This is a genomic window from Dyadobacter sp., from assembly GCF_017744695.1.
Lineage (GTDB): Bacteria > Bacteroidota > Bacteroidia > Cytophagales > Spirosomataceae > Dyadobacter.
Genome location: NZ_JAGIAS010000009.1, coordinates 288358 through 346028 on the forward strand (window position 1 = coordinate 288358; position 57671 = coordinate 346028).

A 57671-nucleotide genomic window follows, 5' to 3' on the forward strand; every position below is an offset into this window, starting at 1 on the left:
ATTCAATTCGTAAGCCGGCCGATCTGAAAGAGATTGTACCGGATAGCAAGGGTAATTATTGGTTTATCATTCAGAATGACGGACTCACTTGCTATAATGAAAAAAGCAAGAAGGCCTTCTCGATCAGGCATACCGACCGTGATACGACTTCCATTGCCAGCAACGACGTCACCTCGATAGTACAACACCCCGATGGCACCTACTGGGTGGCACATTCGAACGGGCTGGTTGAAAACATAGTCGTCGGCAAGCAGGGCGTCAGGGTAGTAAAAAGGCTCAACTTTTTTCAGGACCGGAAGGCCCGTAAGGAAGATCTGCTGCATTGCAAGCTCGTACTGGACGGTGACGGGGATATTTGGGTGTATCCCACCAATTTTGATATGGGTGTGGCTTATTGGAACAAGCAGTTGGGGAAAGTACAATATTTGGGAAAAACCTTCGGAAGCCCACGGCTGAGTTCGAGCATGATCACAGGCGTAGTGACGGATCCCGATGGTGATGTCTGGATATCCAATGGGCAGACTGGCATAGATGTGCTCAATAAAAAAACACGGTCGGTTACCAACATGCGGCATGCATCCGACAATGAGAATGGATTGAGCCACAATTCTATCACCACATTGCTCAAAGACACCGAAGGGGTTATTTGGGTAGGTACCTATAAAAGCGGGCTGCATTATTTTCATAAGAACAGCAAACGATTCCCGCTCGTCAACCGGCATACAATGCCTTATGGCCTGCCTTTTGAGGACATCAACGCATTTGTGGAGGATGCCAAAGGCAATCTCTGGCTTGGAAGCAACGGGGGAGGGCTGATGTACTACGACAGGAGTACAGGGAAATTCACGACTTACCGTTACGATCCGGGCAATCCGCGGTCGCTGAGCAGCGATGTTGTGGTCAGTTTGTGCCTGGACCATAAAAACAGGTTATGGATCGGGACTTTTTTGGGGGGACTGAACTGCTTTGACGGGCAACGGTTTACCCGCTACCAGTACGATCCCGCCAAACCGCAGAGCCTTCCGGGCAGGAGTGTATGGGAGATCTTCGAAGACTCGCAGCGGCGGCTCTGGGTCGGTACCCTCGACGGCGGCCTTTGTCTGTATAACCGGCCATCGGACAACTTCACCAAATACCGGCATCCTGACCAGCGGGCGCTTTATTCTACCTATGTTCCGACTATTTTTGAGGACTCGGAAGGAAATATGTGGTTTGGGACTTCAACAGGGATCGATGTGTTGAAGAAGACGTCCGGCGCGTTGGTCCATTTTGAAACAGAAAAAGGGAACCCGTCCTCCATAGCGAGCAACGACATCTTTGGCATATTACAAGATACCAGGGGGCGGATATGGATCGGCTCCCGGGGAGGGCTCAGTTTATGGTTGCCGGAGTCGGGCACGTTCGTCAATTACAGTGAAAAGAACGGATTGCCTCATAACGCGATTTTGTCGATGGCCGAGGATGGGGACGGCAGGTTATGGCTGGGTACACCGAACGGGTTGTCATGCGCGACCATTTCCCAGGGAAAGGGCCGCTTACAGCTGACTTTTCGTAACTATTCGGAAATGGACGGGCTGCAAGGCAGGCAATTCAACGAGGATGCTGCGTTCAGGACACGGGGAGGGGAATTGCTTTTTGGCGGGGCCAATGGGTTCAACATATTCCGGCCGAGGGAATTGGGTGGAAATAAGGTAGTGCCCCGACTGGCATTTACAGACTTTCAGCTGTTTAACCGTAGCGTCCGCCCCGGAGCTGCTGTTGGCGGAAGGCAGATACTATCTTCGTCGATCACGACCAATCCTTCCATTGTATTGCAGGCTGGAGAGAATGTATTTTCCATCGAATTCGCTGCGCTTAACTTCATCCAGGCTGGCAAGAGCCAATACAAGTATAAATTAGAAGGCTTTAATGATGATTGGCTACCAGCCGACGCGAACAACCGGAAAGTTACCTTTACTAATCTCGATGCAGGCGACTATGTTTTTCGGGTGATTGCATCAAACAACGACGGGCTCTGGAACCGGGAGGGAATATCACTCCATATCAAAGTACTTCCTCCTTTCTGGCGGTCGCCCATTGCTTATGCTTTGTATGCGATAGCGATAGCCCTGCTGCTGCTGGCGGCGCTCAAACTCACACAGGAAAGGGAAAGGATGAAATTTGCCATTATGCAGACGCGCGAGGAGGCCAGGCGTTCACAAGAGCTGGATATGCTAAAGACCAAGTTCTTCACCAACGTCAGCCACGAGCTGCGTACGCCGCTTTCCTTGATCCTGGCCCCGGTCGAAAAGCTCAGTGAAAAGGCCGTCGATGCCCAGGAACGCAAACAGTTTGACCTCATCCAGAGAAATGCCCGGCGGCTGTTGAATATGGTCAATCAGCTGCTGGATTTCAGAAAGCTGGAAGTGAATGAAATCCGGTTTCAGCCCTCGGGCGGGGATATTGTTCAGTTTGTCAAAAGCACGGTCTTTTCATTTTCCGATCTCTCCGAAAAAAGAGCAATCCAGCTCGCATTTCATTCCAATGTCGCTGCGCTGGAAACCCTGTTCGATCACGACAAGCTGGAAAAGATCCTGTTTAACCTGCTTTCCAATGCCATTAAGTTTACGCTCGGCCCGGGTGAGGTAACCGTGACGGTGGATATCCGGGAGTCGGGTGAAAACTGTGTGGCGGAAATCAGTGTCGAAGATACCGGTATCGGGATAGCCCCTGAAAAGCACGAGCTGATTTTTGAGCGGTTTTTTCAGAGCGATTTGCCCAACACGATCATCAACCAGGGAAGCGGTATCGGACTGGCCATCACCAGGGAATTTGTCCGGATCCACGGCGGGACTATCCGTGTGGAGAGCGAACCGGGGAAGGGGAGTTGCTTTGTGGTGGAACTGCCGTTAAAAAAACTGACCGGCGCCGTTGTGCACGGCATAATTAATGAGCCGGTTAAATCGGATGTTTTGGCGGAGGGCGTTCAGGCAGAACAAAAGCAGACGGATAAGCCGCTCATTTTGATCGTGGAGGATAACGAAGATTTCAGGTTCTATCTCAAAGACAACCTGAAAGTGCATTACACGGTGATGGAAGCTTCGACGGGCGAAGAAGGTTGGAATAAAACCATTGCCCAACGTCCGGTACTGATTGTGACAGACATTATGATGCCCGGTTTGAACGGGCTCGACTTTTGCAAAATGGTGAAGGCTGACCCGCGCGTCTGTCAGACACCGGTAATTCTGCTTACAGCGCGATCGGAAGACGAACAGTTCCTGGAAGGGTTTCAGGCCGGAGCAGACGATTACATTCCCAAACCATTCAATTTTCAGGTGCTGGAATCCAGGATCCAGAACCTGATTTCGTCAAGGCAGCAACTCAAAACGTTGTTTTCTTCCGGTAGCGGGATCAAGGCGAGCGAAATCGAAGTAGCGCCTGCTGACCAGCTATTCATTCACGAAATGATCCAGGCGATCGAGCGGCATATTTCCGAGCCAGATTTTTCGGTGGTCGACCTTGCCCGTGAAATGGGAGTGGGGCGCTCGCAGTTTTTCAAGAGGGTTCAGGCTGTTACCGGCAAATCCCCCCTTGAAGTTATACGGGAAATCAGATTGCAGCACGCGGCTCAGCTTTTGGAGAAAAGCCAGCTGTCCGTATCTGAAATTGCCTATCAGGTTGGTTTTAACAATCCCAAATATTTCGCCCGTTACTTCCGGGAGCTGTATCAGGTGCTACCCTCCGAATACTCAGGAAGCAAACGGCAGGCTGGCAAGAGCTAGAATGTGATAGCGTCGATAGGTTACAAAATTGATTTTTTGCTGTTTTTTGGCTATTTAATGCTATTCTGGACTTTTTATCCCCCACATTCGGACTAATCCGTACCCATCCATACCTTGCCGGTTATCTACCTTTGGTGCAAACAATCCCTGTAATTGTGCTAGTCTGGTAGGTAGGTGGCGCGCCTGCCTCCGGGCTGTACGATGAAGGCGATCGGTTTCTCAATCGCATTGTGTAACGTACTTAAGGCAAATCAATGATGAAAAAAATTTACAGATGCTTCTGTATTACTGCGCTTGTTTTGTTTTCGTGTGTAATGGCCCGCGCGCAGCGACAACAGGTGTCGGGGATAGTGAAAAATGAATCGCGTAGCCCCATGCCCGGCGTGACGATACTACTCAAAGGAACCACCATCGGGGTCTCTACGGACCCGGACGGGAAGTTTGCTATCCAGGCAATGCCGGAGGATGTCCTTAAAATTTCTTTCATCGGGTATTTGTCCCAGCAAATTCCCGTCGGAAACAAGACTTACTTCGATATTGCTATCCAGCCCGACATTGCCACGCTTTCGGAGGTGGTGGTGATCGGCTACGGTGAATCCAAAAGAAAGGATGTTACCGGCTCGATTTCTTCCGTCACAGGCGCTGAAATCCGTAAAACGAACCCCGTTACTTTCGATCAGGCACTGCAGGGCAAAGTGGCGGGAATGGTCGTACAGCAAACATCCGGCCAGCCCGGGGGAGGTGTTTCGGTGCAGATCAGGGGTATATCCTCGTTCGGATCCGGAGGCCCGTTGTATGTTATAGATGGCGTAATTATAGGCTCTACCGCTTCTATGGGTGCTGGTACCAACCCGCTGGCCGCGATCAACCCTTCGGAAATAGAGTCGGTGGATGTGCTGAAAGACGCGTCAGCTACGGCAATCTATGGCTCACAAGCGACCAATGGCGTGGTGATCATCACAACAAAAAGAGGCGCAGTGGCGCCTCCGCGTATCTCCTACGATGTATACACAGGCTTTCAACAATTGCCCCGACGCATTCCTACGATGAATTTACGGGAGTACGCCACCTTCATCAACGAACGAAATTCCGGTTTGGGCTGGGGGTTCGATACCCGGCCCGAATTTGCCAATCCTCAATACCTGGGTAAAGGTACCGACTGGCAAAAGGAGCTGTTCCGGAACGCGCCGATGACTAACCATACCATTACCGTCAATGGAGGGGATGTCAAAACCCAATACTTGCTCTCGGGCTCGTATTTCAAGCAGGACGGTATCGCCCTGGGGTCGGATTTCAGAAGGATATCTGTCAGGTTGAACCTGGACAATAAGACGACGAATTGGTTGAAGATCGGTACCAGTCTGCAATTGGCCAATATTAAGGAGAACGTCAATACGACCAGTTCGAACGTCATCAATTCGGCACTCAGCCAAACGCCCGACATTCCCGTCACCAATGCCGACGGCAGTTGGGGCGGTGCGTATAACCCTAACGGTTGGGTGAATAGCACCATTAACCCATACGCCATCGCCAGCATCAACAAGGACCAGGTAAACCGGAACCAGCTGTTTGGCAATGCCTATGCGGAGATCGCTTTCAGCAAATCGCTTACGCTTCGAAACGAGGTTACAGGAAGTTTCTCAATGGCGACAGAAGACAAATTCAACCCAAGCTACACCATGGGGCTTGTGAAGAACAACAGCAACAGCGCTTCCTACAATTACAGCCAGAGCGTTTATACCACCATCAGAAACTACCTTACCTATTCGCACACGTTCAATGACCAGCATAATGCGAATGTAATGGTCGGCCATGAGGCGCAGTTGAGCAAAGGCGAAAACGTAGGCGCGGGCCGCAATAATTTCCCGTCCAACAATGTGCAGGTGATCAACAGCGGTGATCCTACTTCGGCTACCAATTCCGGCTCGAAAACCCAGAATGCGCAGGAATCCTATTTTGGTCGGGTGAATTTCGGGTTGTTCGATAAATACCTGATTACCGGCAACGTCCGTGCCGACGGCTCTTCCAGATTTGCAGCCGGCAACCGGTGGGTTACCACCTATTCAGGAGCGTTGGCCTGGAAAATACATAACGAGGGCTTTTTGAAAAATTTGAAGGATATCAATGAATTGAAGCTCCGGGTAGGCTACGGTTTGACCAACAATCAGAACGTAAGGGATTTCGCATATACATCTACGTTAGCGACTGTTGCCACCGGGTTGTCGGGCATTTCGCAGCTCACTGAGAACATCGGTAACCCTTATGTGGAATGGGAGAAAACAAAATATGCGAATATCGGTCTGGACGCGGCATTACTATCCTGGCGACTTAATTTCTCTGTCGATTTATACAACCGGAAAACCGACGGTCTTTTAATGCAAATTCCATTGCCCTTTTATTCGGGAACCGCTGTGGGCTGGTCGCCAGGGGCACTGGACGCTCCGTATGTAAACGTCGGGACGATCAGCAACAAGGGATTTGATTTTAAAATCAGCTCTACCAATATCCAGGGCAAGTCGCTTACCTGGAAAACCGATCTGACCGTATCCCGGAATATCAATAAGGTGTTGAAATTGAATACGGATGGCGCCTCGCTCGTCGGGTGGCCGTACAGCCAGACCATTGTCGGGAACTCGATCGGCGAGTTTTACGGGTACAAAAAGGACGGCGTTTTTGCTAAAAAAGAGGATTTCGAGACCCACGCATTACCCACCAAGAACGGAGCTCCCCTGCCCGTCGGCTCGGCCGGAGGTAGTATCTGGTATGGCGACCTTAAGTTCAAGGATATCAATGGCGACGGCGTGATCGATGAGCGGGACCAGACTTACCTGGGATCGCCGATCCCCAAGTTTCAATTCGGGCTTAACAATTCGATATCCTACCAAAAATTTGACCTGAATATCTTCCTGACCGGTAACTACGGTAACAAAGTGTTCAATCAAATGCGCATGACCGGTGAATATCCGGGAACCAGCTTCGGCTACCTCAAAGCGCTGAACAACTATGCGAAGCTCGCATTGATCGATCCCACCAAACCCGCGACGGATATCAACAATGTTTACGTGACTAACCCGGATACGGACATTCCCGGCATCCGAAATGACAACACGAACGGCAACAACCGGGCTTCCGATAAATATGTGGAGGACGGGTCGTTCATCCGGTTCAAGACCATTTCACTTGGCTACACACTTCCTGAAAACCTGTTGGAAAAGGCGCACATTCACGCGCTGCGGGTGTATGTAAACGTTTCCAACGCGTTCCTGATCACCAAGTACAAGGGAATGGACCCGGAAATAGGTTCCTGGAACCCATTGAATGCAGGATATGACAGCGGTTTTTATCCGCAGCCGCGCGTGTTCACCGTAGGCGCAAGTTTGCAGCTGACCAAATAGCATCTCTGCGCCGATTCTTCTTAATGATGTGAATCTTAAAATATTAAGCAATGAAAATAAAGAATAAACTGGCGGCAGCGATGCTTTTCGCCGGCGCGTGCATGGCCGGATGTAGCGATAGCTTTCTGGACCGCCCGCCATTGTCGCAAATCAGTGCAGATAACTTTTATCAGACTACCAATGACCTCCGGCTGGCTACGGCTGCCCTATATGGCGGCAAGCCGTGGGCGGAATGGAATTATACCTGCTACTTGCCGATCGGCGAAGTTTTGAGCGGTAACATGGCCGTCAATTACTGGGGGGATGCGGTGCAGTTGCACACTTTTTCTGTCAGCGGAAGCAACGAAATCATGATTGCGAGCTGGAAATCGATGTACAAGATCATCGCACATTGCAATGTTACCATCAAAGCCATCCAGGAAAAAGCGCCTGCCTCCATTCCCGAAAAAGACCGGAATGCGGCGATTGCCGAGGCAAAATTTTTACGTGCATACGCTTATTATAATTTGGCCCTGCAATGGAGGGATGTCCCCATTATAGAAGACAATACCAAGCTGATCAATGCTCCACTGGTGTACCGCAATACGGTTGAGGATGTTTACCGGTTTGCGGCGAACGACCTGCTTTTTGCCGCGGAACATCTTCCTGCGAAAGATGCCGGAAGGGTATCGACCTGGTCGGCACAAGGCATGCTGGCCAAAGTATACCTGACCTGGGCAGGACTGGATGCAAAGGGCAACGGCCCGCGAAACCAGGCGCTGCTGGACAGTGCCAAATTGCATGCGGGAAATGTCTGCAAGCAAAGCGGTTTGTCGCTGTTGCCCAACTATGCGGACCTTTTCAAAACGCAGTTCAACGATAACCAGGAATCCTTATTTGCCTTGCAATGGGCTGCGGGTGCCGGGTGGCTGGAAGGAAACATGCTGCAAATTTACTCACCGGGAGGGGCTGAGATTTCAGCCGCGGGGCAGGCTGGCTGGTTTGCGATATCCCCCACTTACGATTTGTACAAGCAATACCAGGTAGGCGATTCACTGAGACGGAAGGCCACTTTCATGCTCAAAGGCGATTACTATCCTGAGCTGAATGCGGCAGGAGGAGGTTACAAATTTAACGGCAACACCGGTTTGAAAAAGCACATCATCGGCACAAGGGTAGATAACAGTGCCCCGACGATGTCGTTGACCTCGTCTACCGAGCATAATGCATTGCTGAGGCTCGCGGAGGTGTACCTGATTTACGCGGAAGCCGTGATGGGCAACAATCCCTCGACGACCAATGCCGACGCGCTGCTTTATTTCAATAAAGTGCGCACAAGAGCAGGCCTTGCCCCGGTAACATCCCTTGACGCAGAAACCTTGTTCAGAGAGCGAAGAGTCGAATTGGCGGCCGAAGGGCATTTTTGGGAAGACCTGGTCAGGCTTTCCTATTACAACGAACCCAAGGCCATCAAAAAGCTCAACGAACAGGAGCGGATCCTGTTTACCTACGATGACAAGGGTGTAGTTACAAAAGGTGATGCGCTAGCCGCCATCACGCCAGCCAACACGACCACATTCAAATTTCCGATCCCTTCGCCGGAAGTAACGGCTAATCCCAAACTGCTGGAAGCTCCGGTGCCTTACTCGTTTTAAAAACCAGAGAAAATGAAAAAGACTATATATAAGAAAATATGTTTGACGCTGTTTTACTGCATGGCGGCTGTTTCGCTGCTGCTGTCTGCCTGTGAAAAGGACGAGCTGTCCCCACCTGTAATCACTGAAATACGCAATTATGCAGCATCTCCGGCTGATACCGCGGTTCAAACATTGCAGGCCGCGCAATGGGTGGTCGTGCTTGGACAGAACCTGGGAGATGTTTCGCAGGTCTATTTCGGGAGTATTCCGGCGACGATCAACCATACCCTGTTGACTGACGGCAGCATTGTGGTGCAAGTGCCCTCGATCCCGTTCGATTCTGTGGCCAGGGATAAGGTCAACATCGTCACTGTGGTAAACAGCAGCGGCTCGGCTTCTTTTACCATCAACATCACCGGTGCGCCGATGATCTCGCACGTGAGAAACTACGCCGCTACGCCGAAGGATACGGTCGTCAACACCATTGTTCCGGGTCAAACGATCAATATCGTTGGATATAACCTTAAAAAAGCAACTAAAATAGCATTTCAGGGTGTGGACGCCAGTTTGACAGGAGTTATCTACACCGATTCGAGCGTGATCGTAAAAGTCCCCGGCAGTTTTACGGGAGCCGATCCTTTGCTGGCGAACAAAATCACTTATGGAACAGCAATTGACACAACTGAATATTCCATCCGAATTTTCGACCCCGCCATTCTGGAATACTATAAAGATCCCATATTCACCCTGCTCACCGGCGGAACCGGTAAGGAAAAAAACTGGGTGCTTGATCTGGACGCGAAGGGCGTTTCAGCCAAATTCAAAGGTCCGTTGTACTTCTCGGGTGTGGATTATGGCTGGGATAATCAATGCAGCAAAGCAGGGGGGGATTGCTGGCTGTACGATCCGAATTATGAAAGCTGGATGGGCGCGGCGCAGGATTACGGAACCATGACGCTGGGCTTAAAGGGCGGATCGGCCGAGCCCGTGGTGAAGGTGAACCAGAAAGGGATCACCCAAAGCGGGACGTTCTCGGGCAGCTACTTTTTTGATGTCAAGACAAAGACTATCTCGTTCATAAACGTAGTGCCGCTGAATATGGGCAGGGATCAGGTGTATTCCAAGGCATATTTGATCAGCCTCAAAGAGGACAGGATGCAGCTTGGTTTCCGGGACCCGGTCAAATCAGAAATGGCTATCTATAACTACGTCCGAAAGTAATTTTAAAATGGGAAACCCACTACTTTGCCTGGCAAAAAACTGCCTGGCCGGGGCTTTGCTGTGCAGTATTTCGGCGACGGCTTTTGCCCAGAATGTAACTATTTCAGTGAATGCAGCCCAGGACAAACGCCTGATCTCCCCAAACATATACGGGAAAAATGATTTCCTGGATAAACCGGATCAATTCTACAAAGATGCGGGGCTGCGCTTCGCGCGCATGAATGGAGGCAACAATGCATCTGCCTATAACTGGCGTGCAAAGCTGGCAGTCCATCCCGACTGGTACAATAATGTGTACGCTTCCGACTGGGATGCATTGGCCCAAAAGGTCAATAACAACTTTTCCAACTTGCAGGGTATGTTTGCCTTTCAGTTGCTGGGCAGGGTGGCATCCAATAACAGCAACAACTTCAATGAATGGGAATATAATCAGGCGCAATACTGGTCGGGCGTCGGCCAGAACCTGGCTGGCGGCGGCCAAGTGAACCCGGCCGGCGGAAGTCAGGCGCTGGTCGACGGGAACATCGATCTGTTCAGCAAGCCCTGGCCGGCAGACTCTTCGGTGGCGATCCTGGATCACTGGTTTGGGACCAATGGCCTGGGGCTCGACAAAGGCCGGTTCCGCTATTGGAGTATGGACAACGAGGTAGATGTTTGGAACGGAACGCACGACTGGGCCATGCCGACGTTGCTATCTGCGTCCGCATTTATAGATCGCTTCATTGATCTGGCGAAGAAAGCGAAAGCGATAGACCCGGACGTGAAAATATGCGGCCCGGTAACCACCTCCGAATGGCAATGGTACAGATGGTCCAATGAAAGTATCGTGGTCGACGGCAGGTACTATCCCTGGCTGGAATATTTCATTAAACGCCTTGGTGATGAGTATAAGGCAACCGGCGTGAAACTGGTAGATGTGCTGGATATTCACAACTACCCCTGGTACAATGGCGATGATGCCGCCGCATTGCAGGGGCACCGGATCTATTACGATGAAACCTACGATTACCCGGGTTCGAACGGTATCAGGACCATGAATGGCGGATGGGATACCTCTATCACAAAGCAGTATATTTTCAAGCGTATCGATGGCTGGCTGACGGAGCATTTTGGTGCAAACCACGGTGTTACCACCGGCGTAAGCGAATGGGGAACCATGTCGGGCAGCAACCCGAGCCTGGAATCCGTTATTTACGCTTCGCATTTGGGCACCTTTGCCAATCACGGCGTTGAGTTGTTTGCACCATGGAACTGGTCTGTAGGCATGTGGGAAACGCTGCACCTGTTTAGCCGCAATGCGAAAAAGTATAGCGTAGCCAGTACTTCTTCTCTCGAAAATACGGTTTCCGCTTATTCCTCGGTCACAGAAAGCGCCGACTCGCTGACAGTAATGCTTGCGAACCGTGATATGAATGCACCCCGCACGGTTACCATCAATCTGAGCAACTTCACCGTTGGCGACGGAAATTACAGAACCTTGCAACTGGCTTCTTTGCCGGCGACCGAAACGTTTGTGTCGCACACCCAAAATGCCTTGCAGGAAGGCACTGCATCGGTGAATGCAAATTCGCTGACCATCACCGTCCCCGCATTGTCCACGACGGCCATCCTGCTGGCAAACCAGACTCCACTGCCTGTAAACCTGATCAGTTTTTCGGGAAAGGCATCATCGGAGGGGAATGTACTGCTTTGGAGCACGGCGGAGGAAGTTAACAATGAAGGGTTTGATGTTGAAAGAAGCGTAAATGGGGTGAAGTTTGAAAAAATCGGTTTCGTTGCAGGCAAAGGTACTGCTTCGGCCAGGACAGACTATCAATTTGTTGATAAACAGCCTCTTCTGAATGCATACTATCGGTTGAAACAGCTGAATTCCGACCAGAGCTATACGCTTTCGAAAAGCATCAATCTGAAAAATGAATCTGGAATTAGGCTTATCGCCTATCCGAATCCGGTAAATGGCATATTGAATTTTGACATCCCTCCGGCAAAAAGACGTTTGATTGTCCGCACTGTGGCCGGAGTCGTGGTAGACGACAAAAAAGACTTTTCGGCAACCAGTTACGGAACTGCACATCTGCCGAAAGGACTGTACCTGATCTCGCTGGGGACATACACATTTAAAGTCATCGTTGAATGAATCAATACGATGCATGATCTTGTAAATCAGTTAATTAATCTAATTCGTACAACATGGCTAAAACTTACATAATGAAACCGGCACGGAGGTATATGCTGGTTTTTTGCTGGATGATTTGCTTGTTCGCATCAAAATTGATGGCTCAGACGTACAAATGGAAAAATGTACAAATGCTGGGTGGGGGATTTGTGACGGGTATTATTTACAGTCCGACCCAGCAGAACCTGATTTATGCGCGTACCGACATAGGAGGGGCCTATCGCTGGGATGCTGCCAACAAAATCTGGATACCGCTCTCGGATAGTTTCGTTTCCGGGGACGACTACGGCGTGGTCAGCATGGCGACCGATCCTTCAAATCCGAATCGCGTGTATATGGCCACGGGCCTCTACACGCAGTCGTGGGGCGCAGCCGGAGCGGTCTACTCGTCCGTAGACAAAGGGGCGACCTGGACACGTAATAACTTGTCGATTAAACTGGGCGGGAACGAAAACGGGCGCTCTGCCGGTGAACGTTTGCAGGTAGACCCGAACCTGGGGAGCACTCTTTTCCTGGGTTCCAGCACAGACGGGCTCTGGAAAAGTACAAACTACGGATCTACATGGAGCAAGGTCAGCAGCTTTCCGGTCAGTTCAAGTCCGGTTGGTTCGGGAGGTATCTCCTTTGTGCTTTTTGATAAAAGCAGCAGTTCGTCCGGTACAGCCACAAAAACGATTTACGTGGGCGTCATGCAGACGGGTACCAATCTATACAAAAGTACCGACGCGGGAGCAACCTGGACGGCGGTATCCGGCCAGCCGACCAATCTGATGCCTCACCAGGCGGCCCGGGCTTCCAACGGCATTATTTATCTGTCCTATTCCGACGCCAGCGGCCCGAACAACGTCGGTGCCGGGGCTGTATGGAAGCTCAACCCGGCCGGTAATAGCTGGACAAATATCTCTCCGCCGTCCGGGCAAGGGGGATATGGAGGTATTTCGGTAGATGCTCAGAATGCCAATCATGTGATCGTCAGTACAATGGACCGCTGGTGGCCCCGCGACGAAGTACTCCGCACGACAGATGGCGGTGCGAGCTGGACCGGCCTGCTGACTAATGCTACCTGGGATCATTCTTTGGCTCCATATGCGGCTGGCATGAATCCGCACTGGTTGGGTGATGTCGAGATCGATCCGTTTAACGCCAACAATGCCTGGTTTGTAACTGGTTACGGGGTCTATAATTCGAATAACCTCACCGCGAGCACGACCAACTGGATATTTCAAAACAAGGGACTGGAGGAAACGGCTGCCTTAGAGTTGATCAGTCCTCCCGCCGGTGCTCCGCTTTTGAGCGCCCTGGGTGACATTGATGGTTTCAAACACGACAACCTGGATGTTTCGCCGGCGGCTGGTCGCTTATCGCCTCAGTATGGAACGAGCCTCAGTATTGATTTTGCGCAGAGCGTTCCCGGTTTTATGGCTCGTACCTACAACAATGCCGGAGGGAAATACGGCTCCTATTCTACCGACGGCGGTAGCAGTTGGACATCGTTTGCCAGCGTACCTGCGGGAACAACCGGTGGTGGCAACATCGCCGTTTCCGCCGACGGCAACAGACTTGTATGGGCTCCCGAGGGCGCTTCCGCTTTGTATTTTTCTACCAATCGCGGAACATCCTGGACGGCTTGCGGCGGAGTGCCGGCCAACTTAAAGCCCGTATCCGATCGGGTGAATTCCCAGAAATTTTATGCGTACGAACCGGTAAACGGCAGGATTTGGGTAAGTACCAATGGAGGAGCTTCCTTTTCAATACAGGCCACCGGGCTACCGACCGTTCCCGATTACCAGTCGTGGCTCACACGCATCCGCACGGTCTTCGGGGTGGAAGGCGACATTTGGCTTGCCAATCCTAACGGGGTATACCGTTCCACCAACTCGGGTACCAGTTTTACGCAGGTGGGCAGCGCGCAGAATGCCACGGCGGTCTCGTTCGGGAAAGCAGCTCCCGGGAAAACCTATCCGGCGGTCTTTATCGTTGGCACCGTGAGCGGCACCTCCGGCTTCTACCGTTCGGACGACGGCGGTGCCAGCTGGACGCGCATAAACGATGCCCAGCACCAGTATGGTACGGTTACCACCATCACCGGCGATCCGCGTGTGTACGGCAGGTTGTACCTGGGAGGGACTGGCCGGGGAATTATTTACGGGGATATACAAAATTCGCTTTCGGTCATTTCCGGAGCAACTTACCGGATTATTGCAAGGCATAGCAATCAACTGCTGGACGTCGTGGGCGCGTCGACCGTTGATGGCGCGCAGGTGGACCAATGGCCTGGCAATGGCGGTGCTAACCAGCATTGGGTAATCACAGGCGACGGAAGCGGATACTACACTTTGAAGGCAGCTCATAGCGGAAAGAATCTGGACATCAATGGATTTTCTCTGGACGATGGAGCGAAAGTTCAGCAATGGACGGCCGGTGCCGGTACCAACCAGCAGTTTCAGCTGATTGATGCGGGAGACGGTTATTACCAGATTAAGGCCCGGCACAGCGGCAAATGTCTGGACGTGGCAAGCGCTTCCACGGCTAATGGCGCCCTTGTTCAACAGTGGGGCTGTAACAGTGTAAGCAACCAGCAGTTCCGGTTCGAAGAAGTGAGTAGTGGAACTGCTTCGCGGTTGGCAAGTCGTGAAGCGGTGGAATTTGATGCGGGTGGAAGTGTAAGCGCCTATCCAAATCCATCTTCCCAACTTTTCCGGATCAGGGCTTCTTCTGATTTCAGATACGAAATTTATGACCTGGCGGGCAGGAGAGTGGAAAGTGGCGAAGGAAAAGACGGTAGCCTGGTCGGTCGGACGCTGCGACCTGGCATGCACCTGCTCAGGTTGCACATGGGAGAGGTAAGCAAAGTCATCAAGCTGGTCAAACAATAGACAGCGTTTTGAACCGTGCCGGTTGCGGCTGGGTAAGAAAATAATCGGTGACGCGACTGCGCATTAACCCGGGGGGCCTCGATCGTATTCGAGGTCCATTAAGATGTCGTAATTAACTTTGACCGGAGGATTTACTTCGGTCAATTTTGGTGTTTTCGGTCCGGCGTTTGGATAAGATAGCTAATTTCCAGCCACGGATCTGGCTGGAACATATATATCATCAATTCAAATGCCCTGTCAGGTGCTATTGGCTCGCCCTTGTCAAATTCCTTTTTGTCGGGCCTGTTGACATGCTTGCTGTTTCGTTTTTGGCCCATTTTGGCTTGTAGAAGAATTGACAATGCCTTTGATTATCCTGTACTCAAATACCACTATGCCGATATACAGCGGGGGCTACCTGTTCCGGCTTAGTAATTTCCCTGTTACAAAACCATCAAAAAACTGGGTCCGGTAGGCATCGCCGATCGGGATTTCGTGCTTGTCGATGAAAGCGGTGTTGTTATCAAATGAGGTCACCTGGCTCATATTGATAATGTAAGATTTGCTTACACGCGCAAATGTGTTTTGGGGCAGCTGGTCATAAATGGTTTTGATGTTCATCGCGGTGATCACCTTTTGAGAGACGGTTTGCAGCACTACATAATCTTTTAACCCTTCGATGAAAAGTATATCGCTAAACCGTATTTTGAAAATGCGCCTTTCGGCTTTTACAAAAAAATAATCGTCTGTTACCTGCTGAATGCTGTTGGTCGAGGTCGCACTCGATTTCAACAGCTCCAGGTAGTTGGATGCTTTATCAACTGCCTTTTGAAAACGCTCTATCCTGATCGGCTTGATCAGATAATCCACTGCATCCACCTCATAGCTATCCAATGCATATTCCGCGTAAGCTGTGGTGAAAATCACGAGCGTCATGGCAGGCACGGATCTTGCGAAATCGATGCCATTCATTCCCGGCATTTGAATATCGAGAAACAGCAGGTCCACCGGCTCCTCGGAGAGGAACCTGGCAGCCGCATTGGCACTGTTATAGCTTCCGACCAATTGTATTCCCGGTGTTTGATTGACCAGCGATGCAATGCCCTCTCTTGCCAATGGCTCGTCATCGACGATGATACATCTCATAATTTGATTGTTAAGCTTAGCGAATAAGTTTGTGCCGAATCTTCTGCCTTCAAAATGTGCCTGTCCGGGTAAAGCAAGGAAAGCCTGCGCTTGACGTTTGCAAGCCCAAGTCCGCCGGCAGCCTGAGCGGTGATCGTGCGTTGAGGTTTTGAATTGATGCATGTGAAGTACAATTCATCTTCCCGGATGTTAAAGCAGATACGAATAAAGGATGCATTATCAGCATCCAGGCTGTGTTTGACGGCATTCTCTATAAAGGTGATAAACAGCAAGGGAGCGATCTGGATACCAGTGAGCAGTCCTTCCGTTGAAAGGGTAAACTCAAAGTTATCCCGCCGTATTTTTTCCATATTGAGAAGATCTTGGATAAAACGTATCTCCGAGGTCAACAATACTTTGGGCCTGGCGCTGTCATACAACTGGTATCTCAAAAAGTCGCTGAGTTTTTCGAGAACCTGGGATGCTTTTTTAGGGTCTTTCTGGGTAAGCACATTGACATTATTGAGCATATTGAACAGGAAGTGAGGATTAATCTGATTTTTGAGCTGCTCCAACTCCGCAGATTTCGTCAGATGTTCCAGCTCGCTGATCCGTTGGGAATCTATCACCCAGCGTTGAAAGAGTTTGATCGCAGTACAGGCCATAACCCATACCAGGGATATGAAAACATATTTTGCCACTCCCCAATAGGGTGTGGTTGAAAAGCCATCCGCTTTAAGGTTGAAAAATATTAAAGGATATGCCAGGGCTATAAACAATGCGATGGCCGCTACAAACCGGACGTGTTTATTTTTGAAAAGAAAATGCGGGACCAGCAGATACAGATTCGTGTAAAGAAGGGACAGGAAAAAAATGAAGAAGCGGAACTTGACCTGGCCCGGTGGAGTAGCGTTGTCGCTTGGCTCCATGCTCAGCACGAAGGTACCCAGCATAAATACCAGTATGAGATGCCTGTGTATGCGGTACCTTGGCGCAATCAGAAGCTCCATGTATTTACCCCGCCCCGAAAGTTCATTGGCTGATTCCATCGTTTCGTCGTCACTTTTGTAATTCCAAGATAACGCTCCCAAAACCGGGCAAATGCCGAATTATACGAACGCCTCGCTTTATTATACAAACACAGCCCTCCGGCTTCTATTGTCCGGCCACGGTGGGGTTCTATAATGCCCGGCATCTTTGGTATAATAGTTAGCCTCGTTCCTATAATTCGCGCAAGCCCCTCAGGTGTAGAAAAGTAGTTTTGTTCGACTTCAATTCACTTTTATGAACAAACTGCTCATAGTTGGGATGCTCTTTATCAGCCTAAATAGCGTCGCTCAGAAAAAGTACACCATTAGCGGCACAGTGTCCGACAAAGCGACTGGCGAGTCGCTGATTGGCGCTACTGTCAGCGTCGAAGGTACTCAGCGGGGCACGGTGACTAACGAGTATGGCTTCTTCTCGATCTCTCTTCCCGCAGCCTCCTATATCATCAACGCCAGCTACATGGGATACGCACGCTATTCTGAAAAAGTACTGCTCGATAAGGACTATAAACTAAAGGTAATGCTCGCCCCTGAAGGTAACACATTACAGGAAGTACTTGTAAGTGATAAGGCCAAAAATGAAGCGGTGACCTCGGCGCAGATGGGAAAGGAAAATTTAAATGTTAAGCAACTGGCTTCGCTACCGGTATTATTTGGAGAAAAGGATGTTATGAAAATCGTCCAGCTGTTGCCGGGTGTCAAAGCCGCTGGTGAAGGCAGTACCGGTTTTTACGTAAGAGGGGGTGGGGCCGACCAGAACCTTGTGCTGCTGGATGAGGCCATCGTGTACAATCCGTCACACCTGTTGAGCTTTTTTTCTGTCTTTAATTCTGATGCGATCAAAAGCCTCACTTTGTACAAAGGCAATGAGCCTGCGCAGTATGGAGGGCGTCTTTCGTCGGTTATGGATGTAAAAATGAACGACGGCAACGATCAGTCGTATCATGTAAGCGGAGGGGTGGGGCTGATCGCCGCCCGGTTGAATGTTGAAGGCCCGATCGTGAAGGGCAAAGGATCATTTTTGGTAAGCGGCAGGCGCACCTATGCCGATGCGTTTCTTGGGCTGTCCGGTGATTCCACTGTCCGCAATAACCGCCTTTATTTCTACGACCTGAACGCCAAGTTGAATTACAAATTTACCGACAGGGACAGGATCTATCTCTCCGGTTATTATGGCAAAGACGTCCTGTCGTTTGGGGATGTTCTGGGTATCGACTGGGGCAACGCCACGGCAACGCTTCGGTGGAATCATATTTTTAATTCCAAACTATTTTCCAACACTTCCCTTATTTACAGTGATTACCGCTACAAAGTCTACGTAAATACCGCGGGCGTTACAGGCAACATGCTGTCGTCCATCAAAGACTGGAATTTCAAGGAAGGGCTGGATTACTATATGAATGCCAACAATTCCCTGCACTTTGGATTCAATTCTATTCACCATACGATCGCTCCGGGGATTATCAGCGCCAGCCCTGCCGTCTCCGACACGGCAAATTCAAAAACCTGGGAAAATGCGGTTTACGTCACTGACAGCTGGAAAGCGACCAGTAGATTGAACGTGGATATCGGGGCGCGGTTAAGTGTATTTGCGGTGCTTGGTGGTAATTCCAAATTCTATACGCTGGATGACAACCGGCAAATCGTTGATACACTCCAGGTACCGTCCGGGCAGGTATTTAAGACCTATGTAAATCTGGAACCCCGGATATCTGCCAGTTACCAGTTAGGTAATTCCTCGTCTGTCAAGGCTGCCTATGCGAGAAACGCGCAGTACCTGCACCTGTATTCGAATTTCATCACGAGCAATCCGATCGATAAATGGGTAGCTACAAATAACATTATCAAACCGACCGTTGCCGACCAGGTTTCGCTGGGTTTTTTCCGGAATCTAAGGGAAAATACCTATGAAACCAGCATAGAGACTTACTACAAGGCAATGCACAATGTGGCCGATTACAAAGACAACGCTCAAATTCTGAACAGCAACGAACCGATAGAACCGCAGCTCCTATTTGGCCGGGGGCGAGCGTATGGTATCGAATTCAGTGTGAAAAAGAATGAGGGCCGCTTAACCGGCTGGCTGTCTTATACACTAGCACGAACGGAAATGTTGATCGATGGTGTAAATGATAACAAATGGTATCGCGCCACCCAGGACCGTACCCATGACCTGTCCATTGTGGGAATGTACAAGTTATCGAAGAAATGGACGGCATCGGCCAACTTTGTTTACTACACCGGTAATGCAGCAACCTTTCCAAGCGGTAAATATGAAATCGATGACCAGGCAATACCTTATTACACCGGGCGAAACCAATACAGACGCCCCGCTTATCACAGGCTGGATGTAGGCGCTACCGTCAAATTGAAGGAACATAAGCGCTACTCTTCGGAGCTTTCTTTCAGCATTTATAATGCCTATGGGAGGCAAAATCCTTACATTATTACCTTCCAGACCGACCCTGACAATCCCACCAAGACCCAGGCGCTTCAGACCTCGCTGTTCAGATGGGTGCCGTCTATTTCCTATAATTTCAAATTTTAGCCTGATGAAAATATTCGTTTGGACACTCGCATTTTGCGTAGTTGCACTTTACTCATGCCAAAAAGTGATTGAGGTCGAGCTTAATCCGTCGTCTCCCAAATACGTGATCACCGGGAATATCACAGACCAGCCGGGGCCGTATGAAGTGAAAATAACGAGCTCCATTAATTTTGACGAGGACAATAATTTTCCGACCGTCAGTGGCGCCAGAGTCTACGTCACAGACCAGAACAACTCGTCGACAGATACGCTGACGGAGGTAGCCCCGGGCAGGTACCGGACGCACGTTTGGACGGGTGTCCCCGGGCACACGTACAAACTGGTGGTGATGCTGGGAAGTGAAGTGTTTACCTCTGTGTCTACCATGCCGGCGCCCCAGGGGTTGGACAGCCTGTACACAAAACCAGCTACGTTTGGTGATGGTACCGACGTCGTAGCCGTATATGATGATCCTGTCGGGCTGGGGAATTATTATCACCTGGTGCTAACCATTCAGGACAGCCTGTCGAAAGAGATATACCTGCATAACGACAAAATTAACAACGGATCGAGGGTGACCCATGTTTTAAGCAATGATATAGATATCAAGACCGGCGATACGATCATTGTGAAGCTGCAATGCATTGATGCTGATGTGTATGATTTCTACTATTCACTGGACCAGGCCCTGAAACAAAACTCAGCGGTGATCTCCAACCCCAAAACCAATATACGGGGGGGCGCGATGGGCTATTTCTGCGCACATACCGTTAGAACAAGAAGCTTTGTTTTGAAGTAAGTACTCCCGGGTTAAAGAGTGTGGTTGCTGACAATACCGGTAGCCAGCATCAGGATCTGCCTTGTCCATGAGAATTTTCAAAAAGAGCTTGCTCGTTTCATATCCGTGTCAGGGCTTTTTTGAGCATGGCAGCCAGTTGCTGGAAGGAAAGGAACCCGGTCGCTTTGATACCGCCTCCATTCACGGTAAATGTAATGGTGGGGCAGCTGTCGATTTTGTTCGTGCGGATTTTTAGGGCGTCGTTTTGTAGCGCGCGCCGGGTAGCGGAACTGTCGAAGTCTGTTCCAAATTTTTGTAAATCAAGAATGCCGCGGTTTTCCCTGCTGATTTCCCGTGCCAGATCTACCAAAACGTGAGGAAGCGAAATATCCTGCCCCTCGTGGAGGGCGGCTTTGCGGAGCGCATTCAAATAAAGGTCCGCCGCCCGTTGCGATTGCAACGATACAGCCTTGACTGCCTGACACGCTTTGATGTTGGACGGTTCGTGTCCTGGTCGTGGATTTCGGCTCGTCGCGTCAAAAGTGGCCAGGCAAAACCTGACGTTGATCAGTTCGCTGAATTTGGTAGTGAATTCGTGCCAATGCTGCTGCATTCGCCAACTAACGGGACATAACGGCTGTGTGTAGTATACGATATTGACGATAGTGCGGTTTAGGTCGATTGGTTTCATTTTTTCCATTAAGTTGAGCATTGTCAGGCCATGACCGGGCCTTCGGTTTTCCATTAAAAGTGGTGCAACGATTCCCCAAAAGGCGTGCCGTACTTAGGCAGAAACGCTTCGACAAGGCAAAGAATAGCCTCTGTGTACAAACCCGGGCTTCCGGAACCCTGAATTAGTCCGATACATATCTGCGTTTGATGGTGCTGCGCTGCTGTCAGGTGAGTGAGTGGTTGCTGGAACGGGAATTGCCTTCCCTCAAAAATTTTACTCATCACTTTTATGAAAGAAGAAACAGGCTCACAACCAAAATCCAAAACCGGCGGCACCGGTTTAGCCAGGCACGGCTCGAAGAATCCGGCGGACGGTCAACCGGCAAATGCCAAGACCGAAAGGCTTGAACCATTCATCGAAGATTCGTCGGGCCAGCTGATGAACACGAATACCGGCGTAAAGATCAATGACGATCAGAACTCGCTGAAAGCGGGCGAGCGAGGTGCTACGCTGCTGGAAGACTTTATTCTGCGCGAAAAAATCACCCATTTCGATCACGAGCGCATCCCTGAACGTGTGGTGCATGCCCGCGGATCGGGTGCGCACGGGATTTTCAAACTTTACGAACCGCTCGGCGAGTACACGAAAGCGCAGTTTCTTAACGACACGTCCGTCGAAACGCCCGTTTTTGTCCGGTTTTCAACCGTAGCAGGGTCGCGTGGCTCTACCGATCTGGCACGGGATGTGCGCGGGTTCGCCGTGAAGTTTTATACACAGGAGGGCAATTTCGACCTGGTAGGCAACAATATGCCGGTATTCTTCATCCAGGACGCCACCAAGTTCCCCGACCTGATCCACGCTGTGAAACCCGAACCCGATAATGAGATGCCCCAGGCGGCATCGGCCCACGATACATTCTGGGACTTTATCTCCGTTATGCCCGAATCCACGCACATGATCATGTGGCTTATGAGCGACCGCGCTATTCCGCGCAGCTATCGAATGATGGAAGGTTTCGGTGTACATTCATTCCGGCTGGTCAATGCCGAAGGGAAGAGTTGCTTCGTGAAATTCCACTGGAAGCCTTTGCTGGGCGTGCACTCGGTGGCCTGGGATGAGGCGCAGAACATTTCGGGTAAGGATCCGGACTTCCACCGCCGCGACCTTTGGGATGCGATAGAAAACGGTAATTTCCCCGAATGGGAATTAGGATTGCAAATAGTGCCGGAGGAAGACGAGTTCAAATTTGATTTCGATTTGCTGGACCCAACCAAACTGATCCCCGAAGAGCTTGTGCCGGTGCGCAGGGTGGGTAAGATGACGCTGAATCGTAACCCGGACAATTTTTTTGCGGAAACCGAGCAATCCGCTTTCCATGTCGGACATGTTGTTCCGGGTATCGATTTTACCAACGACCCACTCTTGCAGGGACGGCTCTTCTCTTACACCGACACGCAACTGATCAGGTTGGGCGGTCCCAATTTCCAGGAGATCCCGATCAACCGGCCTGTTGTACCTGTGCACAACAACCAGCGCGATGGCCATATGCGCCAGACAATTAACCGCGGCAAGGTAAGCTATGGTCCCAACTCACTGGGCAATAATTTTCCCGTGCAAGCCAAAGCTTCCGAGGGCGGATACGCCTCCTATCCCGAGCGCATTGATGCGCACAAGGTACGGGCGCGCAGCAAGAGTTTTCTGGACCATTTCAGTCAGGCGAAATTGTTTTTCAACAGCCAGTCGGATGCAGAGAAAAAGCATATGATAGATGCATTCAGCTTTGAGCTGGGCAAGGTCCGATCCAATGAGGTGAGGGAACGTATGCTTGGAATCGTGTCGATGGTGGATAAAAGACTGGCAAGTGAAGTGGCTTCTGCGCTAGGCCTGACCGTGCCGAAAAATCCCAAACGGCCCATGAACCGGAGCATTCCCGCTGATGCCGACCCGGCTGATTATGAGCCCGTGGTCAAAGAGCCGTCCGTTCCCGTGTCGCCGGCATTAAGCATGGCAACCAGCCCGAAAGATAGTATCAGTACACGCAAAATAGCATTCCTGGCCGCCGATGGGGTCGACGGAAAGTCTTTGAGCACCGTCAAGACTGCGCTGGAAAAGGCCGGCGCCGTAGTGGAAGTGATTGCGCCGAGGCAGAATTTTGTTCTTTCCGAAACAAAGGAGCAGCTGCCTGTGAATCACAGCCTGCTCACTGCGGCTTCGGTATTCTATGACGGTGTGTACGTGCCGGGAGGAGCCAACAGCGTTGCTGCCATCGCGGCAAATGGGGATGCGGTACATTTCCTGAATGAAGCATTCAAGCATTGCAAAGCTATTGCGTTCGATTCCGCGGCGATTCCCGTGATCGAATCCACCTATTTCGCAAATAAGGTTCCCGCCGAAAGTACCGATGAATCGGTTCTGCGGGAGGGGATCGTGATCGGGAATAAGGCTTCCACGCTCGCCGATCGTTTCATCTTGGCGCTGGCCCAGCATCGTTTCTGGGATCGCGAGAAATCAGGGAAAGTTCCTGCTTGAAAAGGATAGGATTGGGGTATTTAAAGAGCGGCCGCCTGTTACGCGGCCGCTCTTTAAATGGTTATGGCTGTTCCACCGGCTTTTGTTGCTCGTTCATCTGATGCGCAACCACGCTGTCCGGCGTGACGTTGCTCATGGCGATTTGCATCTTGTTTTTAAAGCCGGATACGACTTTGTCTTTGCCCTCCATCAGCGCTTCGTACCCATCGCGTGCCACTTCGGCCGGATCGGCTAAATCGTCTTCGTCCTGAACAGCCTTGCTATCCTGCATATCGGCCTTGTTGAAGAAATCGGTATCGGTAACGCCGGGCATCAGGGCCGTTAGGGTGACGCCGGTGTCTTTTACTTCTTCCCTGACAGCCTCGGTGAACGAGAGGACAAATGCCTTGGTGCCATGGTACACCGCCTGCCACGGGCCCGGCAGTTTACTGGCAATGGACGCCAGATTGAGAATTTTACCCGACTTGCGGGCGGTCATGTCCGTTAAAAAGCATTTGGTAAGCACCACCAGCGAGGCGATGTTCAGGTCGATGATCCTCAACTCCCGGTCGATGTCCGTTTGATCAAACTGACCATACACACCCTGTCCGGCGTTGTTGACCAGCACATCGATTTCAATGCCGCGCTGCTTGACATCTGCATAAAGTCCGAAGGCCTGTTCCCGGTCAAAAAGATCTTTGGGGATGGGTAGTACCTGGACACCGAATGTGCGCAGCAGCGAGCTGGTTTCGTCGAGTTCGGCAATATCCCGGGCGGTAATGACGAGGTTATAGCCGTCGCGGGCGAAGAGTTTGGCAAGTTCCAGCCCTATTCCACTTGTAGCCCCGGTGATCAGGGCATATTTTCCATTGTTTTCCATGATATCGTGTATTTGAATGAAAGGCTGTTCCAGGTTAAAAACCATGCCCGAAGGGGTAGATGGGGTTGGTACGTCGGGATTTCAACCGGCGTAAGCATGGCGCTCTTCCAGTAATGCAAGCATCGAATTGAGCACGACATCGAAATCCTGGCAGGTATTCCAGTTGATGGTTTTATGCAAGGCCTTGTTCAGGGGAGCCCAGCGCTCGGGTTCTCCATCCATACTGATTACCACGCTGGGCGTACCGGTGGCCGCGGCAATGTGTGAAACGCCGGTGCAGTTACTGACCAGCAGTGCGGATTCCCGGATCAGTTGTGCGATTTCGCCGGGCCCCGTCCGACCTGTGAGGTCGATGGCCGGATAATCCATGGCTTCAATGACCTGCCGCGTAACATCCGCTTCGCCAGCCGTGCCGGTGACTACCACCTGATAATTCATGCCCGCGCATTCGTCGGCCAGGCAGGCGAAATGCGAGGGTGGCCACTGGCGCCATGCGCCGCGCGAGCCCGGATGCACACATACATAATGTCCTTCTTCAAGCAGCGGGTTTTGGGCATGAAAACGGGCTGCTTCTGCCTCGGTAACCGGATATTCGAGATGCGTGCCGACCGCCGGGATACCAAGGTGCTTCATTAGCCGCAGATGCCGCTCGATTTCGGAAATGCCCGTCGGATATTCGAGAAAGCGGGCGGGGGCGCGGTAATTTCCTTTGCTATGAAACCCCGCCACCGGCCCCGCCCGAAGGTTTTCGAGCATTTCGTTCGCAATGCTGCCATTGCCCTGCATTTGCAGGATCAGGTCGAAAGGCGTCTCGCGGATGTTTTGTTCGAATCGCTGCCAATTGCCTGTGTCAACCGGTTGCTCGGGAAGGCCTTCGTAGCCCGGGAAATGAATGAAGTCATCCAGATAGGCCGAAAAGCGTTCGCGGAAAGATGCTGCCCAGGGGAGACCGAGCAAGGTGATTTCGGCTTCGGGATATGCATGGCGCAATGCCCGCAGTGCCGGGACGGAACAAAGCATGTCGCCGAGTTGCAATGCCCTGAAAACGGCGATGCGGTGTGTTGTTTGTGGTGGAAATGTCATAGAAAAAAGACTTTGTATCGCAGTGCCCCGCGAATGGTCCAGTAAACAGACAGGTAAGGAATCACAATGGAAGTAACCATCATTTCCGCGCGGTGCGAAAACGAAGCATCGGTGCCGCTGAGGCGTTTGGTAACAAAAAGCAGGATCAGGCAGGACCAGATCAGCAGCGCTGCTCCGCCCACTGCCGGTGCGCCGAGCGCCAAGCCGAGAGCGGCAGCGATGCTCGCCAGGATAATGATGTAGTAGTTCCACACCGGGCCACGGGCAATCCTGGTCCGGTACAACGCCGGATGTTTTTTGAAAAGCAATGCATTAAACATGCTTTTACGCTGCTCGGCGATGCTCACACCCCATAAGGGCTTGCGGACGGGATGACAAACGATGGCCTCGGAAACATGATAGATCGGGACCTGGCTGGTCAGCAGCTTGAACTGCAAATCCGAATCCTCCCGCCAGGCCGTTGGGAATGCCTCGTCGAATCCCCCGGTCAATTCCAGGGCATTTCGGCTGCAAGCGCAGTTGGCTGTAATAAATTCGGCGGAGGAGAGGTATGCGACGTTTTTCTCATAATCGGTAGGACAGTCGCGAACGGGCACTGTCACACGGCCGGTGAAGGCAATGTATTTTTGATCGTGGAAGCGATAGGCACGCCAGTAAGCGGCAAGCCAGCCGGCATCGGGAACACAATCGTCGTCGGTGAAAACGACCAGGTCGCCCGCCGTTCTGCGCCAACCGTAGTTCCGTGCGGCCGCAGGCCCGCTTTGGACCGGCAAACTTTGGAATGTAATGCAGAAATCAGTGTATTCTTCGGCAAAAAATTGCACGATGGCCTCTGTCTGCGGATCAGGACCATCGGACACCACTGCGACTTCAAAAAAACATCCCGGATAATCCTGCCGGCACAGCGCTTCCAGGCATTTATACAAAAGTTTCGGGCGTTTAAATGTCGGTATGACCACACTCATACTGGCTGTTATCATTGCTTTTCGAGGATAAATGAATTAATGATCAATGCGTCGAAGGGCGATGTCCAGAAACATTCGATCGCGTCCCTGGGCGAGCACACGATCGGTTCGCCGCGCGTGTTGAACGAGGTATTCACCAATACCGGAACACCGGTAAGCGCCTTGAACTCGCTGATCAGATCATAGTAAAGGACATGTTGATCGCGGTTGACGGTCTGCACACGTGCGGTGCCGTCGGTGTGGCGAACTGCGGGAATGCGGTCCGCTTTATCCTCTTTGACCGGGTAAACAAACAGCATGAACGGCGACACCCCGGCATTTTCAAACCACTCGTTGGCGTCGTCTTCCATTACGACGGGGGCTACCGGCCTGAAATCCTCCCGATCTTTGATATCGTTGAGTCGCGCCTGCATGTCCGGATGGATCGGTGAGGCAAGGATTGAACGGGCGCCAAGCGACCGCGGCCCGAATTCCATCCGTCCCTGATACCAGGCAATGATCTTATCCTCAGCCAGGATCGCCGCTGTTTCTTTTGCGATATTGGTCAGTCGTTTGTAGGGCATTTTAGCCCAGAGCATAAATTGTTCGATTTCCTCGTCGGAATAGCCTGGGCCCCAGTATACATGCTTCATGGGCATCGTGTATCGTGGACCTTCTTCATGGGTGTTCAGGCGAACGTCTAACCATTGAGCGGCTCCCAGGGCAGTACCCGCGTCGCCGGCGGCCGGCTGCACCCATACATGCTGAAACGGCCCCTGGTCGCGGATCACCGCATTCATGACACAATTCAATGCGACGCCACCGGCCATGCAAAGGTTTTCGGAACCGGTCTGTTCATAGAGCCATTGGGCCAGCTTTAAAACTGTTTCTTCCAAGGCTTTTTGTAGTGAATGCGCAATATCGTAATGCAGCTGCCCGAAAGGGTCGTCCTTCCGGCGACCTGCTCCCCACCATTGCTCGGGATCGAAATCGTCGATGGTGTATTGCCCATCGTCCCCAACGTGGATGATCGACCGGAAATCTTCCAGGTACACCGGCCGGCCATAGGAAGCCAGGGCCATTACCTTGTATTCATCGGATGAATGCAGGAATCCCAGGTATGTGGTTATTTTTTCATACAACATTCCCAGTGAATGGGGCATATCTACCGAATCGATCTGAACCAGTGAATTGTCCTTACCGATAAAGTAGCCTGTTGTCGCCTGCTCGCCCCGACCGTCGATCGTGAGCACGGCGGCTTCATGGAATGGTGAAGGAAAAAATGCGCTGGCTGCATGTGCGACGTGGTGGTTGACATACTTCCATTTACCTGCGATGTCGCCACCGTTGGCCAGCCGTTTTTGCAAATGGTGCGGATAACCATCCCGAAGCTGGGCCGGGGCTTTGCGGATGTATTCAAGGAAAAGTGTATCCCAATCCCGGTACACATCCGGCGCGGTCAGTAAGTCGGTCGTATCGTTGAATTCGCTTTTATAGATGGGTGATTCTGCAATGCCTTCGGGATCAAACGAGTAGGCGATGTGGTCTACGTCTCCCAGGGTAATGCCCGCGGCTTTGAGGCAGTAGTCGATGGCGTGGAAAGGTAGCTCCCAGGTAGTGAATGGTACGGGGCGTTTGCCGTGTTTGATATGGGTAAAACGCTCTTCTTCTGCGGCGGCGATAATTTTTCCGTCTTTTACCAGCGCGGCGGCGGTGTCATGAAACGCTGCATTGATTCCAAGTATGTACATAGGCCATTTTCGGTTTGTGAATGTGGGCCGCTGGGCACAACTACTGTGCCAGTTCAAATTGTGGACATTCTTCCATGCCGGGGATCGGTGGGGACTCCTTATATACGTTGCGTTTGGAAGCGTTTCGACTGGTTTATGTGCTTTCAGGCTGCCAAGTGCCTGATAGACAAAACAGCGTTTACAAGGCGTGGCATCGTTTTTGACAAGGCGCCGCCTGTTTCACTTAAACGATTGCATATGAGCGGGAGCAGCGGCGGCCGGTTGAGGATCTTTACCTGGCACATTCATGGAAGTTATCTTTACTATCTTTCAAAAGGCGATTACGACATTTTTATTCCCGTCAACGGCACCCGGAGTGAAGGGTATTACGGGCGAGGCGAAACATTCCCTTTTGGTCCCAATGTGATTGAAGTTGATGTCGCGCAGGTGCGTCACCAGCAGTTCGACTGTATCCTGTTCCAATCGGAGCGGAATTACCTGATTGATCAGCATGACATCCTCGCCGACTGGCAGAAGCGGCTCCCGCGCGTGTACGTGGAGCACAACACGCCCGAGCCACACCCCACCAACAGTATTCATGTGATGACCGACCCGGCCGTCACGATGGTTCACGTGACGCATTTTAACAAGCTCATGTGGGACAATGGTAGTACCCGAAATGTGCGCGTGATAGCGCACGGCGTCAGCATTCCGGCGGTTTCTTACCGGGGTGATATCCCGCGCGGCATTGTGGTGATCAACCATATCGAGCAACGGGGGCGGATCACGGGCTGGGATGTTTTCGATCAAGTCCGGAAGCATGTGCCCCTGGACCTGGTTGGCATGGGCACCAGCGGCTCGGGCGGGCTGGGGGAGGTGCTCAACCCGGAATTACCCGAATTTATCAGCCATTACCGCTTTTTTTTCAATCCGATCCGCTATACGAGTTTTGGCCTTGCCGTGTGCGAAGCCATGATGACCGGAATGCCCGTGGTGGCGTTGGCGACCACCGAATATGTGACAGTGATCAAAGATCGGGAATGCGGGTTGATAGACACCGATATCGATCGTCTCATCGAAGGCATGAACAGTCTCATCGCCAACCCCGCCTGGGCACGGCAGCTAGGCGAACAGGCCAGGCAAGTAGCCGCCCATAAATTCAACATTACCCGGTTTGTGACCGACTGGGAAAACACTTTCAGACAAACTATCCAACACAATTATGAAAAGGAAAATAGCATTCATCAGTGAACATGCTTCTCCGCTGGCAGTACTGGGCGGCGTGGATAGCGGAGGACAGAACGTATACGTGGCCGAACTTTGCAAATCGCTCGCCAAACTGGGTTACCTGATCGACATTTTTACAAGAAAGGACTGTACCGAACTTCCTGAGATCGTTTCATGGGTGCCGGGCGTCCGCGTGATACATATCGAGGCCGGCCCCGCTGCCGACGTGCCCAAGGAGCATTTGCTGGGCTTTATGGATGAATTCGGAAGGAACATGATCCGTTTCATCGCGCGATTTCAGATGGATTATGAATTGATACATGCCAATTTCTTTATGTCCGGCCTGGTGGCGTCGTACGTCAAGCGGCGGCTGGGGATCCCGTACGTGATCACATTTCATGCGCTGGGCAAAATTCGCAAACTGCATCAGAAAGAACTGGACGCATTTCCCGAAGAGCGCCTGGATATCGAACAGATGATCGTAGGCGATGCCGATTATATCATCGCCGAATGCCCGCAGGACAAACAGGACCTGGTGCAGCATTACCACGCCGATCCGTCCCACATTACCATTATACCCTGCGGTTTCAGTGCGGACGAGTTTCATCCGTCGGCCCGGTTGATAGCACGGAGGTACCTGGGATTGGATGAAGATGAGCTGGTATTGCTGCAATTGGGCAGAGTGGTGCCCCGCAAGGGGATCGATAACGTGATCCGCTCGCTGCGCTATCTGCACGACATCCCCAAGTTACGATTGCTCGTTGTCGGGGGCGCGACAGACGTGCCCGATTTTGAAAAAGACCAGGAGTTTATCCGTCTTCGCGACATAGCCCGGGCAGAAGGCGTATTGGAGCGCGTCGAATTTACAGGGCGCCGGAACCGGCAACAGCTCAAACAATACTACCAGGCCGCGGATTTTTTCATTTCCACGCCCTGGTATGAGCCCTTTGGCATTACCCCGCTGGAAGCGATGGCTTGCGGCACCCCGGTTATCGGCTCGGCGGTCGGAGGTATCAAATACACTGTCAAAGACCGCGAAACGGGCTTTTTAGTGCCGCCGAACGACCCGGAAGGACTAGCGCTGGCCGTACGGGAGGGAATTGCGTGCCCCGACAAATACCAGGCATTGTGCCGCAACGCGCTCAAACGGGTGAATGCGTACTTCACGTGGGAACACGTGGCGCAGAAAGCTGATGATCTCTACTGTCGCATCCATCACCACATGCTGTCGCGGCCAGCTGCCTACATGCTTCCAATGCGGAATGCCGGCGGTATGCAACACGCTGATTATCGTAACAGCACCAGGGCCTATGCAATTCCACGTTAACAAGGCGGTCTTTCTGGATAAAGACGGCACCCTGATCAGGGACGAGCCTTATAATGTTGACCCGGCCAAAGTTGTTTTTGAAGCCGAAGTATTCGACGGCCTGCGGACTTTGCAGGCCGACGGATACCGCCTGGTGGTGGTGTCGAACCAGCCGGGCCTGGCAATGGGGCTGTTTTCCCAAACCGAACTGGACGCTTTGATCCGCTATTTCGAGGATGTTTTCGTGGAAAACGGATTGGTACTCTCCGGATTTTATTACTGTCCGCATTTGCCTGCTACTGCCGGGAATGCGTGTGAATGCCGTAAACCGGGGCCGGGTTTGCTGGTGCAGGCGGCGGCCGATCTGCATATCGATCTTACCCATTCCTGGATGATCGGCGATATTCTTGATGATGTGGAAGCGGGGAACCGCGCGGGTTGCCAGACAGTGCTGATCGACAACGGAAACGAGACGGAATGGCTCGAAGGGCCACATCGCGTTCCACATTATACCACAAGGCATTTCAAGGATGCCGCCGATTACATCACTAGCCAAACCATTGCAGAACATGATTGAACACCAGCCGTTGCGGCATATACTCTGCATCCGGGCCGACAATATGGGCGACGTCATCATGTCTTCGCCGGCGATTCGCGCACTGAAACAAACTTTTGGAAGCCGGATCACACTGCTTACCTCACAGGCAGGCGCATTGGTTGCTCCTTATCTGGATTGCGTGGATGGCTTGATTACGGCCGATTTACCCTGGACCGGACATGCTGGCGCCACAGATTGTGTTCTTCCTGCATTGGCGGGTGAAATCGCTGCGATGCGTTTCGATGCGGCTATCATTTTTACCGTGTACAGTCAAAGCGCGCTTCCGGCCGCCTTGCTCGCATACATGACGGGTATTCCCGTGCGCGTCGCCCACGCGAGGGAAAATCCTTATGCATTGCTCACTACATGGCTTCCCGACCAGGAGCCTTACGAGCAGATCAGTCACCAGGTGGAGCGCGACCTGAACCTGGTTCAGGCCCTGGGTGCCGGCGTCGCCGATGACCGGCTTTCTTTGTCCCTGGATCCGAATATACCAGCCGGATTGCAGCGCAAACTGTCTTCTGTATTCATTGCTTCTGATACATCCTATATCGTGCTGCATCCCGGAGTTTCGGAGGAAAAGCGAAAATACCCGGTGGAGTTGTGGGTGAAGGCGGGCAGGCTTTTGGCCGCAAAATTCGGTTTGCCATTGCTGATATCCGGGGCGTCATCGGAAAAAGTGCTCGCCGAGTCGGTCGCTGCCGGTATTGGTGCCGGGGCCTGGTCGGTCGCAGGCATGCTGTCACTGGGAGAATTTATTGCATTGACAGACAAGGCAGCTTGTGTAGTCTCGGTCAATACTTCTACCATCCATATAGCCGCCGCCGTTCAAACGCCGGTGGTTGTTTTATATGCACAAACCAATCCCCAGCACACCCCCTGGAAAAGCCCTCATGAAGTCTTACCGTTTTCGGTACCCGATCATTTGCAAAGCCGGAATGTGATTGTCCGGCACGTGGCCCGAAACCTTTATCGTGATGAAATTCCCTATCCCGACCCTGTTGAAATAGTGAAGGCAGTGGAAAGATTATTACTTACTTCAAAGGCGGCCCCTCGGCCCCTTGCTGAACAGGTGCGTTACCGACGCGCTTGCCTTTGAGCAGGGCATTCAAAGATGATTGCCAGTTGAGGAGTGCATCGATGACGAAGAAATCGCGCAGGTTGCTGCGAATGCTCGTACGCAGGATTCGTTTGACAATACTCTTGTGTACCTCGCCTTCTTCCCGCACGCGCGGCAGTAGCTGGATAGCCAGGACGGTGAGCACCGCTCCGATCAGAAAAAGGAAATTCCATTCATGCAACAGCAGTAGCCGGAAGCTTTTTTGCAGGGTCGGTCCTGTCCATTCGGCCATAATGCGCAGTTGCCGTAGCGTGAAATAGTCGGCCAGGAAGCCTCCGATCATGGGTGCCAGCGAGGAAAACACGGAAGTAATGATGTTTTTGACAGAAAGGTAAATAATAGCTTCGCGTGACGGCGCCAGTTTGAGCCCGATGTTGGTCAATGCGAGATTGATGCCCGCATTACTGGCACCGCTCAGTATGTGAATGAGCGCCAGCAGGATCATGTTTGAAACCAGGTTGTAATAAATTCCTACAAAACACCAGGCGATTACGCATAGCAGGTACATTGGGGCGCAAATGGCGATGATCGTCTTGTTGCTGTAACGGTCGGCGAACACGCCCCAGAGTCCGAGCGTGAGAATGCTGCTCAACTGGCTCAGGATGGTTAGCGGAACAATGTAAAGCAGTGTCAGCCCCAGGGTTTTCAGCATAAAAACCGTGAAAAACGGCGTCGCGATATTGACTGCAAAGAGCCATGCCGAATTGAATACAAGCAACTTCCGGAAGTTAAGGTCTCGCAGCGGCCGTACGAACATTCTGAGAATGTTGTCCTTATCCAGAAGCGACAATGGTTCGGGAACGGTGGATAGCAGCCACGCGCCGGAGAGGCCGATGAAACCAGCCAGTATGAACATGATCGAGTAGGTCGTTAGCTCAAACTGAGGGTAGTTTTTGCGGATGTTATCGACTGCAATGGCCAGTATAATGCTCAGGGCCACATTTAGTATCTGTGCGTAGCGGCTGCGTTTGGAAAAATATACGCCCAGCATTTCACCGGGGACGAGATCTTTCATCCAGGCGTTCCAACTGGGTCCGGCGATAGATCCGAACAAATAGAAGAAAAAAAGGAAAAATAGCAGCAGATTCACCGGGGCTTCTTTTCCAAATACGAAAGGCAGTAAGCCGATTGCCAGAAGCGGTACACGCGCCAGTACCGAGCAGATGACCGAAACCGCGCGCCGGTTGTTGTACCTGCGGATCAGCCAGATAGAAGTGAGCTGAAATACGTTGGTGAGTGTGGGTAACGAAGCCAGCAGGCCGATCTGAAAGTTGTTGGCGCCCAACAACAATGCAAACGCGACCAGAAACGTGCCACCCGTGAGAGTGGTCATGGCCTCGGTAGTCAGGCCTTCTTTCAGAATGGTGTTCAATCCACTGTTGACTTCCTGTTCGGAGAGTCGTTCCTTCGGTCTGAAAATCATAGGCATGAATGGATATTAACTGCTTTTACTCACGATGTGCCAGGTTTTCTCTTGCAGGGCCGGTAAGTACGGTACCGTCGGTGCCGAAACGCGATCCATGACAAGGGCAGTCCCAGCTTTTCTCTGAATTATTCCAGTGGACAATGCATTTCGCATGCGTACAAACCGGATCGAGGGCCTGTATGTTGCCCCGGGGATCTTTGTAAATAGCCAGTTTCTGGCCGTCATAATCTACCACTGCGCCGGAGCCGGCAGGTATTTCGGATAGTTCGTCGATTTTCCCGAAATCCAGACGGTCGCCGATAAATCGGGCGACGACATCGGCGCCTTCTTTGACGACCTCGGTGAATCCGGCAATGGGTTTGATGCGTGACGGATCATAAAGCGCTTCATATTCACTCCGGCCATTCAGGATCAGGTCACTGATCACGCTCGCCGCAGCAGTCCCGAGCATCATACCGTTTCCGTTAAAACCGGTTGCCGTGTAAATGCCGTCGGAAGCGCCGGGAAGTTGTCCGATATACGGCAGGCCGTCGGCCGGGATGTAATACTGGGCCGACCACTGGGTGTATACCTCTTTGACCGGGTAACATTTTTTGGTGAAACTGATCAGGTCCTCAAATGCCTGCTCGGGAGAGCCGTGACCCGTTTTATGATCGTGGCCGCCCGCTACGAGGTACTTTTGCCCGTCGATCATATGCGTCCGGAAATAATGGTAAGGCTCCTGCATATCGTAAACCAGGCCGTCGGGATAGGCGTTATCGTTTGTCAGCGTGACCGCGATGACATAGCTTCGGTAAGGCGCGTTGCGGAAATGCAGCACATTTACCCCGCCGGGAGGGATATGCGTGGCGTAAACGACCTTGCTGGCCTGGATTTGCTTTCCGGCCGATATGGCGGTATGAATTCCATTATCTGTTTGTATCTCGTGAATCGGTGTGTTTTCCAGTACGACCCCTCCCAGGCCGGCGAACGCGGCTTGCAAGCCTGAAATGTATTTCAAGGGGTGAAACTGTGCCTGCCGGTCGAAGATGAGCGCTTTTTGGTATTCAACAGTGATCGGGACCTGATCGGTTACCCGAACTTCGACGCCCGCCCGCAGGGAACTGGCAAATATATCGTCCAGTTGCCGGGTTTCCTGATCGGTTTGTGCGTAGAGATATCCATTTTTCCACTCAAAATCGCAATCGATCCCGTGAGTCCCGATAAGTTCCTGGATCAGTTGCACGGATTCGGCAATGGACTTCGCAAATTGTTTTGCGGCGTCTTCATCAAAGGCTTTTTCCACCTCGGCAAAGGTCGTGTCAGCAAACGTGTTGATATGGGCGCTCGTACCCCCGGTGGTTCCGTAGCCCGGGTTATGGGCGTCGGCTACGATGCATTTCAATCCTTTTTTTCGCAGTAACAGGGCAGTAGTGAGGCCAGTAATACCTGCCCCGACAATCAGTACATCATAAGTTATTGCGGGATCGAAAGCATTGCCTGCGTCAGTTTTCGACATATTCTTTTGCCAGAGACTTTGGTTTCGTCCATCGCGTGTGTTTTGATTGGTTTCCATTTGCTGATTATTTTTTGCGTGTGCGATAAGCTAAAATCGTACCAAAATGAAATGGGTACAACCGGCGCAGACGTTTTAAATGCGTCCGCCGCCTTCCATGATATCACGTAGATGCATTCGCTTGCGGAGGAGACGACAGGCATCTCAGGACCATCACTGAGTGGTCTGTGACATGCAGCTTTTCGTTCGAAGCGATTGCATGATCGGTTTCGCCGATGAAATTTTCCGCAGTATTGATTACGACGTGCCAGTCCGAGCCGCATTCTGCACCGGGCAGGATAAAGTCCATGGGCTGATCTCCCGCGTGGAAGATGATGTAAAAATGGTCGTCGGTGATTTTGTTTCCATCCGGATCGACGCACCTGATCCCTTGCCCGTTGAGAAACACACCAAAAGTCCGTGCTATGTGGCCCTCCCATTCATGATCGGGAATTTGCTGCCCGTTAGGCCAAAACCACATAATGTCCTTTACCTCGGAGCCCATGACCGGTAAATCCTGGAACCATCGCCTGCGACGGAAAGTGGGGTGGGCGTTGCAAAAGCCAATGAGCGCCCGGGTATATTCCAGCAGCGACTGGTCGGCGGCTGCCCAGTTGAGCCATGAGATTTCATTATCCTGACAGTACGCATTGTTGTTGCCGTGCTGGGTTTTGCCCAGCTCGTCTCCGGCACTCAGCATGGCCACCCCCTGCGATAGGAACAGGGTTGTAAGGAAGTTTCTCTTTTGTCTGTTTCTGAGTGCATTGATGTCTGCATTATCGGTGGGACCTTCCACTCCGCAATTCCAGGAATGATTGCTCTCGTCGCCGTCCCGGTTGTCCTCACCGTTGGCCTCATTGTGCTTTTGTTCGAAGCTCACCAAATCGTTGAGCGTGAAGCCGTCATGCGCGGTGATGAAGTTGATGCTGGCCGTAGGCCTGCGGTAGTCGCTTTGGTACAGGTCCGGACTGCCGGTGAAGCGACGCGCAAAGGCCGTCATTTCCACGTCCTGTCCACGCCAGAAGTCCCGGATCTGGTCACGGTAAATCCCGTTCCATTCTGCCCAGCCCACGGGAAACTTGCCTACCATATAGCCGTCTTCGTTGATGTCCCAGGGCTCGGCGATCAGTTTCACTTGCGATATGACCGGATCCTGGTGGATAATGTTAAAGAATGAGCTTAGGGTGTCGGTTTCATGCAGCGTGCGGGCTAATGTGGCTGCCAGGTCAAACCGGAAGCCATCCACATGCATTTCGGTTATCCAGTAACGGAGGCTATCCATGATCAGGGCCAGTACATTGGGAAGTGAAACGTTCAGCGTGTTGCCCGTGCCGGTATAATCCATGTAATGGCGCGGATCGTCCTGTACGAGCCTGTAATAGGAGGCGTTGTCCAGGCCTTTAAATGAAAACGTGGGTCCCTGGTGATTGCCTTCGGCGGTATGATTGTATACCACATCCAGAATAACCTCAATACCGGCTTTGTGCAGTTCGCGCACCATTTCCTTGAATTCGTTTACCTGACCGCCCTGCTCACGACGACTACTGTACCGGATGTCCGGCGCGAAGAACCCCAGCGTATTGTACCCCCAATAGTTGGCAAGGCCTTTGTCAAGCAGGTGCTGATCCTCTACAAAATGGTGGACGGGCATCAGTTCCACGGCCGTAACACCAAGTGTTTTCAGGTGTTTAATGCTTGCCGGGTGCGCAATCGCCGCGTAAGTGCCACGAAGGTTTTCGGGGATTTCCTCCCAAAGTTTGGTGAAACCCTTTACATGAAGTTCGTAAATAACCGTATCATGGTAGGCGATGTCCGGACGAACGTCGTCTTGCCAATCGAAATCGGGATTGATGACCACCGCCTTTGGCATAAAGCCCGCGCTATCTTCGGCATTGAAGCTCAGGTCTTCTTCGGTACTCCCGATCTGGAAGCCGAAAACCGCAGGATCCCATTTGACCTCTCCACTGATCGCTTTTGCGTAGGGATCCAGCAGTAATTTATTGGGGTTAAACCGGTGGCCTTTTTCAGGATCGTAAGGCCCGTGTACGCGGTATCCGTAGAGCTGGCCCGGGCCCAGACCAGGAACATACACGTGCCAGACGTGATGGGTTACTTCCTCAATTTTGATTTTAAGGTATTCCTCAGCTTCATTCTCCGGTTTAAAAAGACAAAGTTCGACACCATCGGCATTCTCGGAGAAGATAGCGAAGTTGATCCCCTTGCCATCCCAGACCGCACCCAACGGATAAGGTTTACCTGGCAGTACTTTTAATTGTCGCTCGCTGGCCGGTTCCAGCAGCTCATTCCCAATGCGATGTTCCATAGTAGGTGTGGCAGTATATATGTGTGTTCCATTCATTCCCTGATCAGAATTTCGGGCGTCGGTAAAAACCTGTGCCAGCAGGTTATATCAATTCCACCACAATGCCTTCGTCTCCTGCCAGTGTGATCACTTGCGCGACCCGCTGGCCGATACGTTCTTCTTCGGTACTGAGCCTGATCACGCCCTGGTAATGGGTTTTTTGCGGGCGGAAGTAGGCTGGGCGGTGGCTCAGGTTCAGGATGATGAGGAAGGTCTCATCGTGTTCCTGTCGGAGGTAGGAGATAAGCTGGCTGTCCGAATAAACCGGGCTGTAACTGCCCACGCTCAGTGCCGCGCTGTTGCGACGGATATCGATCAGCCTGCGGTAAAACGACAACATCGAATGGGTATCGTTTTTTTGTTTCTCCACATTTACTCTCGCAGCATTATAAGGTAATCGCAGCCAGGGTTTGCGGGTCGAAAAGCCGGCATTGATCTCCGGCCCCCACTGCATCGGTGTGCGGGACGGATCGCGGCTGATATTCAGGTCGGGCATATTCAGCCCCTGCGGATCTACGATTTCGTCGACGGGGATGGGGACGTCGGTCATCCCTATTTCGTCGCCGTAATAAATAGTGGGTGTGCCGCGGAGCGTGAGCAGCAACATGGCCGCGATTCTGGCCTGGGATAATCCCACGCGGCTGGTGATCCGGGGTTTGTCGTGGTTGCTCAATACCCAGTTTGGCCAACTCCCCAGAGGTAAAGCTCCTTCGTAGGCGTCGATCGCCGCGGCGATCTCCTGAGCATTCCACGGCAGGGTCAGTAGCTGAAAATTGAATGGCAGGTGCGCCCCGGTGTTGTTCTGGCCGTAGTAGGCGACGAGTCTGGATACCGGTAAATAGATTTCACCAATAAGTACCCTGTCCCCGAAAGCGTCCGTGAGCTCGCGCATCATGCGTACAATGCCGTGCACTTCGGGCTGGTCGGTGGAATAGACCGGCATGTATTCGTCATACAAGGGGCTGGCGGTATTGGCCGGGGTATTCGGCACGGGCGGGTTGTCGCGCAGCTGGCTGTCCTTGATCATGTGCCACATCACGTCCACTCTGAATCCGTCAACGCCTTTTTCGAGCCAGAACCGCATAACATCGAGCATGGCTTGCTGTACTTCCGGATTGCGCCAATTGAGATCCGGCTGCTCTTTCAGAAAGGCATGGTAGTAATATTGTCTGGTGACAGGGTCCCATTCCCATGCCGGGCCACCGAATACGCTAAGCCAGTTGTTGGGTACGGAGCCGTCTTCCTTGCCGTCGTGCCAGATATACCAGTCCCTCTTCGGATTGTTTTTGGACGATCGGCTTTCCAGAAACCACGGGTGCTGGTCGGAGGTATGATTCGGAACCAGGTCGAGTAGCAGCTTCATATCCCGACGGTGAACTTCCCGCAGTAACTCGTCGAAATCCTCCATGTTTCCGAAAAGTGCGTGAATGCCGCGGTAATCGGAGATATCGTACCCGAAATCGGCCATGGGTGAAGCAAAAATCGGGGAGAGCCATACGCAGTCGATGCCCAGCCATTGCAGGTAGTCGAGGCGGGTGATGATTCCTTTCAGGTCACCCACGCCGTCGCCGTTGGAATCCTGAAAGGACCTGGGATATATCTGATAAATAATACCATGTTGCCACCATTTGTGCTGGGTGGCGGTGGGATCTGCGGTAAATGTGACCGTTGCGTGTTCCATAAGTGTATCTGTTTTGAATAATCGGCAGCCTATTCTAAAATCACGCCGGCACGGGCAACAGAGATGGCATAAGTTTTTCCAAACCGGAAATCCAAAATAGGCCAGGGGCTTAACCATTTTATCGTATGATCCATATCCAAGCAGGTGCGCACCGGGAGGACGAACAAATCCGGTTCACGGTGTGGGCGCCGCAAACAAAGCAGATGAACCTGATTTGCCAGGGCAGCGAACCCGCATCTTTCCAAATGCAGCAGGAGGAGGACGGTTATTTCAACCTGCTGTTGCCCTGGCCGGACGAGCCGTTCCTTTATAGCTATGAACCGGATGGCAAGGGGCCTTTCCCTGATCCGGCATCGCACTATCAGCCGGAAGGTGTGCATGGATATTCACAGGTTGTAGATCACGACCGGTTCCGATGGACAGACGGCGAATGGCGGGGGAAAGCATTCGAAGACCTCATTTTGTATGAAATACATGTCGGCACATTTACGCCGGAGGGAACATTCGAAGCAATCATCCCGCGGCTGGCGGCATTGGCAGAACTGGGTATCAACGCCATCGAGCTGATGCCCGTTCAGGAATTTCCCGGCAACCGGAACTGGGGGTACGACGGCGTATTTCCCTATTCGGTTCACAGCGCTTACGGGGGGCCTGACCAACTGAAAGCCCTGGTGAATGCTGCACATGGCCTGGGTATTTCCGTGTTTCTGGACATCGTCATTAATCACCTGGGGCCGGAAGGCAACTACCTTGGTCATTTCGGGCCTTATTTTACCAGCAAATACGCAACGCCCTGGGGTGAGGCGATCAACTTTGACGGTGAGTGGTCGGACGGTGTAAGAGATTATTTTTCCGATTTGATCATATTCTGGTCGGAATATTATCATCTGGACGGGCTGAGAATGGATGCCATTCACGAGATTTTTGATAAGGGTGCATTCAGCTTCTGGGAGCTTGTCCACCAAAAACTTGATACGCATCAGCAGCGCAGCCGGCGCTTGTTTCACCTCATCGCTGAATCCGACCTGAACAGCCCCCGTGTGACCCGGCCTGTCGAAACCGGTGGTATGGGATTCGATGCGCAATGGCTGGACGATTTCCACCATGCGCTTTACGTATTGCTGGACGACAAGGGACGCGAGCGCTATGCGGACTTCGGAACTGTGGAGCAGCTTGCCAAAGCCTATAAAGATGGTTTTGTACATAGTGGCGGCTATGTGAAATTCCGCAAGAGAAAGCATGGTGTCTCTTCGGCGGGGATCCGGGGTTCTTCGTTCGTAGCTTTCAATCTGAATCACGACCAGGCGGGAAACCGCGCGAGTGGCGAGCGGCCCAGCCAGCTTATAAGTGTGGCAAGGCAAAAAGTGGCGATGGCCGCATTGATGCTTTCGCCCTACGTGCCTATGCTTTTTATGGGAGAAGAATACGGAGAGGATACACCCTTTTTTTTCTTTGTAAGCCACAGCAAGCCGGAGCTGATTCAGGCCGTGATCGAAGGGCGAAATAATGAATTCAAAGATTTTGGGGATGGGCAGCAGCCTCGCAATCCGCAGGAAGAGGACACTTTCCAGCAATCCAAAATACATTGGGAAAGGCGTAATGAGGGCCAATACGCCGATCTGCTTGCGTGGACGAAGGCCCTTATCGCCCTCCGGCAAACACATGCCGCACTGCGCAATTTCGAAAAAGATGGTATCGCCGCGGATGTGCTGACCGACAAGGCGCTGCTTCTGAAACGGACCAGCATCGACGAGCGATCGGTACTGTATTGTTATATTAATTTCTCCGATGAAGAGCTCGCCTTTTCATTGCCGGAAAATACGCACTGGTACCTGGTACTCGATTCACAGGCGAACGGAGCAGCAACAACCGGGAGCATCGATGGCCCTGGCGTCAAGGCATTTTCAAATGTGCCCGATGCGTAATGCTCGCAGGTTAACAGTTCCATATCGCAGCGATCATAAGTAAGATATTTTGGCCGGCCCGACCGTGACGGGGATCTGTATATTATAAAAATATATTCCAGTTAAGTTCACTGCTGTCGGTAAAACAGGCACGGGACAGCGGCTGGTATGCTATTTTGTCTGATTTTGAGGATACACTACCGCAGGCTTTAAATAGGAACAGTCATGGCTGAGAAAAACTATACAGGCACAGTACCGGATAATTATCGGGGTGAGAAGATCACTGCGCAGGCAACGCGAGACTTTGAAAGCCTTAGCGATGCCACGGCTTTTTTCAGGAAGGCGAGCCAGCGATTGATGGATGTGGAGCATTGGCAGCAGTGGGCAGGTAAAGCTCTGGCCGATTTTGTGGTTTCAGATCGCTCGGGAAAGCCCTTAAATGTGCCTGCGGAGCAAGGCCTTTTGATCCGAATAGACATTCCTGGCCCCGGCAGCGCCTCAGGCGAGGGGTACGACTGGGTGCGTATCGAAGAAATAGCCAGTTCGGACAATCCCAATGTGGAGAGCATCGCCATTCGCGTCCGTCCTGTCGCTGCGCCCGGATCCGGCGATGCCGAGCCCGCTCACTTTTACGATAGCCTATCCACCAGCACTTTTACCATCACCCGTGAAAATGGCAGAATCACCGCCGCCGTGTACGACCGTAATATAGCCGAAAACACATCCGCTAAACCGGTCATCGACAAGGTACGGAATGCGGTCACCGGGTTTGTTGGGAAAAAGGTGTTTTCCAAAGTCCAGTGGCAATTACTGGTAGACGGTCTTTTGCGCTGAATCTATGACAGAGGCTACCTCAATGATCCTGGCCATCAATTGCGGCTCTTCCAGTGTCAAATTTGCCGCCTATCGCGGAGCGGAAGAAGTGCTTGTGAGAGGAAAAATACAGCACGTATCAGGCGCCGAAGTTGCCCAGCAGATTGTAGGCCGTCTGGATAAGATCGGCTTGTTAGATTCCATTAAAGCGGTCGGTCACAGGATCGTCCATGGTGGTAATCGAAGAACTCCGGTGTTGATTTACGACACGGTAATGGCAGAGCTGGAAGAAAGCCGCGGGATGGCCCCGATCCATATGACAGCGGCTTTGGACATGGTACAAAGCCTGCGCCGGGCATTACCCGAAGCCCATCACGTGGCATGTTTTGACACGATGTTTCACGCAGACCTTCCCGATCTTGCCAGAACCATGCCGTTGCCGCGGTATCTGACCGACAAAGGCATCGCGCGTTACGGTTTTCACGGGTTATCCTGCACTTATCTGCTCCGGACATTCGCCCGCCGGGCAGGCGAGCGGGCGGCTTCCGGAAAACTGATCATCGCGCATTTGGGTAGTGGGGCAAGTATGACGGCGGTGAAAGGAATGAAAAGCATCGACACGACGATGGGCTTTACCCCCGAGGCCGGGCTCATGATGGGCACACGCCCGGGCGATATCGATCCGGGCGTATTTAACTACCTGATGCGAACGCAGGGCTTTGACTTGACACAGTTAGAGCGGATGATGCAGTCGGAGTGCGGGTTGGTGGGGGTGTCCGGGGTTAGCTCGGATATGGGTGAGTTGCTGGAAATGGCCGGGAAAGATGCTCGTGCCCGCCAGGCTGTGGATTTGTTTTGCTATCAGGCTCAAAAGTTCCTCTGCGGGCTCTGCGGGCCGCTGGGTGGGGTAGATGCCGTGATTTTTTCAGGAGGCATAGGCGAGAACTTCCCTGAAATCCGGGCGCAGATATGCAAAGGACTGGGTTTCCTGGGCATTTCTCTGGATGAGACGAGCAATACCGAAAATGCATTTGAAATCAGCCGCCCTTCCAGCTCCACACGAGTTTACGTGATAAAAACGGATGAAGAAGCCATCATTGCCGAGCAAACGCTGGCGGTGGTAGAAAACCTTAATTAACACCGGATATGCGAGATATGAATTCAAATGATCTGGAAATGCTCGACGCCTGGTGGCGGGCCGCCAACTATTTGTCAGTCGGGCAGCTCTACCTGCTCGACAATCCGCTTTTGCGATCTGCATTGCGGCCGGAACATGTCAAAAGGAATATACTCGGGCACTGGGGCACCACGCCCGGGCAGAATTTTATATATGCCCACCTGAACCGGGCTATCAGGGCTTACGATTTGAATATGTTTTACATTTCGGGTCCCGGTCACGGCGGCCCGGCGCTGGTAGCGAATACTTACCTGGAAGGCACCTATTCGGAAATTTACCCCGATGTAAGCCAGAATGCAGGCGGGATGAAAAAGCTTTTCAAACAGTTTTCATTTCCCGGCGGCATTCCCAGCCACGTTTCACCGGAATGCCCGGGCTCGATCCATGAAGGTGGCGAACTGGGTTACTCGCTAAGCCATGCGTTCGGGGCGGTACTGGACAACCCTGACCTTATCGCCGCTTGTGTCGTAGGCGACGGCGAGGCGGAAAGCGGCCCATTGGCGGCTGCCTGGCATTCCAACAAATTCCTGAACCCCGCGACGGACGGGGCCGTACTTCCGATCCTGCATTTGAATGGCTACAAAATTGCAAATCCGACGATACTGGCGCGCATCAGCCACCAGGAGCTACGTGATTTTTTAAGTGGCTGTGGTTGGCTTCCGCTGCTGGTCGAAGGCGACGAACCAATGAATATGCACAGGCAAATGGCGAACGCGGTGGACGAAGCTATCGATAAAATCCGTGAGATTCAGTCCGCAGCCCGGCAGGAGGGCGCTGAGCAGAGACCTGTCTGGCCGATGATCGTGCTCAGGTCGCCCAAAGGATGGACGGGGCCTGAGATGGTAGACGGAAAAGCCATAGAAGGCACATTCCGGTCGCATCAGGTGCCCTTACCCTCACCGGCGCTCGATGAGAAATACTTGTGCCAATTGGAACAATGGCTGAAAAGTTACCGGCCGGAAGAGTTATTTGACCAGAGCGGCCGCCTGCATACCTATATCGCCGCGCTGGCACCCGATGGTAACCACCGAATGGGCGCTAACCCGCATACCAACGGCGGTTTGTTACTGCGGGACCTGCTGATACCGGATTTTAAAGAATATGCAGTGCAGGTTACGGCGCCCGGCCAGGTAGACGCATCCGATACGACGGTGCTCGGGCGCTTTTTGAGGGATATTATAAATGCCAATAAAGACGCGCGTAACTTCCGGATTTTCGGTGCGGATGAAACCGTATCTAACAAGCTGGACGCCGTATTTGAAGCATCTTTCCGCCAATGGAGTGCGCCTATCAAAGATCAGGATGAGTTTCTTGCGCCGGAAGGGCGAATCATGGAAGTACTCAGCGAGCATTTATGTCAGGGCTGGCTGGAAGGCTATCTGCTAACGGGCCGCCATGGGCTTTTTAACAGCTATGAGGCATTTATTCATATTGTCGACTCGATGTTCAACCAGCATGCCAAGTGGTTGAAAGTAACACTTGACATTCCATGGCGCCGCAGGATCGCTTCGTTGAATTACCTGTTGTCGTCGCACGTATGGCGTCAGGATCACAATGGGTTCTCCCACCAGGATCCGGGGTTTATCGATCATGTGGTCAACAAGAAAGCGAGTATTGTACGGGTGTATCTGCCGCCGGATGCCAATTGCCTGCTCTCGGTGGCAGATCATTGCCTGCGGTCGAAACATTACGTCAATGTCATGATTGCAGGTAAGCATCCTGCGCCCCAATGGCTGGATATGGATTCGGCCGTGGCGCATTGCAGCATGGGGGTCGGCATCTGGCGTTGGGCCAGTTCTGATCATGATCGCGACCCGGATGTGGTCATGGCCTGCGCAGGCGATGTGCCTACGCTCGAAACGCTGGCAGCCGTTTCCATTTTGCGCACACATATGCCGTCGCTTCGCATCCGGGTAGTCAATGTGATCGATCTGATGAAATTACAATCCAACCGGGAGCATCCGCATGGTTTGGATGACCGCGATTTCGACCTGCTCTTCACCCGCGACAAGCCCGTTGTTTTCGCTTACCATGGCTACCCCTGGCTTATTCACAGGCTTACCTACAATCGCACCAACCATGGAAATTTCCACGTAAAGGGTTACCGCGAGGAAGGTACTATTTCGACTCCGTTTGACATGACTGTACTCAATGGCCTCGACCGGTTTCACCTGGTACGTGAGGTGGTTGAACGGCTCCCCGGCGTCAGCACCGAAGGCGCCTACCTGGTGCAACTGATGGAGGAGAGGCTGGTTGCACACCGGAGCTACATCAACGAACACGGTATGGACATGCCCGAGGTTCGGGAGTGGAAATGGGAGCAGGCGCTCTGATATCAATGTTGGCAAGTATTTTCCACCTGCTTCAAAGTCTGTTCCAAGGCGTTAGTCGGGAACGGTTTCCCCTGCCGATGTGGTAGGTGCAGGTAATTTTCTACACTTAGGATCCCTGTATACGGTTTGGCAAAGGGTACATTTATTGACTGCCTACTGTCCTTGCCGGCAGATCGTACGGCACTATTTCTAACTAAAACCTGATAGTTATGTCTGTAATAAAAGTTATCGAGGTAATGGCCAATTCTACCGAGAGCTGGGAGGATGCGGCCCAAACGGCGGTTACGCACGCCGCCCAGACGTTGAAGAACATCCGGTCGATCTACGTCAAGGAATTGACGGCGGTCGTCGAGCAGGACAGGATTACGGAGTATCGTATAACAGGTAAAATAAGTTTCCAACTTTTGGGAAGTGGCGGCCCTGAAGCCTGAGAAGCGGCCACGGGGTTTTTGCTCTGCGTGTATGTGATGGAAAGCCGATAGGAGTATTCAAACGGATCGTCGAAATGGATTTCTTAAAAATAGCACAGGTAGCCCCTTTGTATGAAAGTATTCCTCCCAGGCTTTATGGTGGTACCGAGCGGGTGGTCGCCTATCTCACCGAAGAACTTGTGGGGATGGGACATCAGGTGACGCTTTTCGCCAGCGGCGACTCGCAAACCCATGCCAGGTTGATTTCCCCGACACCCAAATCGTTGCGGCTCAATAAAGACTGTGTGGACTCGATGGCTGCTCATATTGCTTTGCTTCAACTGGTGCAAGACCGGATTGAGCATTTTGACATTATTCATTACCATATCGACTATCTGCACTATCCATTGTCGAGGCTGAACCATGCGCCGCATATCACCACATTGCACGGGAGGCTCAATATTCCTGACCTGCATGATCTGTATAAAATTTACTCGGATATGCCGGTTGTTTCTATTTCACAGGCCCAGCGGAAGCCACTTGACTGGCTGAACTGGGTAGGCAACGTTTATCACGGTCTTCCCGCCACGCTTTTTAAACCCAATTTTAAACCGGGGAGCTACCTGGCTTTCCTGGGAAGGATATCCGTCGAAAAGAGGGTGGACCGTGCTATTGATATCGCGAAAGTTTGTGGAATACCCATCAAAATAGCGGCCAAAATTGACAAAGACGATGCGGTATACTTTGAACAGAACATCAAAAAATTGTTGAAGCATCCACTGGTCGAATATATCGGTGAAATCACCGACGCCGAGAAAGAGAAGTTTTTGGGTGAGGCAATGGCGCTGCTTTTTCCGATAGACTGGCCCGAACCTTTTGGGCTGGTCATGATCGAGGCCATGGCATGCGGCACGCCGGTGATCGCATACAACCATGGCAGCGTGCCTGAAATTGTCGAACATGGCGTTAGCGGTTATATCGTAAATAACCGGCAACAAGCGGTGGAGGCGGTCCGGCGGATCGAGCTGATCAGCAGGGAAAGTTGCAGGGACGCTTTCGACCGACGTTTCTCTTCCTCGGTGATGAGCAAGGCTTATGTCAGTGTGTATGAGCGGATGATAGACGAGCGTGCGGAAAAGTTCCACTTCAAACCTGCTGATTTATGAACCTGATTGAAATCGAAGACCAACACTATATCCTGGCAACATCTTCCCTGATTGATCAGCGCACGATGGTGCTAAAGGACGACGATTCTTTTGCCGTTTTTGACTGGCATGGGGATATCCACCAGGTAGGCGCCTTGGGTAAACAAGGCATTTACCATCGCGATACAAGATATCTGTCTGCGATGGAGCTGCATCTGGACGGGGTTCGCCCGGTACTGCTGAGCGGTAGCCCCAGGGAAGACAATCAGATGTTGATGATCGACCTAACAAACCCGGACCTTATTGACAAGGAAAAGGTCATTTTACATGGTACCATCCACCTTTTACGGTCGAAGTTTCTTTGGAGGTCGGCTTATCATGAAAAAATCAGTATTCGCAACTACGATCTTGAGCCTGTCAGTTTCTCGCTTGATATCCGGTTCGATGCAGATTTTGTCGATATATTCGAGGTGAGGGGCGCCGTCAGGGAACGGAGGGGCATAAAAGAGCCAATTATCCGGGACAATGGCGGTTTGCAGTTTTCCTATAAAGGCCTGGATGACATTGTCAGGACGACTAACATCAGTTTGACCCCTATACCAGAGGCCTTCAATCACAACTCGGCGGTATACCTGATCCGCCTGGACCCAAAGCAGCAAATTGAGCTGGAAATAACCATATCATTCTCTGATAATCAGGAGCCGCCGGTGGTAACCTTGCCATTCGGAAAAGCAAAATCAGCACTGAATGCTTACATGGAGCGGGTTGGGGCCTATTGTGCTGATATCATCACCTCCAACGATCAGTTCAACGACTGGCTTAAACGCTCCAAGTCGGACCTGATTACGATGACCACGCAAACGTCCCGTGGGCTGTACCCTTATGCAGGAATACCCTGGTATAGCACACCGTTTGGCCGGGACGGGATCATTACTGCGATGGAATGCCTTTGGGCGGAGCCGGAAATAGCAAAGGGGGTATTGATGTATCTCGCCCGTACACAAGCCCGGGACTTCAACGACTTTCAGGATGCCGAACCCGGCAAAATATTCCATGAGACAAGAGGTGGCGAAATGGCAGCCTTAGGCGAGGTCCCTTTTGAGCTTTATTATGGCACGGTTGATGCAACTCCGCTGTTTGTCTGCCTGGCCGGCCGGTACCTTCGGCGAACAAATGATCTGGTTACCATATCGGAAATCTGGCCAAATATCCAGCAAGCGCTTTTTTGGATCGATCATTACGGTGATTTGGATGGAGATGGATTTGTGGAGTATGCCACCAAATCTCACAAGGGACTTACCAATCAGGGATGGAAAGACTCCCAGGACGCCATATTTTACGAAAGTGGCGGGTTGGCTGAGTATCCGATCGCACTTTGTGAAGTTCAGGGATATGTATACGAAGCGAAAGTCAGGGCTTGTGAAATAGCCAGGGCACTGGATGATGACCTTGCGGCCGACAGGTTAAAAAGGGAGGCTGCGTTGCTGAAAGAAAACTTCAACAAGGCGTTTTGGTCAGAAACCAAACAGACATACTTTCTGGCGCTGGATGGCCAAAAGAAGCCGTGTAATGTCGCTTCTTCCAATGCAGGTCACTGTCTTTTTTCCGGAATTGCCAGCCCGGAACATGCAATCAGCGTCGCAAAGAGTCTCCTGGGTGAACCCATGTTTTCAGGTTGGGGGATCAGGACGATTGCCGACGACGAGGTTCGTTATAACCCGATGTCCTACCACAATGGCTCGATCTGGCCGCATGACAATGCGATAATTGCCGGCGGCTTTTCCAGATACGGTTTGATGCAGGAAACGATCCAGGTCTTAACGGCGACGTTTGATACTGCAAGTCATATGCAGTCTTACCGGCTCGCCGAACTATTTTGTGGCCTTCCCCGTGAAAAAGGGCAGGGGCCCACCTCGTATCCGGTGGCTTGTTCTCCGCAGGCCTGGTCGGTAGGGGCGGTTTTTTTAATGCTTCAGGCCTGTTTGGGCATGGAGATCGACGCAGCGACCGACACGATTATTTTTTGCCACCCGGTGCTACCTTCGTTTATCAATGAGGTCACGATCACCAATCTGCGTTTAAACAATAAATCCATTATCCTGCAAGTACGGCAAGGAAAGGAGGGTTTGGATGCGGCCATACTTGGCCCTGACAACGGAGTCAAAATAAAGGTGGTCAACAGTGTAGTTGAGGAGGAGCCAGTTGCTTAGAGCTTAAATTCTTCACCTAAAGCGTGTTGCTCTCAAGTGCCGGTGATCCGCGAGCAACATAGGAAACGAATTGAAGAGCTGGTCGATACCAGCCATTGAAAAGTATAAGTCTTGCATAGAAATCTATAAGCCGGACGGCCGGGCACCTGCCAACTTTGCATCATTCAATTAAACAAACCAAAATGATGACAAAGACAGTTTTGATTACAGGTGCTTCTTCGGGATTTGGGAAGGATGCTGTACGGTTATTTCAGAAAAACGGATGGAATGTAATCGCTTCGATGCGCTCGCCGGAAAAGGAAACCGAGCTGGGGGAGCTTGATCGCGTGGCGCTCGTGCGCCTGGACGTGACCGACAGCGTGAGTATACAAAAAGCAGTGGAAGAGGGCATTGCACGCTTCGGCAGTATCGACGTGCTGGTGAATAATGCAGGATTTGGTTCGCTGGGCGTACTGGAAGCGGCCCCGACCGAGGTGGTGCGCCAGCAATTCGAGGTGAATGTGTTCGGGGTGATCGACGTGATTAAGGCGGTGTTGCCGCATATGCGTAAAAATAAGAGCGGGGTGATCATCAATGTGGCGTCGATGGGCGGCCGGATCGCCTTTCCTTTCTCTACATTATATCATGCTACCAAATATGCGGTAGAGGGCTTGTCCGAATCGCTTCAGTATGAACTTGAACCACTGGGCATCGGGGTGAAAATCGTGGAGCCCGGCGGCTATAAGACGGATTTCGCAGGCCGGTCGCTGGCAACTTTTGGCGCGGGCGATTTGTTGGATTACATGCCTGCCTATGATGCCTTTGCGGGACAGGTGGACAACTGGCCGATGTCCGAGCATGTGTGGGAGGTGGCCGAGGCTATTTTTGAAGCGGCCAGCGATGGTTCACAGCAGTTGCGTTACCCGGTTGGGGCGGATGCCGTGCAGCTGCTTCAAGCCCGGAAAGAAATGGACGATCTCGCTATCAAAAACCTGATTGCCAGTCATATTTAGTATTAATCATTCAGCTGTTTCCCTGTTATGACCAGCCAGTATCTCGATATCGAATCCATCCGCGGTCTGCACGACTACGTAGGCGCGCCCGGGCCCAGGCACCCGCTGATCAGCCTGATCGATAATACCCAGTTCTATGCGCAATGCCCTCGCGAGCTGACGGCCTTCCGGTTTGGTTTTTACACAATCTCGTGCAAGCGCATTCACGGCGTTTTAAAATATGGGAAGGGGCATTATGATTTCAGCGAAGGCTCGCTGATGTTTACCGCGCCCTGGCAGGTCATAACAGGCAGCATTGAAGAAGGCGGCGTCGAGGAGGGATGGGCGCTCTTTATCCACCCCGACTTGCTCAATGCAACTGAACTGGGAAAAAAGATGCATCAATATTCGTTTTTCAACTATGATGTAAATGAAGCATTACACATTTCCGATGACGAAAAGCAGGTGATCCGCGACTGCGTGGCCAAAATCGAGCGGGAATACTCCCAGAATATCGATAAGCACACGCTCCGGCTTATTACCGGCAATATCGAGCTGCTACTCAATTATTGCGACCGGTTTTATGACCGGCAGTTTTATACCCGCGCCAAGGTGAGCAACGACCTCGTGCAGCATTTCGAAAGGTTGCTGAACGACTATTTTGGCAAAGACACACTAATCGAGTCAGGATTGCCTAATGTTAAGTATTTCGCCTCGGAATTGAATCTGTCGCCCAATTACCTGTCCGACTTGCTCAACCGCTTCACCGGCAAGACCACGCAGGAACATATTCATTTGCGGATGATCGATAAAGCGAAATCGCTGCTCTGGGGAACCGAGCAGTCCATCAGTGAAATTGCCTACGACCTCGGTTTTGAGCATCCTTCCCATTTCACCAAAATATTTAAAACCAAAACCGGTAAATCGCCCAGCGCATTCAGGAACCTGAACTGACGAACGGCGCCCCGAGGGCTGCCCGGCGGCATTGCGCTGGTTTCCGATCCAGGGCGAGTTCAAGATAAAAAATACTTTCAACAGTGGCTGGAAAACGGCCGGCATGGCTAACTTTAAAGGGTTGTGATACCTTTAATCGACAGCCTATGACTATCAAAACAAAACGCATTTACGAACCCGCAGCGGCCACTGACGGCTACCGTGTACTGGTAGACCGCCTGTGGCCGCGCGGGCTTACGAAGGAAGCAGCCGGCATTGACCGCTGGATGAAAGAGGTGGCGCCGTCCAATGAGCTGCGGACATGGTTTCACGCCCATATGGACGAATGGGACGAGTTCAGTGCCCGTTATCAGGCAGAACTGAAAAATTCCGACGCATTAATTGCATTGCGCGAAATCGTTTCAGATCATGACGTGGTTACCTTGCTTTTTGCCGCTAAAACAGAAGACCGGAATCAGGCGCTGGTCTTGAAAGAACTGCTCGAAAAAGCCTGATCTCCGCTCAACGTTCCAATATTGCCCGAGTTCGGTAGTGTGTTTTAGTTGAAAAACTTATAGGAATTATTTGATAAAAAATAGGTGTAATCAAAGTGAATTGATTATATTTAAGTAAATCAAAAATCCTCAGACCATGATGCCTTTCATTAAAGTTACCGGCGAATTTGACGAAAGCCTGCACGTAAGTGTGGAGAAGATTCTGTACTACATGGGGTATAGCCACGGATGTACGATCTGGCTCGCTACCAGTATTTCCCTTCGTGTGAAGGAATGCGAAGAGGATATTAAAAGGCTCATCGAAGAAGCATATATGCAGGAGGCATAAGCCGGAAGGCCGCATCACCGTATGCAGCATTGACCTGTACCAAACAGTGAGGGATCGCTGCCGGAAAAGCATAGCCCGGCAGCGATTTTTTTTGCGCCGATCGCACAGTTGCGTAGATGATATTGCGCTTGTTATAGGATTATTTTAATAAGTTGAAATGTCAATACGAAGAATTTTAAGCAAACAAGGAAAGAAATTGTAGTTTTGTAAACTATTGATACACAATAATAGTTTATAGATTTGTTGCGGGGGTTAAGTCCGTTGTTGTATCGTTGCTGAATGGTTTTATTTAGTACTTTACCGTTGTTGTGAATTATATTATTAATTGGCTGAAAACCTCCCGAAAATATTGCCCTACGGGCATCCAGTAAAATTCAATACCATGAAACAAGTAAAAAAGAGTAAAAGCAAGCATGCACCGGTGGGTTTCCGGTCATTTCTGGGTCAGTTTTTCACGGACCGCACATCATCAACCAAAGAAGAATATTCAGAAAACCGGTACTCGGTCGTATATACTTTGAATGAGCAATATCAGCATGTGGGTTGCCCTACGCAGGAAGAAGCGCAGTTGGTGCAGAGTCTGATGCTTACTGATGAAAACCGTGTTCCTGTGGGGATTTATGATTCGCGCTCCGATTCTTTCGAATGGGAGATCGTAGGGGAGTATCTTGCCGCCCAGGGTTCTGATGAGCATCAACGCGATCGCGAGGAGGCAATTCTGACCATTGCGCGTGCATTACGCCGCCGCGATGCGAGCTGGCATCCGGAATACCTGCAGCGTCCGAGCTTTTTTGCCTAGGGTAGGAAAGAAATTTTGTTATTCATATAAAATGTAACTAGGCCGTCTCCCGAGGAGTACGGCCTAGTTTTTTAATGTCTTAGTCTATTACCAAGTAAGGATAACAGAAACATTAGGAAGAATAGAATCAAGCCACAAAAGAAGCTGAGTAAGAGAAAGTCCAATTCCTACCATGATTTTGATGAGGTTAGTGTTTTTGTTGCCTACTCGTTTCTAGTGGTTTTCGGCTGTCCCACACCTTGCAAGATGATGTAATATTAGTGCGACACATTATTAAAAGCAAATTCGATAATTCGATGTTTTGCTACTGCCGGATTTGATTCTACGAGATTGGGGGAGTCGTTCGGTGATCACGTCATAAATAGATTTCTACAACGATAGTATTTTTTAACAAGTTGATTTTCAGTATATTGAATATAATAGGCATTGGAAGGTGCTTTTCGTTGGGAAATATAAGGTTGTAAAATAGTGTCGCATTTATGTAGAATAAATTTAGTTGTCTCGAATTAAATTTGACCTTGGTTCGGGAATTATGCCACAATAGGCCGGGGTGTTTTCGGAGATAGAATGAATTTGCAACGTCTGAATGCTTGGCTTAACTTTCAGAAAAAATCCAAATCCCTAGAAACTGATGAAAAGATTTCTGCTTCTTCTTGCGCTTATGGTCATCGTTGCGGCATCCAAACCGCGCAAAATCACCTGGGTGGCCATCGGCGATTCCATTACCTACCTCAACGACCATCAAAACGAAACCGGGAGCCGTGTATCAAAAGGCTACCTGACGTTGATCTCGGAGAAGTTTCCGCAGGTTACCTATGTCAACCAGGGGCATAATGGCTGGACATCGGTGAACATCGCCGATAAAATCGAGTCGCTGGGGCTTGTGAAAGCTGATGTTTACACGGTTTTCTTAGGCACGAACGATTGGTGGCAGGGAAAGTCGCTCGGCACCATTACTGACTATGAGCAGGGGAAAGGCAGTGGGACAGTCTATGGTGCGTTCAGGGTCATTACCGATAAATTGAAGCAACTCAATGGGAAAGCAAAGATTATCCTTATTACACCTATGCAGCGGGGAGACTTCGTGTATATCAACAGCTACAAAAACAATGCATTCGGGTCCTATAAACCTAAAAAGGATCAGACTTTGGAGCAGTTTGCGAATGCAATTGTGGAAATAGGGAAGAAGGAGAAGATGCCGGTAGTGGATCTGTACCACGATAGTGGCATCAACCTGGATAACATGGTCCGTTTCAAGCGCCTGAAAGACCCGCAAACCGGCGCCTACAAAGATTTTAAATACCCGGATTATATTGACGTTCCTTTCAATCCGGAGACGGACGAGTATCCCTACCCGGAGCAATCCGTCGACATGACCTACGATGGTTTGCATCCGTCGGATAAAGGCTATGAGGTGATTGCCGAAATGCTGATCAAAAAATGGAAAGGGCTGAAATAACAGCCCCGTTCTTACTCCGCTTTGGGGTTGGTGACGTAGGTTTTGAGGTCTCCAAGCAGATTATATAATGATGTGTTGATACCTTCATTGTCTGCTTTTGCCGTTTGCAAGGCTAATTCTGCGTCCTTGCGTTTCTTGCGACTACTTTCTGTCTTAATGCTTTGCTCTTTGGCGACGATATTGTCATTTTCTTTCGAACTTAACCGCACAGGGCTGTGTTCGGCCGAAACGCCGTCGAGCGTGGTAATGCGGGCGTCGTACTGATTGTCCTTATACTGAATGCCGAGATCGAACCGGATGTATTGGTAGTCGGAGTGAATAACAGGGATGTAACTGGTAATGAGTATGATGCCTGCCTGGGTGTCGTCGCTGGTGATCGCATTTTGCGCATTTCCAAACTTTCTGTCGACCCATGCCCTGACTTTCTGGTGAAGTTCCGTCTTGCTTAATTTGGGCTGTCCGGAATCGGTATAGCTGATGTTGTTTTTGGAATCGAGCGGCAACCGGCCGTCCTGCGCGAAAGTGTGGGTGGCCGCGGAAAGCAGCGCGAAAAGAAGGAGATGTTTCAAGACAAAGTGTTGAATTGGTGACCGGGCAAATATAGCGGAAAACATTTTGGTGGTGCTTTCGGCGACTTTGTATTTGGTCCGGTTTTTTAAAAGAGAGGATTTGGCTACTTTTAACTACACTAAACTCAACAGGTTATGGCAAAGTTTCAAACCGTTTCGCTTGCAATTGCGCTGCTTATCTGCGCTTCGTTTACTGTCCTTCACCACGGTTGGGCTGACTACGATCAGACCAAACCAACAGATTTTAAGGCGAAAATCGAAGATCTTACCTACGAAAATCCGCATGTGCTCGCCAAAGTGAAGTATAATAAGGAGCTTACCACTGTTTATTTAGCGCCTGTGACGCGGATGGAATCGCGCGGCTTGAATGCGGACATGATCAAAAAGGGTACGACGATTCGGTTTGTAGCCTATCCGCACAAAACCGAGAAAAACGAAATGCGTGCCGAACGCATATTTGTGGGTAACGACAAGTACGAACTTCGCTAGTTGTGCAGTCGTACCATCAATGGCTTGAATGGCTTGAAAAATCAAGATGGGCCGTAGGTATCCGGCAATCGCTATGGCTTTATCCTGCCCTTGAAATCGTTCATATTTTAGGCATCGTACTCCTGGTGGGCGCAGCGTTCCTGTTTGACCTGCGCTTGCTGGGCTTTTCGCGCAACTTGCCTGTCAGCGCACTGTCAAAGTATTTGCTGCCCTGGTCGCAGCGTGGATTGATTTTGATCGTTCCCTCCGGCATCCTATTGTTTCTGACCAATGCACAGGCGCTGGGCGTCGATCCGGTTTTCTGGACGAAGGTCAGTTTGATCCTGGTTTCGGCATTGAACGTATTTGTGTTTCACCAGTATGTGTACCGCCCCTTTAAACGTCGCGGTGCGTCCGGTGATTTACCGGGTATGGCCAGGATGTGCGCGGGTATCTCGATTGCTGTTTGGATTGCAGTGGTGGCTTGCGGGCGGTTGCTGGCTTACTGAGCCGAAGCCGTTTGCTCATCGTATTATAATGTTAGGGCTTGCAGGTATTAGCTTTTGCTAAACGTAAATTCTTAGCGATGGGCAACAGTTATTCTCAAATCTTCATTCAATGTGTTTTTGCGGTGAAATATCGTGCAGCCCGGCTTCATAAACCCTGGCGATATGAATTGTTTGGTGTTATCGGAAATCTCATCAATGAAACGGGGGCGCAGGTGCTGATTGTAAATGGAGTAGAGGATCATGTGCATTGTTTGTTTCGGTTGAAGCCGTCGTCGCCGGTCTCGGAAATTATGAAGGTTGTAAAGGCGAAGTCTTCGAAGTGGATCAATGAATCCGGATTTTTGAATGACCGGTTTGAGTGGCAGGTGGGCTACGGTGCGTTCTCGTATAATAAACGTGAAGTCGAACGGGTTTATAGGTATATCGAAAATCAGGAAGAGCATCATTACGGAATTTCTTTTCCGGACGAATACCTGGAAATGCTCGTAAAAAACGGCGTTGAATATCAGGAACAATATCTTTTTCATGCGCCCGTCTGATTCCTTTTTTCAGGGATTGAAATCCCTGGCTGGAGTATCGTTCGTGCCTCCGGCACTTGGCGGTGGAAAGTGCCGGAGGCACGAACGATTTTTAAACCAGGTAATTCATTATCTGGTTTAAAAACTAAAAAAGACGTACCTTTGCGCCTTAATTGGACATCATGATTTACTTCTTCACTGGCGGGGACGAAACCGTCTTTGCACTACAAACCGAGCGAACGCTCACTGCCTCCGATTCCTCCAAATTAAGCTGGCTTTTCGGCGGCGCAGAACTCCGCAAGGAGACCGTTCTCACAGACTTTTTCGTCGGGCCACGCGCAGCCATGATCACGCCGTGGAGCACCAATGCCGTCGAAATCACCCAGAATATGGGCCTGGAAGGCATTGTGCGCATCGAGGAGTTCAAGAAAGTAAGTGCTGATTTCACGGATTTCGATCCGATGCTTTCGCAGAAATACAGCGAATTGAACCAGGATATTTACACCATCAATATCAAACCTGAACCCGTTCAGGAAATTGAGGATATTGCTGCCTATAACAAACAGGAAGGCCTGGCATTGAGCGACGAGGAAGTGGATTACCTCAATGGCCTTGCCGAAAAACTCGGTCGTAAACTGACCGACTCCGAAGTGTTCGGTTTCTCGCAAGTGAACTCCGAGCACTGCCGCCACAAGATCTTCAACGGCGTTTTTGTGATCGACGGCCAGGAGCAGCCGGTCTCGCTTTTCAAGCTGATCCGTAAAACTTCCGAAACGAACCCTAATTCGATCGTTTCGGCCTATAAAGACAATGTTGCATTCCTCAAAGGGCCCGTCGTGCAGCAGTTTGCGCCGAAGCGCCCGGACGTACCGGAATACTACGAAATCAAAGATTTTGAATCCGTACTTTCATTGAAGGCGGAAACCCACAACTTCCCGACCACCGTGGAGCCGTTCAATGGCGCTGCCACGGGCTCAGGTGGAGAGATTCGCGACCGTCTGGCAGGCGGACAAGGCGCGATCCCGCTCGCGGGTACGG

Annotated in this window: 42 protein-coding genes (2 of these 42 only partly in view); 30 read left to right on the forward strand and 12 right to left on the reverse strand. The window is 51.4% G+C overall.

The features are described from left to right. From J7619_RS27850 to J7619_RS27875, 6 genes are all read left to right on the forward strand, one after another. On the forward strand, positions 1–3761 hold the 3' portion of the coding sequence (locus J7619_RS27850) for a two-component regulator propeller domain-containing protein (protein WP_291206966.1). The gene continues 334 nt to the left of window position 1, outside the view; 3761 of the gene's 4095 nt are visible here — the last part of the coding sequence; its start codon lies off the left edge, out of view; its stop codon occupies positions 3759–3761. Between the two features lie 254 nt (positions 3762–4015). After that, entirely contained in the window at positions 4016–7156 is a 3141-nt protein-coding gene (locus J7619_RS27855) for a TonB-dependent receptor (protein WP_291206968.1), read from the forward strand. A gap of 50 nt (positions 7157–7206) precedes the next feature. Next, the gene (locus J7619_RS27860) at positions 7207–8790 is read left to right on the forward strand and encodes a RagB/SusD family nutrient uptake outer membrane protein (RefSeq protein WP_291206971.1); all 1584 of its coding nucleotides are present in this window, start codon (positions 7207–7209) and stop codon (positions 8788–8790) included. Between the two features lie 12 nt (positions 8791–8802). Next, entirely contained in the window at positions 8803–9993 is a 1191-nt protein-coding gene (locus J7619_RS27865; RefSeq protein WP_291206974.1) for a hypothetical protein, read from the forward strand. A gap of 7 nt (positions 9994–10000) precedes the next feature. Continuing rightward, positions 10001–12130, forward strand: a complete 2130-nt coding sequence (locus tag J7619_RS27870) for a glycoside hydrolase family 44 protein (RefSeq protein ID WP_291206977.1) — start codon at positions 10001–10003, stop codon at positions 12128–12130. Between the two features lie 137 nt (positions 12131–12267). Next, positions 12268–15045 (forward strand): RICIN domain-containing protein, encoded by a 2778-nt coding sequence (locus J7619_RS27875; protein ID WP_291206980.1) that lies wholly within the window; start codon positions 12268–12270, stop codon positions 15043–15045. Between the two features lie 393 nt (positions 15046–15438). Here the strand turns inward: J7619_RS27875 and J7619_RS27880 are convergent, their stop codons facing one another. Together J7619_RS27880 and J7619_RS27885 are read right to left on the reverse strand one after the other, a co-directional pair. Next, the gene (locus J7619_RS27880; RefSeq protein ID WP_291206983.1) at positions 15439–16170 is read right to left on the reverse strand and encodes a LytTR family DNA-binding domain-containing protein; all 732 of its coding nucleotides are present in this window, start codon (positions 16168–16170) and stop codon (positions 15439–15441) included. Further along, a complete protein-coding gene (locus J7619_RS27885) occupies positions 16167–17198 on the reverse strand; it encodes a sensor histidine kinase (protein WP_291206986.1) in 1032 nt (343 codons plus the stop codon). Before J7619_RS27885 ends, J7619_RS27880 begins: the two co-directional genes overlap by 4 nt. 235 nt (positions 17199–17433) lie before the next feature. Here J7619_RS27885 and J7619_RS27890 point away from each other — a divergent pair, with 235 nt between their 5' ends. Both J7619_RS27890 and J7619_RS27895 read left to right on the forward strand, forming a co-directional pair. Next, positions 17434–19743 carry a TonB-dependent receptor gene (locus tag J7619_RS27890; RefSeq protein WP_291206988.1) on the forward strand — a complete coding sequence of 770 codons (2310 nt, stop codon included), beginning with the start codon at positions 17434–17436 and terminating at the stop codon, positions 19741–19743. A gap of 4 nt (positions 19744–19747) precedes the next feature. Then, complete coding sequence (locus J7619_RS27895) at positions 19748–20521, forward strand: DUF4249 domain-containing protein (protein WP_291206991.1); 774 nt, start codon at positions 19748–19750, stop codon at positions 20519–20521. 97 nt (positions 20522–20618) lie between these two features. Here J7619_RS27895 and J7619_RS27900 read toward each other — a convergent pair whose 3' ends face one another. Further along, positions 20619–21191: a DsbA family protein gene (locus tag J7619_RS27900; protein ID WP_291206994.1), complete on the reverse strand. Its 573-nt coding sequence runs from the start codon at positions 21189–21191 to the stop codon at positions 20619–20621. A gap of 270 nt (positions 21192–21461) precedes the next feature. On the opposite strand from J7619_RS27900, the gene J7619_RS27905 reads away from it, so the two are divergent. Next, positions 21462–23702, forward strand: coding sequence for a catalase (locus J7619_RS27905; RefSeq protein WP_291206997.1), 2241 nt, complete (start codon positions 21462–21464; stop codon positions 23700–23702). 61 nt (positions 23703–23763) lie between these two features. On the opposite strand, the gene J7619_RS27910 is transcribed toward J7619_RS27905, so the two are convergent. From J7619_RS27910 to J7619_RS27925, 4 genes are all read right to left on the reverse strand, one after another. Continuing rightward, positions 23764–24561, reverse strand: coding sequence for an SDR family oxidoreductase (locus J7619_RS27910; protein WP_291207000.1), 798 nt, complete (start codon positions 24559–24561; stop codon positions 23764–23766). Positions 24562–24642: 81 nt separating this feature from the next. Beyond that, positions 24643–25644 carry a glycosyltransferase family 9 protein gene (locus J7619_RS27915; RefSeq protein ID WP_291207002.1) on the reverse strand — a complete coding sequence of 334 codons (1002 nt, stop codon included), beginning with the start codon at positions 25642–25644 and terminating at the stop codon, positions 24643–24645. Continuing rightward, a complete protein-coding gene (locus J7619_RS27920; protein WP_291207004.1) occupies positions 25641–26624 on the reverse strand; it encodes a glycosyltransferase family 2 protein in 984 nt (327 codons plus the stop codon). Before J7619_RS27920 ends, J7619_RS27915 begins: the two co-directional genes overlap by 4 nt. Further along, the gene (locus J7619_RS27925; RefSeq protein WP_291207005.1) at positions 26621–28339 is read right to left on the reverse strand and encodes a carbamoyltransferase C-terminal domain-containing protein; all 1719 of its coding nucleotides are present in this window, start codon (positions 28337–28339) and stop codon (positions 26621–26623) included. Before J7619_RS27925 ends, J7619_RS27920 begins: the two co-directional genes overlap by 4 nt. A 237-nt stretch (positions 28340–28576) precedes the next feature. Here J7619_RS27925 and J7619_RS27930 point away from each other — a divergent pair, with 237 nt between their 5' ends. The 4 genes from J7619_RS27930 to J7619_RS27945 are packed head-to-tail and all read left to right on the forward strand — an operon-like array spanning position 28577 to position 32548. Beyond that, the gene (locus J7619_RS27930) at positions 28577–29569 is read left to right on the forward strand and encodes a glycosyltransferase family 4 protein (protein WP_291207007.1); all 993 of its coding nucleotides are present in this window, start codon (positions 28577–28579) and stop codon (positions 29567–29569) included. After that, the gene (locus J7619_RS27935; protein ID WP_291207009.1) at positions 29541–30872 is read left to right on the forward strand and encodes a glycosyltransferase; all 1332 of its coding nucleotides are present in this window, start codon (positions 29541–29543) and stop codon (positions 30870–30872) included. Before J7619_RS27930 ends, J7619_RS27935 begins: the two co-directional genes overlap by 29 nt. Then, a complete protein-coding gene (locus tag J7619_RS27940) occupies positions 30856–31428 on the forward strand; it encodes an HAD family hydrolase (RefSeq protein ID WP_291207012.1) in 573 nt (190 codons plus the stop codon). The genes J7619_RS27935 and J7619_RS27940 overlap by 17 nt, the downstream gene beginning before the upstream one ends. Beyond that, positions 31421–32548 carry a glycosyltransferase family 9 protein gene (locus J7619_RS27945; protein ID WP_291207014.1) on the forward strand — a complete coding sequence of 376 codons (1128 nt, stop codon included), beginning with the start codon at positions 31421–31423 and terminating at the stop codon, positions 32546–32548. The genes J7619_RS27940 and J7619_RS27945 overlap by 8 nt, the downstream gene beginning before the upstream one ends. On the opposite strand, the gene J7619_RS27950 is transcribed toward J7619_RS27945, so the two are convergent. The 4 genes from J7619_RS27950 to J7619_RS27965 form a co-directional block, all read right to left on the reverse strand. Then, the gene (locus J7619_RS27950; RefSeq protein WP_291207017.1) at positions 32484–33992 is read right to left on the reverse strand and encodes an MFS transporter; all 1509 of its coding nucleotides are present in this window, start codon (positions 33990–33992) and stop codon (positions 32484–32486) included. The genes J7619_RS27945 and J7619_RS27950 overlap by 65 nt on opposite strands. A gap of 25 nt (positions 33993–34017) precedes the next feature. Next, positions 34018–35550 (reverse strand): FAD-dependent oxidoreductase, encoded by a 1533-nt coding sequence (locus J7619_RS27955; protein WP_291207019.1) that lies wholly within the window; start codon positions 35548–35550, stop codon positions 34018–34020. A gap of 103 nt (positions 35551–35653) precedes the next feature. Next, positions 35654–37852: a glycogen debranching protein GlgX gene (glgX, locus tag J7619_RS27960; protein WP_291207022.1), complete on the reverse strand. Its 2199-nt coding sequence runs from the start codon at positions 37850–37852 to the stop codon at positions 35654–35656. Positions 37853–37934: 82 nt separating this feature from the next. Further along, the gene (locus tag J7619_RS27965; RefSeq protein ID WP_291207025.1) at positions 37935–39572 is read right to left on the reverse strand and encodes an alpha-amylase family glycosyl hydrolase; all 1638 of its coding nucleotides are present in this window, start codon (positions 39570–39572) and stop codon (positions 37935–37937) included. 125 nt (positions 39573–39697) lie between these two features. Here J7619_RS27965 and treZ point away from each other — a divergent pair, with 125 nt between their 5' ends. The 13 genes from treZ (at position 39698) to J7619_RS28030 (ending at position 54569) form a co-directional block, all read left to right on the forward strand. Continuing rightward, a complete protein-coding gene (gene treZ, locus J7619_RS27970) occupies positions 39698–41497 on the forward strand; it encodes a malto-oligosyltrehalose trehalohydrolase (RefSeq protein ID WP_291207028.1) in 1800 nt (599 codons plus the stop codon). Between the two features lie 204 nt (positions 41498–41701). Continuing rightward, positions 41702–42310, forward strand: a complete 609-nt coding sequence (locus tag J7619_RS27975; RefSeq protein ID WP_291207031.1) for a hypothetical protein — start codon at positions 41702–41704, stop codon at positions 42308–42310. 4 nt (positions 42311–42314) lie between these two features. Continuing rightward, positions 42315–43427, forward strand: coding sequence for an acetate/propionate family kinase (locus J7619_RS27980; protein WP_291207034.1), 1113 nt, complete (start codon positions 42315–42317; stop codon positions 43425–43427). 17 nt (positions 43428–43444) lie between these two features. Continuing rightward, positions 43445–45799, forward strand: a complete 2355-nt coding sequence (locus J7619_RS27985; RefSeq protein ID WP_291207036.1) for a phosphoketolase — start codon at positions 43445–43447, stop codon at positions 45797–45799. Positions 45800–46008: 209 nt separating this feature from the next. Beyond that, a complete protein-coding gene (locus J7619_RS27990) occupies positions 46009–46230 on the forward strand; it encodes a dodecin family protein (protein ID WP_291207039.1) in 222 nt (73 codons plus the stop codon). Between the two features lie 74 nt (positions 46231–46304). Beyond that, positions 46305–47375, forward strand: a complete 1071-nt coding sequence (locus tag J7619_RS27995; protein ID WP_291207043.1) for a glycosyltransferase family 4 protein — start codon at positions 46305–46307, stop codon at positions 47373–47375. Then, positions 47372–49564 (forward strand): amylo-alpha-1,6-glucosidase, encoded by a 2193-nt coding sequence (locus J7619_RS28000; protein ID WP_291207046.1) that lies wholly within the window; start codon positions 47372–47374, stop codon positions 49562–49564. Before J7619_RS27995 ends, J7619_RS28000 begins: the two co-directional genes overlap by 4 nt. 182 nt (positions 49565–49746) lie before the next feature. Next, the gene (locus J7619_RS28005) at positions 49747–50556 is read left to right on the forward strand and encodes an SDR family oxidoreductase (RefSeq protein ID WP_291207049.1); all 810 of its coding nucleotides are present in this window, start codon (positions 49747–49749) and stop codon (positions 50554–50556) included. A gap of 27 nt (positions 50557–50583) precedes the next feature. Next, positions 50584–51489 carry an AraC family transcriptional regulator gene (locus J7619_RS28010; protein WP_291207052.1) on the forward strand — a complete coding sequence of 302 codons (906 nt, stop codon included), beginning with the start codon at positions 50584–50586 and terminating at the stop codon, positions 51487–51489. 146 nt (positions 51490–51635) lie between these two features. Further along, complete coding sequence (locus J7619_RS28015) at positions 51636–51983, forward strand: DUF488 domain-containing protein (RefSeq protein WP_291207055.1); 348 nt, start codon at positions 51636–51638, stop codon at positions 51981–51983. A gap of 136 nt (positions 51984–52119) precedes the next feature. After that, on the forward strand, positions 52120–52311 hold the full coding sequence (locus J7619_RS28020; protein WP_291207058.1) for a hypothetical protein: 192 nt from the start codon (positions 52120–52122) through the stop codon (positions 52309–52311). A 382-nt stretch (positions 52312–52693) separates the two neighbouring features. Continuing rightward, the gene (locus J7619_RS28025) at positions 52694–53110 is read left to right on the forward strand and encodes a hypothetical protein (protein ID WP_291207061.1); all 417 of its coding nucleotides are present in this window, start codon (positions 52694–52696) and stop codon (positions 53108–53110) included. A gap of 631 nt (positions 53111–53741) precedes the next feature. Next, positions 53742–54569 (forward strand): SGNH/GDSL hydrolase family protein, encoded by an 828-nt coding sequence (locus tag J7619_RS28030; protein ID WP_291207063.1) that lies wholly within the window; start codon positions 53742–53744, stop codon positions 54567–54569. Between the two features lie 11 nt (positions 54570–54580). Here J7619_RS28030 and J7619_RS28035 read toward each other — a convergent pair whose 3' ends face one another. Continuing rightward, on the reverse strand, positions 54581–55138 hold the full coding sequence (locus J7619_RS28035) for a DUF4468 domain-containing protein (protein WP_291207066.1): 558 nt from the start codon (positions 55136–55138) through the stop codon (positions 54581–54583). A gap of 135 nt (positions 55139–55273) precedes the next feature. On the opposite strand from J7619_RS28035, the gene J7619_RS28040 reads away from it, so the two are divergent. The 4 genes from J7619_RS28040 to purL all read left to right on the forward strand — a co-directional run. Next, the gene (locus J7619_RS28040) at positions 55274–55627 is read left to right on the forward strand and encodes a DUF6152 family protein (RefSeq protein WP_291207067.1); all 354 of its coding nucleotides are present in this window, start codon (positions 55274–55276) and stop codon (positions 55625–55627) included. A 2-nt stretch (positions 55628–55629) separates the two neighbouring features. Then, on the forward strand, positions 55630–56115 hold the full coding sequence (locus tag J7619_RS28045) for a DUF6644 family protein (protein ID WP_291207070.1): 486 nt from the start codon (positions 55630–55632) through the stop codon (positions 56113–56115). Between the two features lie 38 nt (positions 56116–56153). Next, positions 56154–56654, forward strand: a complete 501-nt coding sequence (tnpA, locus tag J7619_RS28050) for an IS200/IS605 family transposase (protein ID WP_291207073.1) — start codon at positions 56154–56156, stop codon at positions 56652–56654. Between the two features lie 161 nt (positions 56655–56815). Further along, positions 56816–57671: the beginning of a phosphoribosylformylglycinamidine synthase gene (purL, locus tag J7619_RS28055; RefSeq protein ID WP_291207076.1), read on the forward strand. 2810 nt of this gene lie beyond the right edge of the window; the window shows 856 of its 3666 coding nt (coding positions 1–856); the start codon lies at positions 56816–56818; its stop codon lies off the right edge, out of view.

Coding starts and splice junctions, on each gene's coding strand:
- J7619_RS27855 (WP_291206968.1), top strand. CDS start 4,016: ATGATGAAAAAAATTTACAGATGCTTCTGTATTACTGCGCTTGTTTTG.
- J7619_RS27860 (WP_291206971.1), top strand. CDS start 7,207: ATGAAAATAAAGAATAAACTGGCGGCAGCGATGCTTTTCGCCGGCGCG.
- J7619_RS27865 (WP_291206974.1), top strand. CDS start 8,803: ATGAAAAAGACTATATATAAGAAAATATGTTTGACGCTGTTTTACTGC.
- J7619_RS27870 (WP_291206977.1), top strand. CDS start 10,001: ATGGGAAACCCACTACTTTGCCTGGCAAAAAACTGCCTGGCCGGGGCT.
- J7619_RS27875 (WP_291206980.1), top strand. CDS start 12,268: ATGGCTCAGACGTACAAATGGAAAAATGTACAAATGCTGGGTGGGGGA.
- J7619_RS27880 (WP_291206983.1), bottom strand. CDS start 16,170: ATGAGATGTATCATCGTCGATGACGAGCCATTGGCAAGAGAGGGCATT.
- J7619_RS27885 (WP_291206986.1), bottom strand. CDS start 17,198: ATGGAATCAGCCAATGAACTTTCGGGGCGGGGTAAATACATGGAGCTT.
- J7619_RS27890 (WP_291206988.1), top strand. CDS start 17,434: ATGAACAAACTGCTCATAGTTGGGATGCTCTTTATCAGCCTAAATAGC.
- J7619_RS27895 (WP_291206991.1), top strand. CDS start 19,748: ATGAAAATATTCGTTTGGACACTCGCATTTTGCGTAGTTGCACTTTAC.
- J7619_RS27900 (WP_291206994.1), bottom strand. CDS start 21,191: ATGAAACCAATCGACCTAAACCGCACTATCGTCAATATCGTATACTAC.
- J7619_RS27905 (WP_291206997.1), top strand. CDS start 21,462: ATGAAAGAAGAAACAGGCTCACAACCAAAATCCAAAACCGGCGGCACC.
- J7619_RS27910 (WP_291207000.1), bottom strand. CDS start 24,561: ATGGAAAACAATGGAAAATATGCCCTGATCACCGGGGCTACAAGTGGA.
- J7619_RS27915 (WP_291207002.1), bottom strand. CDS start 25,644: ATGACATTTCCACCACAAACAACACACCGCATCGCCGTTTTCAGGGCA.
- J7619_RS27920 (WP_291207004.1), bottom strand. CDS start 26,624: ATGATAACAGCCAGTATGAGTGTGGTCATACCGACATTTAAACGCCCG.
- J7619_RS27925 (WP_291207005.1), bottom strand. CDS start 28,339: ATGTACATACTTGGAATCAATGCAGCGTTTCATGACACCGCCGCCGCG.
- J7619_RS27930 (WP_291207007.1), top strand. CDS start 28,577: ATGAGCGGGAGCAGCGGCGGCCGGTTGAGGATCTTTACCTGGCACATT.
- J7619_RS27935 (WP_291207009.1), top strand. CDS start 29,541: ATGAAAAGGAAAATAGCATTCATCAGTGAACATGCTTCTCCGCTGGCA.
- J7619_RS27940 (WP_291207012.1), top strand. CDS start 30,856: ATGCAATTCCACGTTAACAAGGCGGTCTTTCTGGATAAAGACGGCACC.
- J7619_RS27945 (WP_291207014.1), top strand. CDS start 31,421: ATGATTGAACACCAGCCGTTGCGGCATATACTCTGCATCCGGGCCGAC.
- J7619_RS27950 (WP_291207017.1), bottom strand. CDS start 33,992: ATGATTTTCAGACCGAAGGAACGACTCTCCGAACAGGAAGTCAACAGT.
- J7619_RS27955 (WP_291207019.1), bottom strand. CDS start 35,550: ATGGAAACCAATCAAAACACACGCGATGGACGAAACCAAAGTCTCTGG.
- glgX (WP_291207022.1), bottom strand. CDS start 37,852: ATGGAACATCGCATTGGGAATGAGCTGCTGGAACCGGCCAGCGAGCGA.
- J7619_RS27965 (WP_291207025.1), bottom strand. CDS start 39,572: ATGGAACACGCAACGGTCACATTTACCGCAGATCCCACCGCCACCCAG.
- treZ (WP_291207028.1), top strand. CDS start 39,698: ATGATCCATATCCAAGCAGGTGCGCACCGGGAGGACGAACAAATCCGG.
- J7619_RS27975 (WP_291207031.1), top strand. CDS start 41,702: ATGGCTGAGAAAAACTATACAGGCACAGTACCGGATAATTATCGGGGT.
- J7619_RS27980 (WP_291207034.1), top strand. CDS start 42,315: ATGACAGAGGCTACCTCAATGATCCTGGCCATCAATTGCGGCTCTTCC.
- J7619_RS27985 (WP_291207036.1), top strand. CDS start 43,445: ATGAATTCAAATGATCTGGAAATGCTCGACGCCTGGTGGCGGGCCGCC.
- J7619_RS27990 (WP_291207039.1), top strand. CDS start 46,009: ATGTCTGTAATAAAAGTTATCGAGGTAATGGCCAATTCTACCGAGAGC.
- J7619_RS27995 (WP_291207043.1), top strand. CDS start 46,305: ATGGATTTCTTAAAAATAGCACAGGTAGCCCCTTTGTATGAAAGTATT.
- J7619_RS28000 (WP_291207046.1), top strand. CDS start 47,372: ATGAACCTGATTGAAATCGAAGACCAACACTATATCCTGGCAACATCT.
- J7619_RS28005 (WP_291207049.1), top strand. CDS start 49,747: ATGATGACAAAGACAGTTTTGATTACAGGTGCTTCTTCGGGATTTGGG.
- J7619_RS28010 (WP_291207052.1), top strand. CDS start 50,584: ATGACCAGCCAGTATCTCGATATCGAATCCATCCGCGGTCTGCACGAC.
- J7619_RS28015 (WP_291207055.1), top strand. CDS start 51,636: ATGACTATCAAAACAAAACGCATTTACGAACCCGCAGCGGCCACTGAC.
- J7619_RS28020 (WP_291207058.1), top strand. CDS start 52,120: ATGATGCCTTTCATTAAAGTTACCGGCGAATTTGACGAAAGCCTGCAC.
- J7619_RS28025 (WP_291207061.1), top strand. CDS start 52,694: ATGAAACAAGTAAAAAAGAGTAAAAGCAAGCATGCACCGGTGGGTTTC.
- J7619_RS28030 (WP_291207063.1), top strand. CDS start 53,742: ATGAAAAGATTTCTGCTTCTTCTTGCGCTTATGGTCATCGTTGCGGCA.
- J7619_RS28040 (WP_291207067.1), top strand. CDS start 55,274: ATGGCAAAGTTTCAAACCGTTTCGCTTGCAATTGCGCTGCTTATCTGC.